Genomic DNA, 57,671 nt, shown 5'->3' on the forward strand with positions numbered 1-57,671 from the left:
TTCCTCAACGCCTGATAAGCGATACTCTATCGATGACGACATCGCCCCCGATGCTCCTATTTCTGTTGAGCACATTGAAGACGCACATCCTCAATACGAGCCATATAGCCTAGGTGGCAATAGCGACTATACGCTTCGTGGCCAGCGTTATGAGATCATCAAAGAGCCTCAAGGTTTCACCCAAGAAGGTGTCGCCTCTTGGTATGGTAAGAAATTTCATGGTCACCAGACCTCTAACGGTGAAGTATACGATATGTACTCCATGTCAGCGGCACACAAAACCTTGCCTATACCTAGCTACGTAAAAGTGACCAACAAAGACAATGGTAGATCAGCAGTTGTACGCGTTAATGATCGTGGGCCTTTTCATCAAGGTCGAATCATAGACCTAAGTTTTGCCGCGGCAACCAAATTAGATGTCATCCGCACAGGAACGGCTAATGTGACCATAGAGGTCATTTCTGTCGACAAACCAACGCAAGCGCACAAACAAAAAGCATTGCCAAAATTCGTTGTTCAGGTAGCGTCTTCACAACATGAAGACAGAGTACGAACTTTAGCACAAGATCTGAGTCAAACACTTTCGGTAAAGAGCTATATCAGCTCGGATAAAAACCTTCACCGCGTGTTCTTAGGCCCATTTGATGACTATATGCTGACGCAAAAGGCTTTAGAACAAGTTAAGCTGATGGGCTATCCGAGTGCTTTTATAAAATCCCAGTAGTCCTCAATCCAGTGTGAGATACGCCGCACACTGGTTTGAGCGATTGTTTCTGTTAATATATGGACAGTTAATAAAAACCTGTAGTCAATATGAAAAAAACAACGCTAATTAAATCCGTTTTTGCGTCTTCTATTGCGCTTTCTGCAACTTTCGCATCCTCTTCGTTTGCCACCCCAATTGTGGTACCAGACGCTCCTCAAATCGCTGCGAAAGGCTACGTTTTGATGGACTATAACTCAGGTAAGATCCTCGCAGAAAAAGAGATGAACACTAAGTTGTCTCCTGCAAGTCTGACCAAAATGATGACCAGTTACGTGATCGGCCAAGAGCTAGAGCGCGGTAATATTTCGCTTCAGGACGACGTCACCATCAGCAAGAATGCTTGGGCTAAAAACTTCCCTGATTCTTCAAAGATGTTTATCGAAGTCGGCACAACAGTCAAAGTCGAAGAACTTAATCGCGGTATCATTGTTCAATCCGGTAACGATGCGTGTGTTGCTATGGCAGAGCACATTGCAGGGTCAGAAGATGCCTTCGTTGATCTGATGAATGCTTGGGCAGATACGCTAGGCATGAAAAACACTCACTTCGCCAATGTTCATGGCTTAGACAACCCTAATCTGTACTCTACGCCTTATGATATGGCGCTACTTGGCCAAGCATTAATTCGTGACGTACCAGACGAGTATCGTATTTACTCTGAGAAGAAATTCACCTACAACGGCATTACACAATACAACCGTAACGGCTTGCTTTGGGACAAAAGCATGAACGTTGACGGCATTAAAACCGGTCACACAAGTAACGCGGGTTATAGCCTAGTCAGCTCAGCAACTGAAGGAAAAATGCGCCTTGTTGCTGTTGTCATGGGAACCAAAAATGCAAACGCACGTAAATCAGAAAGCAAAAAACTACTGAGCTACGGATTTCGCTTCTTTGAAACAGTTGCTCCACACAAAGCTGGTGAAACCTTCGTCGAAGAAAAGATCTGGATGGGCGACAAAGATACGGTTGCACTGGGCTTAGACAAAGATACTTACGTTACCCTTCCTCGTGGGCAAGCCAAAAACCTTCAAGCCAGCTTCGTACTTGAAAAAGAACTAGAAGCCCCAATTAAGAAAGGTGATGTAGTAGGTAAGCTATACTATCAACTTGAAGGCGAAGATGTTGCTGAGTACCCACTTCTAGCGTTAGAAGATGTCAATAAAGGTAGTCTATTCAGCCGTCTGTGGGATTATATTGTGATGCTGTTTAAGAGCTTCCTCTAACTAGAACGCACCTACATCAAAAGCCGCTTATCGCGGCTTTTTTTATTCTCGCTAGGTAAGCTAGCGAGAATGTTGAGATTTAGAACCAATGGCAGTACTATTTCGCGCTGCTTAAATGACATTCAACTTGGAGTTTCAAAATGTTGACTATCAACTCAGACGCAAAACTGAAAGATCTGCTTGAGTTCCCTTGTTCTTTTACCTACAAGGTGATGGGCTACGCTAAGCCTGAGCTTCCAGAAAAGGTTCTTGAAGTTATCCAACGCCACGCTCCAGGTAACTACAGCCCCAGTGTGAAGCCAAGTGCAAAAGGTAACTACCATTCTGTATCTGTTACCATTACAGCGACGTCCATTGAGCAAGTCGAAACCTTATACAAAGAATTGGGCCAAATCGATATTGTGCGTATGGTTCTATAATTTTATTTGATGAAATAAAATTAATTTGAAAGCAGCGTAAGCTGCTTTCTTTTTAGATATCAGATAGATAATAATCCTGCTTTTTATCTAGGGTTAAAAATGTGTGGCTGATATGTAGTTCAATGACCAGAAGCAGTTTATAATCCCAGAACTTTATTTACTGACTATAGGATCAGGAATGCAAAACCAGCTTGTTGTGAAACGTCTGGGTCGGCAAGATTACGAACCTATTTGGAAAGCAATGCACGAGTTCACAGATAACCGAACTGAGGAAACCTGTGATCAAGTATGGCTAGTCGAGCACAACCCTGTGTTTACACAAGGGCAAGCAGGTAAAGATGAGCATTTAATCAATACGGGTGATATCCCTGTCGTACAAAGCGATAGAGGTGGTCAAGTAACCTATCACGGTCCCGGTCAATTGGTGGCTTACTTCCTGATAAATCTACGTCGTAAAAAACTCGGTGTCCGAGAGCTTGTAACTCATATTGAGAATCTCGTGATCAACACCTTAAAAAAATACAATATAGAGTCGGCGGCACGACCAGATGCACCAGGTGTCTATGTTGATGGTAAAAAGATCTGTTCTTTAGGGCTGAGGATCCGTAAAGGTTGCTCATTCCATGGATTAGCATTAAATGTAAATATGGACTTATCGCCATTCTTGCGTATAAATCCATGTGGCTATGCTGGTATGGAGATGGTTCAAATGAGCCAGCTTGGTGGGCCGGATGATCTTACCCAAGTTGAAGCGGCATTAGTCGATGAACTTGTAACTTTGCTTGGTTATGAGCAAGTTGAATTCAGCACAGAAACCTCTCCTACGCGATGAGAAGCAAAGAGAAGTATAGATAGCATGAGTAAACCAATCCAAATGGAAAAAGGCGTTAAATACCGCGACGCTGACAAGATGGCATTGATCCCTGTAAAGAACATGCCAGCTGAGCAAAAAGAAGTTCTGCGTAAGCCAGACTGGATGAAAATCAAATTGCCTGCTGACAGCCAGCGTATTCAAGATATTAAATCTGCAATGCGTAAAAATAACCTCCACTCAGTGTGTGAAGAAGCCTCCTGTCCTAACCTAGCAGAATGTTTCAACCATGGTACGGCGACCTTTATGATTCTTGGCGCTATCTGTACTCGTCGCTGTCCTTTCTGTGATGTCGCTCATGGCCGACCTGTTGCTCCAGAAGCGGATGAACCGCAAAAGCTTGCGCAAACTATTTCAGATATGAAGCTGAAATATGTCGTAATTACATCCGTAGACCGCGACGATCTTAGAGACGGTGGTGCTAAGCACTTCGCTGACTGTAACCGAGAGATCCGAGCGAAAAACCCAAACATCCGTATTGAGACATTGGTTCCGGATTTCCGTGGAAGAATGGATGTGGCGCTAGAATTGATGAAAGACAACCCACCCGATGTCTTCAATCACAACTTAGAAACCGCACCGCGTCTCTACCGTAAAGCACGTCCGGGGGCAAACTATAAGTGGTCATTACAGCTTCTCAAGAAATTTAAACAACAGCACCCAGATATCCCAACAAAATCTGGACTAATGATGGGCTTGGGCGAAACAAAAGAAGAAATTATTGAGGTTCTAAAAGACCTTCGCGAGCATGGTGTGACGATGCTGACTCTGGGCCAATATTTAGCACCAAGTCGTCACCATCTACCCGTTGAACGTTACGTTCCTCCATCAGAATTTGATGAGCTAAAAGAAATTGCTTTAGAACTGGGCTTTACTCACGCGGCATGTGGTCCATTTGTTCGTTCTTCATACCACGCAGATCTGCAGGCTCAGGGCGTTGAAATTAGCTAATTATCATTTAAGTTAATAAGCAGGGTTGACAAAATAAGTCAGCCCTTTTTCGTTTCGTTTCTTGAATGAGACACAACTCTTCTATAGGCTAAGCCCTAACAACACTATAAAAGTACATCTCCAAGGAATTATTATGAAAAGACTAGGTTTTGTTGCTGTTGCCCTCGCTGCATTAACAGCAGGCTGCGCTTCTAACACACAGCAGGACAATTTCCGTGAAGCTTCTTTTGAGCTGTGTAATACAGACGTTGAGCTTTACTCTGTGAGTGACGATGGTCGCGTGCGTATTGTGTGTGCAGATGGCTCTAAATTCGCGCTAAATAGTGAAAAGACACTCGAAACTATGCGTGACATCAACATTGATTACTGTGATGGTGAAGGTCTAGGTAAGTTCAGTGAAAGCCGCAAGTACTACTCTTTTAAATGTAAGTCAGGCACGCTGCTGAGTATTTCAAAATAACTTAAATCTAAAAGTAAAAAGATTGATGTCATATCAATCTTTTTTCTTTTCATCTGTAGACCAAGCCATAACTTAAACGTTCTTTGCAACAACACCTTACCGATCTCCCCATAACTGCCCCTTAAGCTTGTGATAAACCACTAAAGTCACACTATATTTATGCAACTACCTAGAGCACCGTTCTATGAGACTGAGTCTCCATACTCAGGTCCAATCAAACTCGCGGGTTATCATCAGCCCCTAATTTTCGGTAATCGGCCAGCCTTGCAGGCTCTCTCTTGCCTGACCATGCCGATAAAAATACGCAATGTTGGCACAGTTACTAAAAGAAATTGAAGACAAGCATTAAGGTTGACGCTCAAGCTCCCCTTCATTGACATCAATAAAATGATGATTGGGTGTTTAGTCGTTAGTAAATTAACTGTTATGAGGTGGGAACATTAAGAGCTTGTCGATTTACCCGTCATCACACATAAAAAAACCTCCAGAAGGAGGTTTTGAAACATGCTGGTATTGAAACCAACAGCAGAACATTTAAGGTTCCATACTGAATGCTAGTTAAGCGTAAACAGGTAGGCGCTTACAAATATCTAGAACCTTGGCTTTAGTTGCCGAGATAACATCCTCATTTCCGATGTTATCTAGCACGTCACACATCCAGTTCGCTAGCTCTTTTGCATCTTCTTCAGTGAAACCACGACGAGTAATGGCTGGAGAGCCTACACGGATACCAGAAGTCACGAACGGGCTACGTGGATCGTTTGGTACTGAGTTCTTGTTTACCGTGATGTTTGCAGCTCCTAGTGCTGCATCTGCATCTTTACCTGTGATGTCTTTGTCGATAAGGTCAACTAGGAACAGGTGGTTCTCTGTACCATTAGACACAATCTTGTAACCACGTTCTTGGAACTGAGCAACCATCGCTTTTGCATTTTTCACTACGCGGGCTTGGTAAGCTTTAAATTCTGGCTCCATGGCTTCTTTGAACGCGACGGCTTTGCCCGCGATAACATGCATCAGAGGACCACCCTGGCCACCAGGGAATACCGCTGAGTTCAACTTTTTGTACATATCTTCACCAGCGTTAGACAAAATCAGGCCGCCACGTGGACCTGCTAGTGTCTTGTGCGTTGTTGTTGTCACAACGTGCGCGTGTGGCACTGGTGTTGGGTATTCGCCTGCTGCGATTAGACCAGCAACGTGCGCCATGTCTACGAATAGGTACGCGCCAGCTTTATCTGCAATTTCACGCATTCGAGCCCAGTCAACGATTTGAGAGTAAGCCGAGAAGCCGCCGATGATCATCTTAGGTTTGTGCTCTAGAGCAAGCTGTTCCATTTCATCGTAGTTAATTTGACCCGCTTCGTCGATACCGTAAGGAATCACGTTGTAGTGCTTGCCTGAGAAGTTAACTGGTGAACCGTGAGTCAGGTGACCACCGTGTGCCAGGCTCATACCTAGAACGGTATCGCCTGGGTTTAGTAGTGCCATGTAAACTGCACTGTTTGCCTGAGAGCCTGAGTGTGGCTGAACGTTCGCGTACTCACAGCCGAATAGCTGACATGCACGATCAATTGCCAAAGCTTCCGCTTTATCAACGTACTCACAGCCACCGTAGTAACGCTTGCCAGGGTAGCCTTCAGCGTATTTGTTTGTTAGCTGAGAACCTTGAGCTTCCATTACACGTGGGCTCGTGTAGTTCTCAGAAGCGATTAGTTCAATGTGTTCTTCCTGGCGAAGAGTTTCTTCTTGGATTGCTGCGAACAGTTCCGCATCGTAATCTTCGATGTTCATATCACGCTTTAGCATCTGTATCTCCTGACTCAGATTTAAACTGAAATTTGCAAAAAACCGACCAATGACCCTATTAATCTACGTAAATTGAATCACGCAAACGTTTGCATCACGTTAATAGCGCGCATTCTACATAATTTGATCTTGGCCATAAAGAGAAAGTTTTACTTTTTCTCATGCAGATTCTTCATGTGGTTCTACAAGGATTGTCATATTGTCACCTTTCTAAACCGTATAAATATGAAAAGTGTCAATTTTTCCCTTTACACCCCGTAAAACGATAATTACATAGGTTTACCTTAAATTTGCTTATCAAGCTACCGAAAACCTCATTTTTTAAATAGTATGCGCGCCATTATCTACTATAAAAGTTTCAAACTGATGGAAAAACACTCACGTAAAGAAGATTGGATTGCTATTTTAACTGGTACATTTCTGGTCGCTCAGGGCGTTTTCTTCCTCCAATCGGCAAATCTGTTAACCGGAGGTACCACAGGCTTGGCCCTGCTTATGAGCCAGTTTGTGTCACTTTCCTTTGGTACGCTTTACTTTTTGGCCAATAGTCCTTTTTATTTACTCGCGTGGAAGCGTTTTGGTTCAAGGTTTGCTTTCAACAGTGCTATTTCTGGTGCATTGGTGTCTGTCTTTGCTGACCACCTATCTCTAGTCGTAAGCCTTGAAACGGTCAACGTTGTGTATTGCGCGGTTGCGGGCGGGTTACTGATGGGCTTGGGTATGCTTATCCTGTTCCGTCATCGCTCAAGTCTCGGCGGTTTCAACGTACTTTGCCTGTTTATTCAGGATAAGTTCGGTATCTCAGTGGGCAAGTCTCAGCTAGCCATCGATTGTTGCATCTTGTTCGCATCATTCTTCTTTGTCTCTCCTGAAATCATCGGTTTATCCATTCTGGGCGCTATCCTACTGAATGTCGTGTTAGCCATGAATCACAAGCCAACCCGTTATTCCGTCAATTATGGTTGAGAACCACGAAATAAAAAAAGCCCGCGAAAGTTGCGGGCTTTTGACGTTATTGGTCTCAGCTATCAGTGTGAGGTTCTGGCCTTCACATCGTGGCTTAGCTCTTTGTTCAATTCAGCTTCCACATGTCCCGGTGATTGCGTACTTGCTGAAATCAGTCGATACATCGCAGGGATAACAAACAAAGTCACCAGCGTTGCGAAACCCATACCGAAGAAGATCACCGTACCTACCGCTACTCGGCTTTCATAACCTGCACCTGTCGATAGGATCAGTGGAATGGCACCGGCAAGTGTCGTAAACGCTGTCATCATAATTGGGCGCAGACGACGTGCTGCGGCATCGACTATTGCTTTCTCAAACTCGAAACCGCGATCACGAAGCTGATTCGCAAACTCCACAATCAGGATGCCATTCTTGGTCACCATACCAATCAACATGATCATCCCTATCTGGCTGTAAATATTCAGGCCCTGACTCATAAAGAACAGCCCCAAGAAGCCGCCGAATACCCCCATAGGAACAGTAAACATCACCACTAGTGGGTTTATGAAACTTTCAAACTGAGCTGCCAAGACCAGATACGCGACCAACAGTGCTAAGCCAAACACCACCAGAATACTGGATTGGTTCTCTTTATAATCTTTCGATTCGCCGGAGTAGCTGACTGAGATATCACCCGGCAGAATGTCCACCGCTTGTTGATCTAGGAAGTCGAGTGCCTGACCTAAAGTATACCCTTCAGACAAGTTAGCCGTAACGGTAATCGATTTCTGCTTGTTGTAGTGGGACAAACGAATCGACGAAGCCACTTCTTCAATCTTAGTAACCGCATCCAGTGTCACCAACTCACCAGAACTGGTTCGCAGATAAATCTGGCTCAAATCCGTCGCATTATTGAAGCTGTTCTCATCACCACGAAGATAAACATCATACTCTTCGCCGCGTTCAACAAAAGTCGTCTCACTCTTACCGCCAAGCATAATTTCTAAGGTATCAGAGATATCTGACACACTGATACCCAACTCCGCCGCACGCTGCTTATCAACGGTGACCACCAACTCAGGAGTTCGCTCGGAATAGTTAATGTCCGCCCCTTCCATGATCGGCGACTCTTCAGCTAACTGCTCAAGCTTTTCAGCCCACTGTTTTAGTTCTGGGTAATCAGAACCTCCTAATACGAACTGAACTGGTTCACTAGAACCACCTCTGAAGCCTGGCATAAATGGGAAGACACGAACATCAGGAATACCCACCAGCGCCTTTCTCACCTCTCCTAGTGCCTGCTGAGCCGTTATATCACGATCATTCCAGTCATCCAGTATCATGATGACAAAACCTGTCTGGTCTCCTGCGTTACCACCAAAGGCGGGCGATTGAATACTAAAGGACTTAAGGAAACCTTCGCCCAGTAGCGGTAACAAGCGCTCTTCGACGATATCCATGTTCGCAGCCATGCGGTTGTAACTCGTAGCATCAGCACCACGAACAAAGGCAAAGATCACCCCGCGGTCTTCCGATGGTGTCAGCTGAGAAGGCACTTGCTTCATCAAAACCCAGCTTCCGCCGATACAGGTCAGAATGATGAGAGGCGCCGCCCACTTCCATTTCAAGGCCCCACGCAACACTTTACGGTAACCACTTTCCAAACGACCAAACATACGATCGATGAACTGGTTAAAACGATTTGGTTTCACATTGGCCTTTAACAACTGACTGCCTAAAACTGGCGTCAGAGTTAGTGCAATCAGTGATGAAAAAATCACCGACATCGCCAGCAATACTGAAAACTCAGTAAACAGCAAGCCAACCATACCATCCATAAAGGAGATAGGCAGGAACACCATGACCAATACCAGAGTTGTCGCCACAACGGCAAAACCGACCTCACGAGTCCCTTTGTATGCCGCCAACAGCGGTTTTTCTCCACGCTCGATATGGTGGAAAATGTTCTCCACTACTACGATGGCGTCATCGACCACCAATCCAATCGACAATATCAGCGCCATCAAAGTGATTAAGTTGATCGAAAAGCCGAAATAGTAGGCAGCCATGAAGGAAGAAATCAACGAAACAGGTACCGTTACTGCTGGGATCAGCGTGGCTCTAGCCTGACCAATGAATATGTACAGTACGAGAATAACTAGACCACCAGTAATAAACAGAGTGCTGTATACTTCCGCTATCGAACGCTCAATAAAAACGGTTGAATCATAGTCGATGGCAAGACGCGTTCCTGATGGAAGAAATTGTTGGATTTTTTCCACTTCATCATGCACTAAATCAGCGACTTCAAGCGGGTTTGCGTCTGATTGAGGCACAATACCCATGCTGACATTAACCACACCATCGCTCTTAAAGGTTGAGTTTTCATTCTCCGCGCCGATGTAGACATCAGCGACATCTTTCAGGTAGATAGGAGTATTGTCACTCGCCCGTTTAACCACCAAATATTCAAAATCCTCAGCCACGTTGTAGCTACGAGCAATCCGAACCGACATGACGATCTGATCGTTACGCACTTCACCGCCAGGACTTTCAATATTCTCATTATTGAGTGCCGCGGTAATGTCAGAAGTTGTGACTCCACGTCCTGCCATCTGAGCAGGTTTCAGCTTAACGTACATGACTTTGTACAAGCCGCCTGACACATCCACTGAGCTTACACCGGAAATCAAGCTGAATCTGTCGAGCAATACTCGGTCGACGTAGTCTGTCAGTTGGGTTCGATCCATCTCGGAAGAACTTAAATTAATGTAGACAGAGGCTTCACCCGACCCATTGTTCTTATAAACAATCGGATCATCCGCCTCATCAGGCAAGGAACGCTGTGCACGTGCAACCGCATCCCGAACATCACTCACGCCAGTATTGAGATCATAACCGAGTTCAAACGTAATAGTGATTCGTGAGCTGCCATTCCGCGTAGTCGATTCAATTTCATCAATGCCGCTGATACCAGAAAGCTGATCTTCCAGTACAGAAGTAATTTGGCTTTCAATAATGGTCGCTGAAGCGCCTTCATATCGAGTACTGATTGATACAACCGGACTTTCAATATCCGGCATTTCACGTACCGCCAGTTTACTGAAAGAGACAATACCAAATACACACAACAGTAAGCTGAGAACGACCGCAGCAACGGGACGTTTGACAGAAGCATCAGATAACCACATTAGCTGTTACCTTCTTGCTCATTACTTAGTGGTTTGCCATCTTCACCCAATTCACTCACAGCGACACCATCACGCATGTTCACAATGCCTTGAACGACGATTTTCTGGCCGATATCAAGGCCTTTTTCAATCACGACTTGGTTGCCGATTCGAGCACCTAAGAAAACTTCAGTGCGAACTGCTTTGTTGTCATCACCTACCATATAGACATAACGTTTGGTGCCAGAATATTCGAGAGCTTGAACAGGAATAATCGGCGCTTCCATTGGAGGAAAATCCATATCTGCAGTCACTAACATCCCCGGTTTCAAGCTTTGTTTTGGATTGTCAAAATGGATACGGACCCTTAAGTTAAGAGTTTCTTCATTGATTCGTGAATCGATACCAACAACTTCGCCATTGAAGACAATATCATCCCATGCTGCCGTCGTTGCTGTGACTTTCATACCTTTAGAAATTTGAGACAGATAACGTTCAGGTACCTGCAAATCGAGTTGCATCAAGGATAAATCATCGAGTGCCACAAGCTCATCGCCAGCACTCACCAACTTACCTGGGCTGAAATCAATAAAGCCGACAGTACCAGAGAAAGGCGCTGTAATATTCAAATCATTGAGGTTGGCATTGGCGGCATCAAGGCGAGCCTGAGCTATTTCGACGCTAGCCTTCTGCGCATCGATCTCGGTTTGGGTAATCGCATTACGTTTCACCAAACGTTCAAACTCTTTGAGTTTACGCTCTTCGTCTTTCAGGTAGGCTTTTGCTTCAGCTACACTGGCTTTGGCTTTGTCATCATTAAGCTGAACGAGCAGCTGATCTTTTTTGACCTCTTGATTCGCCTTAAAAGCAATAACATCCACGCGACCTGTAACTTCAGAGGAAATAACCACAGATTGCTCAGCTTCAATTTTTCCAACTAACGACAAAGACTGAGAAACCTGATGAACCTGGACCTGTTCAGTCACCACGGTAACCGTCTGTGGACCTTGCCGTTTAGCTTGCACTCCGGGTGCTGCGGCTAGAATAGACAACGACAAAATACTCAGAATAATTTTATTTTTCATGTTTAAATTCTGCCTCAAAAAACTTCGCTCATTATACTCGTTAAACCGCGCTGAAAACGTCAAGTAATGTAAAGAGAGAGCAATAAACTGTAAGTTTAGACATTGATTAGATGAGCTTTTAGGTTGATTACTGGCATCTTTGCCCAAAAAGCCAGCATTCAATTCAAAATCATAAGAAAAGGCTTTACAGGTTTAGCGAGTTTGCTATGATGCGCTCCGCACTTGAGTGATGTGTTGGGAAATCATTTCTTAAGTATAAAAACACCCTGGAGGGGTTCCCGAGTGGCCAAAGGGATCAGACTGTAAATCTGCTGGCACTGCCTTCGATGGTTCGAATCCGTCCCCCTCCACCATATTAAATGCTTGATTGATGCGTTGGGAAAACGTCAATTAAGGATAAAATACCCTGGAGGGGTTCCCGAGTGGCCAAAGGGATCAGACTGTAAATCTGCTGGCACTGCCTTCGATGGTTCGAATCCGTCCCCCTCCACCATATTGAACGCTTGATTGTCGTGTTGGGAAAACATCAATTAAGGATAAAAATACCCTGGAGGGGTTCCCGAGTGGCCAAAGGGATCAGACTGTAAATCTGCTGGCACTGCCTTCGATGGTTCGAATCCGTCCCCCTCCACCATTTACAGAAAACCAGCTCAATGAGCTGGTTTTTTTGTACTTATTGAAAATCTAATCACACCTCTATCTCTCTTCTCGCAAGTACAAAAAAGCCCCGACCAATAGCCGAGGCGATAACTAACATCAAAGGGGGAAGTTAGTTGTTTAAAAGAATAATACGTGTTTCATAAGAGCGAAGTACTTGATGCTGAGATACCTTCTCACCAGAAAGCTCATAGTTACATAAAACGTATTGTGCTTTATCGCAATCAAACTCTTCAGGTAAGACGCACTCTGTTTCGTCTGCGTAATAGTTATTCAAACAAATTAGGGTCTGATTTTCTGATTTACGTTGATAACCGAATATCGCCTTATGTTCTGGGTAAAGATCGGTGTAGCTCCCAGTGGTAATCACTTCAATCTCTTTGCGCAATTGAATCAACTTCTGATAGAAGTAAAAAACCGAGTTACTGTCATCAACGGCTTTAGCTGCGTTCACTTGAGGATAATTTTCTGCCACCGCCAACCAAGGTTGAACCTGAGAGAAGCCAGCATACTGCTCATCATTCCATTGCATTGGCGTACGTGAGTTATCGCGGGATTTCTGAGCCAGGATATCGATCATTTCTTCGTTGCTGACACCTTGCTGGTTGACCATGATGTCATACATATTGGTACTTTCCACATCGCGATATTGCTCTATCGAGCTATAGCCGGGGTTGGTCATCCCAATCTCTTCTCCTTGATAAATGTATGGTGTACCTTGCATCATATGGACAGAGGCTCCCAACATTTTGGCCGACTCCACTCGATAGTTTTGGTCATCGCCTAAGCGGCTAACAATACGTGGCTGATCATGATTACACCAGAACAATGCTCCCCAACCTTTGCCGTTCAATCCTGTTTGCCAATGGTTGAAAATCTGCTTTAGTTGTGAAAAGTCAAAAGGCGCTTTGGTCCACTTTTCGCCATTTGGGTAATCCACTTTTAGATGGTGGAAGTTAAATACCATCGACAGTTCTTTGTTATCCAGAGAGGAATACTGTTGGCAATGCTCCAATGTGGTAGACGACATTTCACCCACAGTAACACTGCCATATTTTTGGAACACAGCTTCGCTGATTTCCTTTAAGTATTCATGTACACGAGGCCCATCTGTGTAAAAGCGGCGACCGTCACCAATATCATCATTCGGGAAATCTTGCTGCTTAGAAATTAGGTTAATCACATCAAGACGGAAGCCATCCACTCCTTTCTCAGCCCAGAAGCTGATGACCTTTTTCACTTCCTCACGAACTGTCGGGTTCTCCCAATTAAGATCCGCTTGCTCTTTGGCAAAGAGGTGCAGAAAATACTGGCCCGTTTGCTCATCCATTTCCCAAGCACTTCCGCCAAACTTGGATTGCCAGTTGTTTGGAACGTCTCCTGCAACCGGATCTTTCCAAATATAGTAATCTCGGTATGGGCTGCTCTTATCCCCCAGCGCAGATTGGAACCAAACGTGTTCAGTGGAGGTATGGTTAACCACAATATCCATAATGATGCGAATACCGCGCTGGTGCGCTTCACTAAGTAGACAATCAAAATCTTCCATGCTGCCAAACTGAGGGTTAATAGCGTAGTAGTCTGAGATGTCATAACCATTGTCAATCATCGGAGACTGATAGACTGGCGTCAGCCAAATAGCATCAATACCAAGCAATTTTAAGTAATCGAGCTTAGAAATGATGCCCTTGATATCCCCTGTTCCCTTACTGCCGCTATCACAGAAGCTCTTCGGGTAAATCTGATATATCGAAGCCGTTTTCCACCAGTTCGCATCATTTGTGATTGTTGTCATTGCTAAACTCACTTACCAAAAAATAAAAAATCGAAAAAATAGCAGGAGCGATCGCCGAATTGTGATCGCTCTTTTTTGTTTGCACTTAAGCGCTTGCAGGCTCTAGCTCACCTTTCATTTGTGCACGCTTGTAGAAGAACAGGGTCAATACTGCCGGTAGTGTAATCGCCACCAGCATTGCAATCGCGTAGATGCCCCAGAATTGTGGTTGGATAGATAAGATACCTGGTAGACCACCCACACCAATACCGTTCGCCATAACGCCCGCACTACCACAGATCGCCGCTGCAATTGCACTACCAATCATTGCGCTTAGCATTGGGAACTTGTACTTCAAGTTAATACCGTACATCGCTGGCTCGGTGACACCTAGATAAGCAGAAATCGCCGCAGGTACTGAGATATCGCGTTCACCGTGTTTCTTACTGATGATGATAATACCGACAACCGCTGATGCCTGAGCAATGTTAGACAGTGCAATCAAAGGCCAGATTGGAGTACCACCTAGGTCTTGCATCAACTGCAGATCGACAGCGTTGGTTGTATGATGAATACCAGTAATCACCAAAGGTGCATATAGGAAGCCAAACACCATTGAGCCAATCACTGCGAAATCACCCGTCATTGCTGCTTTTGCGGCGAATGCCACGCCGTCACCCAGTACGCGACCGAACGGGCCAATCAGAGAATGCGCTAATACCACAGAGACGATGATAGAAACGAAAGGAACGACAACAAGATATAGGTAAGAAGGAACAATACGCTTAAGGTTCGTTTCGATAAACGCTAACGCGATACCTGCTAACATGGCCGGAATAACCTGAGCCTGATAACCCACCTTCTCGATAGCAAATAAGCCAAAATCCCATACTTCTGGCACTTGCTTACCTATCAGATAAGCATTCATCAGTTGAGGAGAGACCAAAGTGACACCAAGCGTAATGCCGAGGATCGGTGTACCACCGAGTTTCTTCACTGTTGACCAACACACGCCAACAGGCAAGAAGAAGAAAATGGCTTCACCAATTAACCATAGAAAGCTATGGACAGTCGCCCAGAATTGGCTGATTTCTGTCAATGATTGACCATCAAACATCTTGATGTCGCCAATCACATTACGGAAGCCCAAGATCAGACCGCCGGTAATAATAGCAGGTAACAGTGGTACAAAGATCTCAGCAAGATGAGAGATGCCACGTTCCAAAATGTTCATGTTCTGACGTGCAGCCTGTTTGGATTCATCTTTCGATGCTTCAGACTTGCCCGACAGTTCAATCAGGACCTTGTACACTTCATCAACTTCAGTACCGACAACAACTTGAAATTGACCCGCATTAGTGAAACAGCCCTTCACCAGCGACAGTGCTTCCAGTGCATTTGTGTCGGCTTTACTTGTGTCATTTAACACGAAGCGGAGGCGCGTCAGACAGTGGCTGACACTGGCGATGTTTTCGCGACCGCCAACCAGTTCTATCAGACGCTCAACTTCTTGTTTCGCAATCTTACTCATATCCTTGTCCACCCTAAATTGGTTTCTCGTTCAGATCAGAAGTCTCTGATCAAAAAGGTTAGTTATAATTTATTTGGGAACATTCCCATTTGTATTTATTATATTGTCAAATCTATCGAAATAGATAAATGGGAACAATCCCATTAATTGAATGAGATCACAGTATAATTTTAAACCATAGAGAAAAGAGAGGGTTAACTCAAAATTGGTTCCTGAGTGAGGTGTACGAGTTCAGATTCTCCATTGAGCTGAGAAATCAGAAGCTTGGCCGCCCTTTCTCCAGCCTGAGCATAACCCGGGTCGATACTGAATACTCTCGGAAATAGAAAAGACAACAGTTCATTGCCACCAACACCTGTGACCATCACATCTTCCCTATCCAATTCTTGAAGACGTTTAATCACACCCAATGCCAAAGTATCACTGGCGCATACAATCGCCTGTGTGGTTTGAGTCAACACTTTATCCACCAAACGATAAGCGCTTTCGTGATGCAAATGGCCTGTTTGATAGTTGGGGGATAATCGATGCTCTGAACACCAATCTAAGTAAGCATTGAGACGAATCTTCCCAGTAGTTCGGTCTGAAGGATCAACACCAATAAAAGCAATCTCGCTCACCGATTGGCGCTGAAGGTGTTCCAGCGCATAACGAATAACACCTGTATTATCGTAGTTGATCGATGACGTTTCATCAGTATCCATGGCAATCACCAGAGAACGATGCTGCCAGCTAGAAAGACGCTCGATGTCAAAATCACTGAAGCCAAACACAATCACGCCATCAACATTACGCCTGCGCAAAACGTCGAGGTGTTCATTGGTCATCTTGCGGTCAAACTGACTTTCCATGATCACCGCGTCATAGCCGTTACCGTAAAGAACTTGCAGCATACTGCTAACGGCTTTGTTTTCCGAAGGCGAATCAAGACGCGAGATGATGACCCCAACAACTTTCTGACTGCCTCCGCGCATCGCTTGCGCCGACTTAGACGGAACGTAGCCAGACTCTTCAATCACACGCTCAACCTTGGCGCGAGTCTCGGGTTTGACTTTAGGATCATTAGTCAATACACGGGAAACCGTAGATTTACCAACGCCAGAAAGTTTAGCAATATCAAGAATGGTCAGTTTTTTATTCATAATGCAGTGAGTTCGCTCAAAAGATAAAGCAGGTTGTACCAGAAGACTAACGCTATTGTGTTTTACAGTTTTTGTAAACGACTCTGCCCAATTCTAATCGGGCATCATCACCTTTGGTGTGTAGCGTCACTGGATTGAGAATCGGTTTTGTTCCATTATCTAAGATATATTTTGCACCAGAACCAGATGGGACCTGAGCGAGGCGGTAGTCGTGTTTAGGTAAACGCAAAATCGCCGCTTGTTCTTTAATTAGGTAAGCGACCTCAAACTGTTTGTTCGATGCACACTGGTAGGTCACGAATGGTTGCTTTTCATCGGCTTTGCGTTCAATCGCCGAGTAGCTGCACCCAAATAATGTCACTCCTGCCAGCAAGCCTAACAACGCTTTCATTTTCATCCACACTCTCCAATAGAAAAAGGCCGCCTCAAGCGACCTCTTTTCTCGGTATTTTACTTAGCTAAATAGGCAGGGACTTCTTTGATACTGTCCAGTACAACAGAGGCAATCGCCTCACCTTTTTCCGTAACAGGCTTACCAGTACGTACTAAAATACGCGTACCTACTTCAGCGGCTTCTGCTGCCATCATATCTTCAGCTTTATCACCGACCATAACAGAATTCGCCATATCGATTTTGAGGAAATCACGCGCAGAAATGAACATGCCAGGCTTAGGTTTGCGGCAATTACAATCTTCTTTGTACTTACCCTGACCATGTTCGGCATGATGTGGGCAATAGTAGAAGCCATCAAACTCAACATCATGATCAACAAAATTCCAATCCATCCACTGCGTGAGTGATAGGAAACGGTCCTCACTGAATTTACCACGAGCAATACCCGACTGGTTAGTCACCAATACAAGCATGTAGCCCATCTCTTTGAGCTTTTTAGTCGCTTCAAACACGCCATCAATAAATTCAAAGTCGTGCTCGTCATGAACATATCCGTGGTCAACGTTAATTACACCATCACGATCCAAAAAGACTGCTGGTTTCGCCAAAATTTGCTTCTCTATCTACTATTTATTTCCAGAATTATTACACGCTTTATTTCTTTCATCACTATCTAATTACTAATCTGTTTGGTTGCAATGAACGTTTAGACGTCTAGCCGTAAAAATATCTATTGACACAATTAGTGCAAAACCATAGCATCCTCTACTAAATGAGAGGTAGTTCAAAATTATCTACTTTTTCCCAAAAGCAGTCTGATAGTGGATTTCTCAATGATAGAAATTAATCAAGTAAACAAAGTATTTCTTCAAGGAAATAAAGAAATACATGCCTTGAAGGACATCAACCTTCATATCTCACAGGGAACAATCTTCGGTGTAATTGGCTCATCAGGAGCAGGGAAAAGTACGCTTATTCGATGTGTCAATATGCTGGAAGCGCCAACGTCAGGCTCCATCATTGTCGACGGTATTGATCTTACCAAGCAGTCAAAATCAGAACTGAGCGAAACACGCCGTAACATCGGTATGATCTTCCAACATTTTAACCTACTGTCATCTCGTACCGTATTTGACAACGTTGCCCTGCCACTTGAGTTAGCGGGCAAAGATAAGGCGCACATTAGCGCTAAAGTGACTGAGCTGCTCAAACTGGTAGGCCTCTCTGATAAACATGAAAGCTACCCATCGAACTTGAGCGGTGGTCAAAAGCAGCGCGTCGCTATTGCACGTGCCCTAGCTTCCGATCCCAAAGTGTTGCTGTGTGACGAAGCAACGAGTGCATTGGATCCTGCAACAACACAATCGATACTTGAGTTGCTCAAAGAGATCAACCGTAAACTGAATATCACTATGTTGCTCATCACCCACGAAATGGACGTGGTGAAAAGTATCTGTCATGAAGTGGCGATCATTGGTGGCGGGGAATTGGTTGAGAAAGGTACTGTTGGTGAAATTTTCGCCCATCCTAAAACTGAACTGGCGCATGAATTTATCCGTTCTACGCTTGATCTGTCTATTCCGGATGATTATCAGACACGCCTGCAAACGACCCGCGTTGAAGGCAGTTATCCATTGGTGAGACTCGAATTTACCGGAGCTACTGTAGATGCACCGCTCGTCAGTCAGATTGCTCGTCAATTCAATATCGATGTCAGCATTCTGAGTTCTGATCTTGATTACGCTGGTGGCGTCAAATTCGGCATGATGGTCGCAGAGCTGTTTGGTAACGAGCAAGATGACAATGCGGCGATTGAATTCCTCCGTGAACACAATGTAAAAGTAGAGGTACTGGGTTATGTCCTTTAACACAATTTCAGAGTGGCTAAGCCTTAACAGTAGCCTTTTAATTGGTGCGACTTGGGAAACCCTCTACATGGTCTCAGTCGCAGGTATCGTTGGCTTTGCCGTTGGTATTCCATTAGGTGTTATCCTTCATACCACCAAAAAAGGCGGCCTACTTGAGAACACCAAGCTCAATAGCATTCTCGGTGCTATCGTCAACGTCGGTCGCTCGGTGCCGTTTCTAGTTTTAATGGTAGCCATCATCCCAGTCACTAAAGTTCTCGTCGGCACGTTTATCGGCACCACGGCGGCTATCGTGCCACTGACTATCGGCGCCATCCCATTTGTTGCTCGCCTTATTGAAGGGGCACTACTTGAAGTACCAACAGGCTTAGTAGAAGCAGCTCAATCAATGGGTGCAACTCCAATACAAATCATCAACAAGGTACTGCTTCCTGAAGCAATGCCAACCATAGTGAACTCAATCACCATCACATTGGTCACCCTAGTGAGCTATTCCGCTATGGCCGGAACAGTAGGGGGTGGCGGATTAGGTGATGTCGCGATTCGCTACGGCTTCCATCGCTATGATGTGGTCATCATGGCTGTAACCGTGGTAATGCTCATCGTCTTGGTGCAAATCATTCAGTCTATCGGCGATGCAATTGTGCGCCGCGTCGATCACAGATAATAAATTTACAGATACAGAATAAGGAGAAAGTCATGAAATTTGGATTAAAAGGTTTACTCGCCATTGCAGCAGTCGCTTCGTCACTTGTGCTATCCGGATGTGGTGAAAAGCAAGCAGCAGACACCAGCAAGATTAAAGTCGGTGTTATGGCGGGCGCTGAAGCTCAGGTAGCAGAAGTCGCCGCTAAAGTTGCAAAAGAAAAATACGGCTTGGATGTGGAGCTTGTTACTTTTACAGATTACGTGACGCCAAACGCAGCATTGGATGATGGCTCTATCGACATCAACGCGTTCCAGCACAAACCATATCTAGATCAACAAGTGAATGACCGTGGTTACAAACTAGCAATCGCTGGCAATACATTTGTTTACCCCATTGCTGGTTACTCTAAACAAGTGAAATCGGTCGATGAGATTCAGGAGGGTGCCCGTATCGCAGTACCAAACGACCCAACTAACTTAGGGCGTTCTCTACTGCTTCTTGAACAACAAGGGCTGCTTAAACTACGTGATGGTGTTGGTCTACTAGCAACCGTACGTGATATTGCTGAAAACCCAAAAAACATCACTATTGTTGAACTAGATGCCGCTCAGCTTCCACGCTCTCTTGACGATGTAGCCTTGTCTATCATCAACACAACTTACGCAAGCTCAATTAACCTGACACCACAAAAAGATGGCGTATTTGTTGAAAACAAAGAATCTCCATACGTAAATATCATTGTGGCGCGTGAAGACAACGTCAAGGCTGAAAACGTGCAGAACTTCATCAAGTCTTACCAAACAGAGGAAGTGTACACGGCTGCTTCAGACATCTTTAAAGGTGGCGTAGTTAAAGGTTGGTAATAACTTACTGAGTTGCACAAAGGCTGACGTCATTGCGTCAGCCTTTTTCTTTGCTTTTTTGATTGATCATAGGAATTTCTCAATCAGTACTTCATCGATGTACCGACCTTTCATATAAGCGTGCTTCTTTGCCGTTCCTATCACCTCAAAAACCTGATTAAGATACACAGCCAAAGCCTTTGGATTATCTTCTCTCACATAAGCAAACAGCTTTTCATATCCCTTATTTCTTGCCGACGCAAACGTCTCAGCAAATAAACTGCTGGCGATCTTCATCCCTCTAATCTGCTCATCTACATAGGTACCGATCACTCCAACATGAGCGAATGCCTGAGTATAGGACGCGAATGGTTTGACATTCTGAAATCCTAACACCTGTTGATTCTCGGACACAGCAACTTTGAAAACGCCTCGCTGAGGAAACTGACGGATGAAAGTTTGCTCGTCGACGAGTGAAAATGGTGTATCAATAACGGTAAATTTACCTTGCTCAATGATTGGATTTAATACACCACGAACACCATCGGCATCCTCTATTTTGACTTCTCTGATTGTTACTTCCATTACTAATCTCTTGCCCCTAGCACTAGATACGGTGAATTTTATAGTTTTAGGTCTACCCACAATACCAAAAACAAAAAACCGGAGCACTTGGCTCCGGTTTTGTCGTTCGATAATACGTTATGGCGCGTAGTAGGTCGCCGCACCAGGACCGACTGGCAAACCAAATACGAATACCCATAGGTAGAACAGTAGACTCCAACCCACGATAAAGCAGATTGAGTACGGTAGCATGGTCGCAATCAGCGTACCGATACCTAGATTTTTCATATAACGCGATGCAACAGCGAGAATCAAACCAAAATAGCTCATCATTGGTGTAATGATGTTGGTTGTGGAGTCACCGATACGGTATGCCGCTTGAATCGTTTCAGGCGCATAGCCGACTAGCATCAACATGGGAACAAAGATTGGCGCTGTCACAGCCCATTGTGCAGAAGCTGAACCAATCATCAGATTGATGAAACCACACATCAAAATAAAGGCAAAGAACAACATAGGACCAGTCAGACCAATGCTTTTTAGAAAATCTGCGCCTGCTACCGCGAACACTTGACCAAAATTAGTCCACTTGAAAAACGCAACAAATTGAGCAGCAAAGAATACCAGTACAATGTACATTCCCATTGAAGACATGGATTTAGACATCGCATCAATTACATCACGATCGTTCTTCATTGTGCCAACTACCTTACCGTAAACAAGGCCTGGGATAGCAAAGAAGACGAAGATGAAAGCAACGATACTCTTAAGGAATGGCGAACCTGCAACCGTGCCGGCGTCTGAACGAAGAATTCCATCTGCTGGAACGATTGTCCAAGCAAGTAGAGCAGAAACCGCAAGTACCGCTAGGCCAGCCATTTTCAGACCTTTCTTCTCAACGTCAGTTATCGTGCCCATTGAGTCATTCGACAAATCTTCTGCTGCATCTTCTTCGTTGTATTTACCTAATTTAGGCTCAACGATTTTCTCCGTTACGAAAGCACCCATACCGGCGATGAAGAAAGTAGAAACGAACATAAAGTACCAGTTAACTTCTGGGCCAACAGTGTAAGTAGGGTCAATCATTTGTGCTGCCGTTTCTGTGATCCCAGAAAGCAGTGGGTCAACAGTGCCGATCAGTAAGTTTGCGGAATAACCGCCAGATACACCTGCAAATGCAGCGGCGAGACCGGCAAGAGGGTGGCGACCCAAAGAGTGGAACAGCATAGCCGCTAGTGGGATAAGTACCACATAGCCTAGCTCAGATGCTGTATTGGAAATGATACCTGCAAATACCACTGTGATGGTAACCATGCTCTTCGAAGCACCCATGACCAAACCACGCATTGCCGCAGACAGTAAACCTGAATATTCCGCCACTGCAACACCCAATAGTGCAACTAATACGGTGCCTAATGGCGCAAAGCCGACAAAGTTTTTAACTAGATTGGTAACAATCAACTCAAGACCATCTGCATTTAACAAGCTGACAACCTGAATCATTCCGTCAACGGCACGACCAGGAGCGCCTTCTGGACGAGGATCTGCTACCGCCACTTCAAAGTAACCTGCAATACCGGAAGCGATTAAAATCGCAACACAGAAAATGGCGAAAAGCGTGATCGGGTGTGGTAACAAGTTGCCCAAATATTCGACGGTATCTAAGAAACGAGTAAATATTGGCCTCTTAGGCGAGTTTTGTTTAATCGAAGTAGATGAACTCATCTCTTCCCTCCTTGTTGTTGTTAATCCTGCGCGTCATTGTGCCAAGCGGCTACAAAGCTCGCGCAGGTTACTCGACAAAGAGGTCAATTAGAAATTAAAAATGTAATAAAGTGCTATCTTGATCAATATGATTAACGATAAAAAAACAAAAAATCAGCAGCTTCATCTACATAAATGACAATCGTTAGAATTATGAATTACACTAAACAATTGAAATTAATAATGCATTCACTATTTCTGAACAGCTTTGAATCTGGGATTGGTTTTACATATTACGTACAAGCGCCCTCTCCTTTTTACTATCTGACAATCAGGATGGCGACTTTTAGCACTTTTAAGAGATTTTACGACCTTCATTTACTTGTCCCCTTTAGAAAATTGACCAAATCGACGTTTAAAGTTAGCGACACGACCTTCCTGATGAATGACACGCTGCTTACCTGTGTAGAAAGGGTGAGATTTAGAAGAGACTTCAATCGTAAAGTACGGGTAGGTTTTGCCATCTTTCCACTCAATAGTGCGGTCAGTTTGCAATGTTGAACCGATAAGGAAGTACTCATCAATGCTTGTATCATGGAAAACCACGGTTCGGTATTCAGGGTGAATGTTGGGTTGCATAATTACCTCAATATAAACTGTTATGTTATAACATTCTAAATAATAATCATTATCAACAAGTTTTACTACTCTTTTTTGTGATACTTTTTCCTCATCACCAAATTGAGAGAAAAGAGATGTATTCCATAGAGCCGATCGGTTTTATTGAAAGCCCATATAAAGAGAAGTTCGCCGTTCCTCGGCAGCCAAGCTTAGTACCCGCTGCTCGCTCGCGAGTAAAGCTAGTTGGAGAGGCGAATAGTCCCGAAGCGGTACGCGGGTTGGAGCAATTCTCCCATGCTTGGTTATTGTTTCTATTTGACCAGAATTTAGCGGCAGGATGGAAGCCTACTGTCAGACCACCTCGACTGGGTGGCAATGAGCGTGTAGGTGTATTTGCTTCTCGTTCGACGTTTAGACCCAATGGGATTGGACTGTCGGCGGTTGAAATTAAAGGGGTCACAAAACAAGGCGATCAGATCTATCTCGATCTTGGCAATGTCGATTTAGTCGATGGCACTCCCATCATCGACATCAAGCCATATATCCCTTATTCAGACTCTATTCCTCAAGCGCTAGGAAGCTACGCAGAAGCGGAACCAAAAAAGTCTCAAGTCCTATTTTCGTCATTAGCCACAGAGCAATTAGAAACCCGCGGATATCTTGACTATCAAAAGACGGTAATTGAGCAGGTTTTAGCACAAGACCCTCGCCCAGCGTACAAAAAGAACAAGCCTGATAGTAAAGAATATGCGGTAAATATGTTCGATATGAATGTGAAGTTCACCGTTAACGATAACTTAATAACGGTTACTGCGATTGAAAGCTTTTGACAACGGCATTTGGCTGATATTATAAGCGGCTAACAATTTTCCCCTCGTGGGACTTCCATACTCCTGTCCATTCCGGCTTGAGTATCTAACTTTAATAAACGGATAAGTTAAATGCGTACCAGTAATTATCTTCTTTCTACTCTGAAGGAGACTCCAAACGACGCAGAAGTAGTGAGCCACCAGCTCATGCTACGTGCAGGTATGATCCGTAAGCTGGCTTCAGGTCTCTACACCTGGCTACCTACTGGTCTACGTGTACTGCGTAAAGTCGAAAACATCGTTCGTCAAGAGATCGACAATGCAGGCGCAGTCGAAACATTGATGCCCGTTGTTCAGCCGTTTGAACTATGGGAAGAGACAGGCCGCAGCGAGAAGATGGGCCCTGAGCTGCTTCGCTTTACTGACCGACACACTCGTCCGTTTGTTCTTAGCCCAACAGCTGAAGAAGTGATCACTAGCCTAGTGCGCAATGAAGTGAGCTCTTACAAACAGCTACCGCTAAACCTGTACCAAATCCAAACTAAGTTCCGTGATGAGCGTCGCCCACGTTTTGGCGTAATGCGTGCACGCGAATTCTGCATGATGGATGCGTACAGCTTTGATATTGATAAAGAAGGTCTACAGAAGTCTTACGATGCAATGCACGATGCTTACTGTAAAGCCTTCGACCGCATGGGCCTTGAGTACCGCCCAGTACTGGCTGACTCAGGTGCTATCGGTGGCAGTGGTTCTCAAGAGTTCCACGTACTTGCGGAAAGTGGTGAAGACCTAATTGCCTTCTCTACTGAGTCTGATTACGCAGCGAACATCGAAAAAGCGGAAGCACTTGCTCTGGCTGACGAAGCTGCGGCTCCAACTCAAGAGATGACGCTAGTTGACACGCCAAACGCAAAAACAATTGCTGAGCTTGTTGAACAGTTTGAGTTGCCAATCGAGAAGACGGTTAAGACTCTATTTGTTAAAGCATCTGATGACGTTGACGCTGACCTAATCGCGCTTATCGTCCGTGGCGACCACGAACTGAACGAAGTGAAAGCGGAAAACCTTCCTCAGGTGGCCACTCCTCTGGAGATGGCGACAGAAGAAGAGATTCGCGCTCTAATCGGTGCTGGTCCCGGCTCACTAGGCCCTGTCAGTCTTAAACTGCCATACATCGTTGACCGCACTGTTGCTGTAATGAGTGACTTTGGCGCAGGCGCTAACGTAGACGACAAACACTACTTCGGTATCAACTGGGGTCGTGATGTTGAGCTTGGCCAAGTTGAAGACTTACGTAATGTAGTTGAAGGTGATCCAAGCCCTTGTGGTAAAGGTACCATCGCCCTGAAACGCGGTATCGAAGTAGGCCACATCTTCCAACTAGGTAACGTTTACTCTCAAGCAATGAACTGTGGCGTTCTTGGCCCAGATGGTAAAAACGTTATCCTTGAGATGGGTTGTTACGGTATCGGTGTTTCTCGTGTGGTTGCTTCTGCAATTGAGCAAAACCATGACAAATACGGCATCATCTGGCCAGACGCACTCGCACCTTTCCAAGTCGCTATCGTTCCTATGAACATGCACAAGTCAGAAGAAGTGAAAGAAGCAGCTGAGAAGCTATATGCTGAACTTACGGCTATGGGCATCGAAGTACTATTCGATGACCGTAAAGAGCGCCCAGGTGTTATGTTCTCTGATATGGAACTTATCGGTATCCCTCACACTATCGTGATCGGCGATCGTTCGATGAAAGAAGGCAACTTTGAGTACAAGAACCGCCGCACTGGTGACAAGACACCTGTTGCGATGGCTGACATCGTTGAGCATGTTAAAGCTCAGCTAGCGTAAGTTAGCCCCTAGAAATAAAAAAGGCCGATGGAGACATCGGCCTTTTTTGTGGGAAACGGGAGACGGGACTCGGGACTCGGGACTCGGGACTCGGGACTCGGGACATTTTATAGAGTTGGCGTTTTTCATCAGCTCTCTTGTTTCAATAACTTACCATGTCATCCTCAAGAGCGAGGAACGAGCGAGTTGGGGAACTCTTAAAACGACTAGATAACTAATTGAGATTCCCTACTCCTTCCTTCGCTCAGTCTATGGAATGACTGAGCGAAGTATTTGTCTTCTATCTCGCAGGGCGAAACCCGCTCCCGTTTTCCATAGGACGAAGTCCGTTCGCGCATCTCGCGGGCGCAGCCCGATCTAAGAGCGCAGCGATTCTATTACTCCAACGGCTCAGTAGGCGCCTGACTTTCGACCTTTTTCGGAGCAAATGGTACATCAATAAGCTCATCGGCATTACCATCGACAATCTCACCGAAATGTAAAATGCCAAACTCTCCCGGCTTCATTCGATGCCATTCTTCATTATCAGTTAGCGGCTGCGTCGCGATGACTGAAACCACATCATTGGGTGTCGTTTCTTCCTGAAAATTAATCTCTACATCTTCATCAATTAAAGAAGCTTTGCCAAATGGCGCACGACGAGTAATCCAGTAGAGATGGTTGGTACAATAGGTCATAACGTACTCACCATCTGACAACAACATATTGAACACCCCTTTACTTTTCAGGGTTTCACAACATTTCGCCACAAAGCGGAACACACCTATCATATCCTGAGGCGGTTCTGGGAATCGGTCTTCCATCTGCTTAAGCAACCAACAAAACGCCAATTCACTGTCTGTCTGGCCCACAGGTCTATGACGCCCAGTATGCAGCTCTTGATAATCAGACAACTGACCATTGTGAGCAAAAGTCCAATAACGTCCCCACAATTCGCGGGTAAATGGGTGAGTGTTCTCTAGATTGACGCCACCACGATTCGCCTGACGAATATGGCTAACTATTGCGCAGCTTTTGATCGGATAATTCTGAACCAATTCAGCAATTTTAGACTTGCAGCTTGGATTCGGATCTTTAAACGTCCGAAAACCTTTACCTTCGTAGAAAGTGATCCCCCAGCCATCGCGATGTGGGCCGGTATTGCCGCCACGCTGCATCAAGCCAGTAAAACTGAAACAAATGTCTGTTGGTACATTGGCGCTCATTCCGAGCAATTCACACATGGTTTATAAAACTCCCTTGCACTACCTAAGTGCCAGCATAAACAGCACTGGCACTTGCTAAACCAGTTTGAAAATTACTTTTCCATTTCCTTTTCGATCAACTGAATCACAATATGGATGATTTTAATGTGGATCTCTTGAATACGATCAGCGTAACCAAAATGAGGAACACGAATTTCAATATCCGCCAGACCCGCCATTTTACCGCCATCTTTACCGGTCAGAGCAATCGTCTTCATGCCTTTTGCCTGAGCCGCTTCAATCGCTTTAAGAATGTTGCCAGAGTTTCCCGATGTCGACAAACCAAATAGTACATCCCCTTTAGCACCAACCGCTTCTACGTAGCGAGAGAACACATACTCGTAACCAAAGTCATTACTTACACAAGATAGGTGGCTTGGATCGGAGATAGCAATACCTGGCAAACCCGGGCGATTCTCACGGTAACGACCTGTCAGCTCTTCAGCGAAGTGCATAGCGTCACAGTGAGAGCCGCCGTTACCACAAGAAAGCACCTTGCCCCCCTGCTTAAATGAGTCAGCGAGCATCTTGGCCGCCGCTTCAATTTGCGCAATATTACTTTCATCGCTAAGGAATTTATTCAGTACGTCAGCAGCTTCGGTAAGTTCGTTTTTAATCAGATCCTGGTACATAGGTTTTTCTCTAATTATTTTGTATTAACAAGGCCGACGCTTATCGTCGCCAAGGTGATAGTCAGAGTTTACTCAAACAATTCTCACTGTCGATAGCTGCCCGCAAACAATTGCGTCTTTATTCCGTTTCTTCACCATCAAAAATAGCTCTCCTCTTCATTTTTAGAATTTACCCCCTACCAAGATCACTTTTTGAACATATTTGGGTTTTACATTTCTTTAATATTTTGATTACACTCTAACTGGTTGGACCTCTTACTAGATAACGGCGTAATCTGAATTTCAAACGCCGAACAAGGAACATTAACTATGGACATCTTGCTCTCTATACTCGGATTTGCTACAGCTCTGGCGATCTGTCTCTATCATCGTACTTCGCTGATGAAGTCGATAGCTGCTCTTACCGCCACATTAGCAGTGCTTTCTATATTTGGCTCTGCAGGCTCACTCAGCTGGATTTTTTTCATCGCTGCCACTGCGGTAATCGCGATTCCTTCCATTCGCCAATCTCTGATCAGTCAAAAAGCGCTGACGTTGTTTAAAAAAGTCTTACCAGCGATGTCGCAAACGGAAAAAGAAGCCCTCGATGCTGGTACCGTTTGGTGGGAGGCTGAGCTTTTCAAAGGCAAGCCAGACTGGAATAAACTGCATGCGATTCAAAACCCTAAGCTCACAGCCGAGGAACAAGCGTTTCTTGACGGCCCAGTAAACGAAGTGTGCGCGATGGTGAACGATTACCAGGTCACTCATGAACTGGCTGACTTACCCCCTGAAGTGTGGCAGTACCTTAAAGACAACAAATTCTTCGCCATGATCATCAAAAAGAAATACGGTGGCTTAGAGTTTTCTGCTTATGCCCAATCTTTGGTGTTACAGAAATTAACTGGCGTGTCAGGTGTTCTTTCTTCTACTGTGGGGGTTCCTAACTCTTTAGGCCCAGGTGAATTACTTCAACATTACGGTACGACAGAGCAAAAAGATTACTACCTACCTCGCCTTGCAGAAGGTAAAGAAATCCCTTGTTTCGCCCTAACCAGCCCTGAAGCTGGCTCTGATGCCGGTTCAATCCCTGACTTCGGCGTGGTGTGTAAAGGCAAGTGGGAAGGCAAAGAAGTCCTAGGTATGCGCTTAACCTGGAACAAGCGCTACATTACCTTAGCGCCTATAGCTACGGTTTTGGGCCTTGCCTTTAAACTGCGTGACCCTGAAGGCTTACTTGGTGAACAGGAAGAACTGGGCATCACCTGTGCTCTGATTCCTACCCATCTTAAAGGTGTTGAGATTGGTAACCGACATTTCCCACTGAACGTTCCTTTCCAAAACGGACCGACTCGTGGTGAAGACTTGTTTGTTCCACTAGATTTCATTATCGGTGGCCCTAAAATGGCTGGCCAAGGCTGGCGAATGCTGGTTGAATGTCTGTCAGTGGGTCGTGGTATCACGCTACCTTCTAACTCTACAGGTGGTATCAAGACGGCAGCACTCGCTACCGGTGCATATGCACGCATTCGCCGCCAGTTCAAACAGCCAATCGGACAGATGGAAGGTGTGGAAGAGCCATTAGCACGTCTAGGCGGCAACGCGTACGTCATGGACGCAGCCAGTAACCTAACTGTCGCTGGTATTGATTTGGGCGAAAAGCCTTCCGTTATCTCCGCAATTGTAAAATACCACTGTACCCACCGCGGTCAGCAAAGCATTATTGATGCAATGGACATTGTGGGCGGTAAAGGTATCTGTATGGGACCTTCCAACTTCTTGGCCCGAGGCTACCAAGGTGCACCTATTGCTGTAACTGTAGAAGGGGCGAACATCTTAACCCGTTCAATGATCATTTATGGTCAAGGCGCTATCCGCTGTCATCCTTACGTTCTTGAAGAAATGAATGCGGCTTATTCAGACGCTTCTAATGCACTAGATAAGTTTGATGCTGCACTTGCAGGCCACGTCAGCTTCACAATGAGCAACTTGGTACGCAGCTTCTGGCTGGGTCTCACTGATGGTCGACTCTCATCTGCACCCGTCAAAGACACGACCACCCACTACTACCAGCAACTTAACCGCTACAGTGCAAACATTGCATTCCTGTCAGACATTTCAATGGCCGTATTAGGCGGTTCGCTTAAACGTAAAGAGCGCTTATCAGCGCGTCTGGGGGATATTCTCAGCCAGCTTTATCTAAGCTCTGCAACACTCAAACGTTATGAGAGTGATGGCCGTATCGCCGACGATCTTCCTCTGGTGCATTGGGGATTACAGGACAGCCTGAAGCAGACAGAAGAAGCAATTGATGAATTCCTTGCTAACTTCCCGAACAAGTGGCTGGGTAAAGCACTGCGAGTGATGATCTTACCCTTTGGCCGCGTGCGTAAAGCACCAAGTGATAAAATTGATAGCCAAGTTGCTCAGATTCTTCAAACACCATCAGCGACACGTGATCGATTGGGCCGCAATCAATACTTCCACGCGAGCGAGTTCAATCCCGCAGGTAAGATTGAGGAAGCACTGCATATCATCCTTGAAGCAGAACCAGTGTTTAAGAAAGTCTGCAAAGCCATCAATGAACGACGTCCATTCCTACGTCTCGACTTAATCGCTGACATTGGTCTAGAAAAAGGCATTATCGATTCTGCCGATGCACAACTGCTACGTAAAGCAGAAGAACATCGCTTATATGCAATTAACGTGGATGACTTTGACCCAAAGGACTTAGCTGCCAAGCCTCTAGAGATAACACCTCAGATGGATGAAGTGGCGTAAAGTTCACACTGACTAAAAAGGGCTGCCAAGTTGGCAGCCCTTTTTTAGCAAGTCTGATTTATCTTATTTCTTCGGCATTTCTAATTGCATTTCAGGCATCATTTCCTTCTTGGCTCCTAACTTACGCATCACAAACCAAACCGCTAAACCAAGAATAATCATCACCACATTTCCGACTCCAATCATAATGAAGGTTTGGGTGCGTTTCTCTTCTCGCATTTGAATCAAACGCATTTCCTCGACTAATTTCTGTTGCATCATACGCTCTTCTTCTTGCAATCGGCGTGTCTCAGCAAAGTCAATCTCTTCAAGAACACTGTAAGTATGTTCTTTGATTGGAAAAGCAAGTGGACGACCAGCCCCCATTTCAGTCGCAAAAACCTTCCCCATCCAAGAATAATTACCAATATCGTCGTTATAAGGGAACGCCAGTACTACTTTATCTGATTCTTTTGAGGCACTCTCTGCTACGGAAATTTCGCTGGCATCTGGCGACTTATGTTCGATTTGCGCGGCCAAACTTCCTGGTTGAATCATCCCCTGTTCACCAGAGATGACCAACTGATGCTCTTTGCCTTCTTCACGACTTTGGATAAAGGTAGTTTCTACTGGTGTTGGGTAAATCAGTACCTCCTGCTCCTGAGCACGGAGGAACACACCGTTGCCTGATGTAATACGAACGCGATATTTACCCGGTTCAGGAGATATGTTCAGAGAGACGGTAAACACACCATCTCCAGCCACTTCGTCCAACCCACGGCCATCATCAGCAAATTCACCAATCGTATATGGAATTGGTCTTGCTTCCTTGATCAGCTCCTCTTCGTTTTCAACATATTTGGTAAAAGTCACCATCAATTTGACTCGTTCAAGGAAGTCTCTGAGCACCAAAGGTTTACCATCTGCTGTTAGACGAGCGGTAAATTTCATTTCTTCATTTTGAAATAGCCTTGCCGGCATGGTGTCAGTTGACAGTTCAAGGTGGGAGATCAGAATGATTTTATTCTTAGGCGTGACTTTACCGATTGCCTGCCAAGGGCCAGGCATAGGATTGTCAATCGAGATGATGTCCATGGACGATTCTTGATACCAACGGACATTGTCTGGGCTACGCCACGCGTAGTACTTTTTCCCATCTGGGCGTACCAGAACAACTGGGCGAGAGCGCTCAGCACGATAGATGACAAAGGTAATTTGTTTTATGGTAGGGTCGACTCGAAAACGGTTGTCGAGCAGCGACATGGAGGATTCCTCAGCGTATCCTAAGGTACTGACCAACAAACCCAGTAGGGCAAACCAAATCCTCAACATTCCTTCTCCTACTGACGCCAGAGACAGCTTCCGCTCTTCTCCACCAGATCCAATCTATTTTGATGTGCTTCTAGTTCATCGGCCGTTGCACGGATAACCTTTAGCGATTTTCGCCCACCAGCAGCCCGTTTTATTGATTCACCTCCCACATTACCTTCTGCGCTGCCCGGGTTAAATTGCAGTGATGTCTGGCCACCTGTCATTAACAGATAAACGTCAGCCAGTATCTCAGCATCGAGCAAAGCGCCGTGGAGGGTACGGTGAGAGTTATCTATACCGTAGCGATCACATAATACGTCAAGGTTGTTTCGTTTGCCGGGGAAGATTTTCTTCGCCATGGCAAGCGTATCGGTCACCTTACAGTAATCGTCAGTTTTGCCGATCTTAGGATCGAGCATACCAAACTCGTAATCCATAAAACCGGTATCAAAGGGCGCGTTGTGTGCGACTAATTCAGCGCCTTTAATAAACTCGATAAATTCCTTATGGACATCCTGATACTCTGGTTTGTCGACCAGAAACTCGTCAGTGATACCGTGAACTTCAACAGCGTCAGGCTGAATTTCACGATCAGGTTTGATGTAAACGTGAAAATGACGTCCGGTCAGTTTACGGTTGATGATTTCTACCGCTCCGATTTCGATAATACGGTGCCCTTGATAATGAGGACCACCTTCACGGTTCATACCTGTGGTTTCGGTATCGAGTACCACGATGCGATTGTGGTTGGAATTGTTGCTGGTATTCATAACAAATTGTGTGTCAGACTATGCCAATAATGTGCTTAACCCAATAGTATCAAATCATGACGAAACAGGTGGAAATTTTCACAGATGGTTCTTGTTTAGGCAATCCAGGTCCTGGCGGATACGGCATTGTTTTGCGCTACAAACAAGTAGAAAAGACATTAGCGAAAGGTTATACCCTCACTACGAACAATCGTATGGAAATGATGGCAACTATAGTCGCACTGCAAACTTTGAAAGAGCCTTGTGACGTCATACTCACCACTGATAGTCAGTACGTTCGCCAAGGCATTACTCAATGGATCCATAACTGGAAAAAACGCAACTGGAAAACATCCGATAAAAAACCGGTTAAAAACGCCGACTTGTGGAAAGCACTTGATGCAGAAACAGGTCGTCATAAAATAGACTGGCGTTGGGTCAAAGGCCATGCTGGCCACCGAGAGAACGAGATGTGTGATGAGCTAGCCCGAGCTGCCGCTGAAAGTCCAACCGATGAAGATACGGGGTATCAGCCTAGTTAGAGCGGCTTCACTTACTCGAAACTTTATAATTGACGCCAATCGGCGTCAATTTTCGTTTTAACTTCCAATGTGGCTTGATTGGTTTAAGTGGATAAGTGCGTTTGCGGGCAACAATAAAGTACAGGCTGCCCATAGGAGATGCCCAATCTCCTAAACTGTTTTCCAGCCAAGTCCACATTGTGCGATATTTTTGCATTGGAAACAGGGCATAGCTGTCACATTCAATCACCTGATAGTTCAAGACACTCAACCAGTCGCGGATACGATTCGGGGTAAACATACGCCCACTCCAAGGCAAGTTATTCTTGCGCCACGGCATCAGGCTCGCCAAACCAGTGAGGCTGACAGGATTAAAACCCGTAATGATCAAATACCCATCGTCGATCATCACCCGATCGACTTCTCTCAACATGCGATGGGGATCATTGCAATAATCCAGTTGATGCGCCATCACAACAGCATCGAAACTTTTTTCAAGAAACGGAAGGTCATAACCATCTGCAATCACATTGTGCAAAGGGTTCTGGATATCGAGGTTAACTTGGTGTTGAATGTTACAATTAAAGCTGGTTAACTCACAGCTCAGCCCTCCCAGCTTAAGCATATGATAGCCAAATAGTTTGGGGCACCATTCATCGATACGAGTTTGTATGGACTCATTAACCCATTGGCCATTTTTAAGCTGAGACCATGAATGAGGCTTTTCAAGCTTCTTATTACTGCGTGCTGGCTTCATATTCAACCTGCTTCACTCTTGGTAATCGGAGACACAACTATGTTAGATATCAAAAGCATACCTGCATTTAATGATAATTACATCTGGCTGATTCAAAATAGCGATCAGAGTTGTGCTGTTGTCGATCCGGGAGAGGCAACCCCTGTACTAGAATACCTTAAACAGCACGAGTTAAGCTTAGAGGCTATCTTAATTACTCACCACCACAACGATCACATCGGCGGTATCCCAGAGCTTGTCAGGCAGTATCCAGATGTCGATGTGGTAGGCCCAGCCAATGAACCAGTACCCACATTAACTCACGCCGTCGAGGCTGGTGACCAACTTGAGTTGTTTGGTGAAATATTTTTTGTTTTGGGTTTAGAGGGACATACTCGCGGGCATATCGGCTATGTCGGGGATGAAAAACTGTTTTGTGGTGACGTTCTGTTCTCAGCCGGTTGCGGGCGGGTCTTTGAAGGTACGATGGAACAGATGCACACTTCCCTCGCCAAACTTGCCGCTCTGCCAGAAGAAACCGAGGTTTACTGCGCACATGAATATACTGCAAGTAATGTTGCTTTCGCTCTTGCGGTAGAGCCCGACAATGAGCTTCTACAGCAGTATCGTGATGAGGTTAATCGTCTCAGGGCACAGAACAGACCGACTCTACCAACCACCATTCGCAAAGAAAAATGGATTAACCCTTTTCTACGCACAGATCAGCAAAGCGTCATGCGTTCAGTGGCTAACCGGACTCAACAAACGGACTCGCTCTCCATTTTTACGGCATTACGTGAGTGGAAGAACGAATTTTAACGTTTTGCAACTTGTCACCCCCATATTTAGACAAGTATTATCAGCAGCCAAATAGAAAAAGGGCTGTGAAATGCGAGTAAAACACAGCTGGGTATTAGCACTACTACTAACAGGATGTCAGCTTACCCAGCAGACAGAGAGCGATCAATCCGCCTCTACGGAGACCAATAACTCACCAGCAGTAGCGTCAAGTATGCCTGGTGACAAAACTTCACAATCGTCGGAATCCTATAAACCAATCATGACACCCCAATCTCAGGATGATGTCTGGCAACGTATCGCAATGCAGTTGGATTTCCCGATTCCTGACGATAAGATGGTCGATTACTACCGCACTTGGTATCTTAAACACCCTAACCATCTTAAAACGGTTTCCGAACGTGCCCAGCCATTCCTTTACCTGATCACAGAAAAGATTGAGCAACGTGGCCTACCGCTAGAGCTTGCACTTCTACCTATCGTTGAAAGCTCTTTTGATGCCTTTGCATACTCTCATGGCAGCGCAGCTGGACTATGGCAGTTTGTTCCCGGCACAGGAAAATATTACGGTTTAACGCAAAACTTCTGGTATGACGGCCGACGTGACGTCGCCTCGTCTACAGACGCAGCGCTCGATTACCTAAGCGCTCTAAATAAACGATTCGAAGGCAACTGGAATCATGCAATTGCTGCCTACAACAGTGGCGGTGGTCGTGTCTCTAGCGCGATAAACAAAAATACGAGATTGGGTAAACCAACCGATTTTTTCTCTCTTGATCTTCCAAAAGAGACCAGTGGTTATGTACCAAAACTACTCGCATTGGCTGATATCATTGCAAATAAAGACAAATATGGTATTGATATCCCACCGATTGCCAACCAGCCTGTTGTCGAGCTTGTTGATCCTAAAGAACAACTAGACTTAGCCATTGCAGCAAACTACGCCGGCATCAGCGTCAAACAGCTGCAAAGCCTAAACCCCGCCTACAACCAATGGGCAACCGCACCAGATGGCCCACATCAGCTTTTACTGCCCGTTGCAAAGATTGATGTTTTCAAAGCCAAAGTCTCTGAAAATCGGGGAAAAGGGATGAAGGTGGTTCGCTATAAGGTTAAATCGGGTGACAACTTGAGCGCATTAGCCAATCGGTATAACACGACAACGAAAGTCATTCAGAGCGCTAACAACCTGAGTGGATACAACATCCGTGTCGGACAACACTTGATGATCCCAACATCCACTAAAGATGATCGAGCTTATACACTCAGCGCAACCAACCGACTGGCAAAAACTCAGGCTAAGTCTCGTGGACAATATAAGCTCACTCATACTGTACGCTCAGGTGATAGTTTATGGAGTATTGCACGAGCCAACAAGGTCTCTCACCAATCTCTTGCAAAGTGGAATGGCATGGGGCCAAGAGATACACTTCGCGTTGGACAAAAGCTGGTGATCTGGAAAAACAGCTCTGAAGGCGCCATTATCCGTACCGTTTTCTATAACGTAAAGGCTGGTGACACCATCAGCGCTATCGCCAACAAATTTAAAGTGAAATCCCAAGATATCGTCAAATGGAACGGGCTAAGCAAAAAGAAATACCTACAGCCAGGTCAGAAGCTCAAACTCTATGTCGATGTAACTAAGGTAAGTGTATGACGCCTTCCACAAACCCTCTCGTGATGCTAGTTGATGTATTTCGTTCACCCAGTGCATGCTTCCTCGCACTATACCAACGTGGAGCTTGGGGCTGGCAAACCTACATCGTGTTAATGTTATCCCCATTTCTCTTTTGGGGCGCCTACTTTGATATTGTAGATTTTGAATGGCTGAAGCAGGGCTTGTCCACTCAACTCGCCCAGACCAATCCGAAGCAATTGGCGCTCCTTGAGGCAAACACTTTGATGGCAAGTGAGATCATCAGTGACGTGATAGGCAGGACTCTCACCATTGTGATGTTGGCGTTCTGGTTCAATTTAGCGACGAAACCCAGCCAACATCAACACGGCTTCTGGCGCTGGTTTGCTGCAAGCACTGTTGTCGTATTTCCAGCGATCATTGGCGATCTAGCAAGTTACGTCAGTCTGCTGCTCAAGCATGGTCAGGTCATGGTGTATGCGGCCGATCTCAATAGTCTCAATGGTCTCCTAAAACTGCCTCTGACCAATGAGTGGTCGCAATTTGCGAGCTCATTCCCACTGCTCTTGCCTTGGTATATCGCTTTAGGCTATGCAGCTGTCGGAACTTGGACGGAGTTCGAACGTGGTCAAGCGTTAGCAATTTCAGCGCTCCCTTGGATAGCGTATTACATTATCTGGGCGCTATATATCGTTATCAGCTAAACGAAACATGACTTCAAGAGGATTATGGTCAGAGGCGTCGGATTCCGGCGCCTCTGCTTTTATCAGGACTAACCCACGATAAAAAACATGATCGAGCGGTAATCCGGTTATAAATTGAGTACGATTATCAGGGTGATAGCTCACTTCTTGCACACCAAGCTTGTCCAGTGCACTCTTCATTACCGCCATTCTGTCTGCACTCCAACTATTAAAATCACCGGCGACGATAATCGGACCTGAATGCTTATTTAGCTCGGCGACCAGCGCACCAAGCTGCCTTTGGTACTCGTCTGTACCATAGGTAAAGTTCACCGCATGGATATTAACCACCGCCAATAACTCACCGTCAGACAAGGGATAAGTCGCATAAATAGCAGATTTAGGTAAGCGCAACCATGGTTCCAGTTCAGTGTAAGCGCAAGCGAGTTTGGGCAGAGACTTAGATAAATTCAGTACGCCAGCACTGCGTTCAAACGCTTTAAACGCGTCCACTTGGTTACCAAACCAAAACGGCTGTTTTATCCACTCCTTTAGTTCAGCGGTCATACTGGCTTCCTGCAGTAAAACCAGCTGTTTATCTTCAGAATATTTGGTCAGTTCTTGCGACCAATTGTCGCGATTTTGCTTATAAATATTCCAAACTAGCAGATTTATATCACCATTGTTGTCAATGGACTCCACGTTAGCTGCATGTACACAACGCAATGACACATCTTCCCCTGACGGAGAAATAGTCGATAGTTGAGGCTGATCAGGAAGAGAAAACGTTAGTTGGAAACCTCCAACCACGACGGCGATAACAACAATAGGTAAGATCAACAGGCGCTTTTTTTTCACTTGATACTACCATGAAGAAAAAAGAGCCTTGCGGCTCTTCTAAGAAAATCGGGTTAGATTGCGTCTTCGTCTTCTTCACCAGTACGAATACGGACAATACGCTCAATATCTGTGATAAAGATTTTGCCGTCACCTATTTTACCGGTTTGGGCCGTTTCGACAATGGTATCAACACATTGCTCTGCCACATCGTCTGTCACAACAATCTCAAGCTTCACCTTAGGTAAGAAATCCACCATGTACTCTGCACCACGGTACAGTTCCGTATGCCCTTTTTGGCGACCAAAGCCTTTCACTTCAGAAACCGTCATGCCAGTGATACCGACTTCCGCCAATGCTTCACGAACGTCATCCAATTTAAATGGCTTAATAATGGCTTCGATTTTTTTCATGTTCATCCCTTAAACTTCAGCAATTTGTCTCATTATCCCATGATAAAAAGGCAATAAAAAGCCCGAGCTTATTATACTCGGGCTAAACACTATTGCCGATGCCTTACTTTAGACTCGCGTAGTAGGCCGCTAAATTAGCAATATCCGCGTCACTCAGCATCGCAGCTTGTGCCTGCATAACAGCAGCTAATCCACCATTGCGCTCTTTGTTTTTATAGGCATTAATTGACGTCACGATGTACTGTTCATTTTGGCCTTTTAGGTTCGGGTAACCAGGAATAACAGCGACACCATCTGCACCGTGACACGCTGCACATACCGCCGCTTTTGTTTTTCCGGCTGCAACATCGCCGGCAGCCATTGCTTGCCCAGCAAACCAACTCATTACAACCACTATTCCAATCGCGATTTTTTTCATTGCTCTTCCTTATTAATTCCACTTTATTTGTGTGTTTTTATGTATACAATTTTGACACAAATGGGGCAGGTTTGTCCCAGACAAGTTCACAGTCTTGGCCTGCAAAGCGATGATCAATAAAGACATCGGCGACAGCAGCAACCCGATCTCCACACAGTAAAATGGGTACACGGCGCCGCAACCAACTTGGCACTCCATATTCCTGAAACAATTTTTTCAATTTTCGGCTATGGTTGCGATCAGTAGGCTTCGCGCTCAAACCTTGAGGCTCAAACGTAACGGATAATGGCCCAGTTTCAAGTTTAGCTAGTGAAAGCTGCCCATGATGACTAGGCTGGAGTAATAAGGTACCCAATAAATCTGGCAAGTTCAGCCTTGTACCGATAGCGACACTCCGCTGCCAGCCAGACAGCTCTCGCCACTGTTCAACCAGGTACAAGCGCCGTTCAAAGCGGCGGATTTGGCCTCCTGCTATAGACAGTTCAGGATTGGCATCTTGACGGCTGATCGCCACTTCCTGCCACATCTTTTTCAGTTGCTCGCGGCTCGGCATGCGTACCTGATGATGGTCGAGCCACATCCTGAGCAGCCGAACGCGCATCAATAGGGTCATATTCTGTAAAGGCTCAATCCATAGGCTGCCGTCTTGATGTAACACCTGTGCTAAGCGCTCAACCAATAATTGATCAAGAAGTTGCTCTTGCTCAGCACACAATTCGGCGCTGCGTTGCACAGCCTTAGAGAAATGTGGCCAACGCTGCGTAATGACAGGCGTCACCTGATGACGAATAAAGTTGCGATCAAATCTTATGTCTTGGTTACTTTCATCTTCAACCCATTGCAACTGCTCAGCTACAGCATAGGCTTTTACATCTGATCGACTTACTGCTAGCAATGGCCGAACAAGTAGCCCTTCACTCAAAGGCATTGCCTGAGCCATAGCGGATAGCCCTTTAGGCCCACTGCCACGTTTTAATGCGAGCAAGAATGTCTCGAATTGGTCGTCGCTATGCTGCCCTGTCAGTAGTAAATCGCCCTTGGAAACATACTGACTTAGAGCCTGATAACGAGCCTCTCGTGCGCTTTCTTCAATGCTTTTTCCGTTTTTTTCCAGCGTCACTCTTTCGAGGTTAAAAGGAATACCATCTTCTGAGCACCATTGCTGACACTGCTTGGCCCAATCGTCAGCATGACTGCTTAAACCATGATGGACGTGTACTACTAGTCCCTCTTGCTGATGCTCACGGCAGTATCTCGCCATTAGTGACAGCAGGACTCTAGAATCCAGACCACCACTCAAAGCTAGCACTAACTTACCGCTAGGCAGCCTGTGTTGGTCAATGACAGAAGAAAATATCTGATATAAATTCATACACAAAGAAGAGAGATTTCAATGCTGTTAGTTTACCACTCATAACAAAAAAGGCTGAACCTAAGTTCAGCCTTTGTTTTTAATCTTGCATGATTAACAGTAACCGTAGCTCATTAAACGCTGGTAACGGCGTTCAAGCAGAGCATCGTTGTCAAAATGTTGCAGCTCATCTAGTTGCTTGACCAAAGTCGCTTTCATATTTGCCGCCATTTGGATGTGATCACGATGTGCTCCGCCTAGAGGTTCTTCGATGATTTCATCGATAAGTTCCAGCTCTTTCAAACGTGGAGCAATCAGTCCCATCGCTTCCGCAGCTTGTGGTGCTTTATCTGAATCGCGCCAAAGGATTGAAGCACAGCCTTCAGGTGAGATAACAGAATAAGTCGAGTATTGCAGCATGTTCACGTAGTCACCTACACCAATCGCCAGTGCACCACCAGAACCACCTTCACCTACCACGTTACAAATAACTGGCACTTTAAGACCTGCCATTACTTTCAGATTTTTCGCGATAGCTTCAGATTGGCCGCGTTCTTCAGCACCAACTCCTGGATACGCACCTGCAGTATCAATGAAAGTTATGATTGGCATGTTGAAGCGCTCAGCCGTTTCCATTAAGCGAAGCGCTTTACGGTAACCTTCCGGCTTTGGCATACCAAAGTTACGTTTCACTTTCTCTTTCGTTTCACGACCTTTCTGATGGCCAATGATCATTACTGGACGACCATCAAGACGAGCCATACCACCAACAATCGCTTTGTCATCTGCGTAAGCACGATCCCCTGCTAACTCTTCGAACTCTGTAAAGACATGCTCAATGTAATCTAGTGTGTATGGGCGCAGTGGGTGACGAGCCATCTGAGCTGTTTCCCATGCTCCCAGATCGCTGAAGGTTTTTTTCTTTAATTCTAAGCTTTTCTTTTCTAACTGTTCGATCTCTTTGTCCAGATCAACGCCAGAGTCACCACCGTGACGAGAAACACTACGAAGTGCTTCAATCTTAGCTTCAAGTTCTGCGATAGGCTTTTCAAATTCTAAAAAGTTCAGGCTCATCTATAGATCCTTTCTGATTCGGCATTCGACTGCCGAACTTAGTTAAATTCGAGTTCTACCTGGCTCGTACCAAGCAGTTGTTTCAAATTGTCTATTAATTCGTCACTAGGCGTCACACGCCATTCGGTACCTAACGTTAAGCGCGCTCGCGCGTCGCTGCGTTGGTAATATATATGGACAGGAACCGTTCCTGCCTTGTAAGGCTCTAGTATCTTACTAAAGCGCTCAAAAAATTGATCATCAATTTGAGATTGTTCAATGGACACCGATAAGCCACGGGCGTATTTTTCACGCGCCGTGCCGAGATCCATAACCTCGCGCGCGGACATTTTAAGACCACCATTGAAATCATCAAAGCTGACCTGTCCAGAAACGACCAAAATTTTGTCTTGTTCGAGCAATTCAGCGTAGCGTTCAAGCGCATCGGAGAACAACATAACTTCCATACGACCACTACGGTCATCCAAGGTCATGATACCGATACGAGTACCACGCTTGGTTGTCATCACTCGAGCCGCAATAACCAGACCAGCAACCGTGACACTCTGATCACGTCTTGTTGGTGTCGCATCTTTTAGTCGACAACTGGTGTACTTACCAAGTTCCTTTATGTAGGCATTTATTGGGTGTCCGGTCAAATATAAGCCAAGTGTATCACGTTCTCCTTCCAGCCAAACTTTTTCTGGCCAAGCAGGTACCTTGGTATATTTGTGTTCAACTTCTTCTGGTGCTTCAGTCAGAACACCAAACAGGTCACTTTGGCCAAACGCTTCCGCTTGATGGTATTGGCTGGCGGCTTTTACTGCATCATTAAGTGATGCCATCATCGCTGCGCGGTGAGGGCCAAGTCGGTCAAGAGCGCCTGCGTAAATAAGCTTCTCTATCACACGCTTGTTCACTTTCTTAAGGTCAATACGAGCACAGAAATCGAACAAGTCTTTAAAGTGACCATCTTTGTTGCGCGCTTGTAGAATGGCTTCAATCGGGCCTTCACCAACTCCCTTAATCGCCCCAATACCGTAGACGATCGCACCATTTTCATCGACGTTAAAACGGTATAAGCCAGCGTTGATATCCGGCGGAAGTACCTTGAGCTTCATACGGAAACATTCATCTACTAGGCCGACCACTTTTTCGGTGTTGTCCATATCGGCGGTCATTACTGCTGCCATGAACTCGGCTGGGTAATGCATCTTCAGCCACAGCGTTTGGTAAGACACCAGTGCATAAGCGGCTGAGTGTGACTTATTGAAACCGTAGCCAGCAAACTTTTCTACCAAGTCGAAGATTTTCATCGCCAACTCGCCGTCGACGCCGTTCTTTATCGCACCATCTTCGAAGGTCGCACGCTGCTTGGCCATTTCTTCCGGTTTTTTCTTACCCATCGCACGACGAAGCATGTCCGCGCCACCAAGGGTGTAGCCAGACAATACCTGTGCGATCTGCATTACCTGCTCCTGATAGAGGATAATGCCGTAAGTCGGATCGAGGATTTCTTTTAGCGATTCATGTTGCCACTTTTCATCTGGGTATGAGATTGCTTCTCGACCATGCTTACGGTCGATAAAGTTATCTACCATGCCCGATTGCAACGGACCCGGGCGGAACAGTGCCACTAATGCGATGATATCTTCAAAACAGTCCGGTTGCAGGCGTTTGATCAACTCTTTCATGCCGCGCGATTCAAGCTGGAATACAGCGGTGGTTTCCGAGTTTTGTAGCAAACGGAATGATGCCGCATCATCCAGTGGAATCGATTCGATGCGAACGGGATCTTTGCCTTCACGCTCAAGACGTGGATTAATCAAACCAAGAGCCCAGTCGATGATGGTTAGAGTACGTAGACCTAAGAAGTCAAACTTGACCAGACCAGCAGTTTCTACATCGTTCTTATCGAACTGAGTAACCGGGAAGTGACCTTCCGAGTCAGCATAAATCGGCGCGAAATCAGTAATGGTGGTGGGTGAAATGACTACACCACCCGCGTGCTTACCGGCGTTACGTGTACACCCTTCAAGGATGCGACACATATCGATAAGCTCTTTCACCTCTTCGTCAGCTTCGTACAATTCAGGTAGCGCTGGTTCTGCTTTGAATGCCTTTTCCAAAGTCATTCCCGGATCAGGCGGTACCAGCTTTGAAATACGATCAACGAAACCAAACGGATGGCCTAGTACACGTCCTACGTCGCGGATTACCGCTTTCGCCGCCATAGTACCGAAAGTGATGATCTGGGAAACCGCATCACGGCCATACATTTCTGCAACGTGGTCAATTACTTGGTCACGCTTGTCCATACAGAAATCGACATCGAAGTCGGGCATGGAGACACGTTCTGGGTTGAGGAATCGCTCGAAGAGCAGATCGTATTCCAGCGGGTCAAGGTCGGTAATTTGCAACGCATAAGCTACCAACGAACCAGCACCCGAACCACGCCCAGGCCCAACAGGAATATCATTATCCTTCGACCACTGAATGAACTCCATTACGATCAGGAAGTAGCCTGGGAAGCCCATATTATTGATAACTTCCAATTCGACTTTTAGACGCTCATCGTACTCAGGACGTCGCTTCGCTCGCTCTTCTTCGTCGGGAAACAGAAATTCCAAGCGTTCTTCAAGGCCTTCCTCTGACTTTTTGACCAGAAATTCGGTTTCCTCCATTCCCTCTGTCGGGAATGCAGGCAAGAAGTACTCGCCCAAACGTACGGTCACATTACAACGCTTAGCAATTTCAACACTATTTTCCAGCGCTTCAGGGATATCGGCGAACAGCTCGCACATCTCTTCTTCGCTACGTAAATATTGCTGAGCACTGTAGTTTTTAGGGCGGCGAGGATCTTCTAGCGTGTAACCATCATGAATTGCCACACGAATCTCATGTGCCTCGAACGTCGTTTCATCTAGAATCACGACGTCGTTAGTGGCAACAACAGGCAGTTGCTCTTTCTCTGCAAAGTCCAAGGCAAAGTGAAGATAAGTTTCTTCATCTGCTCGCCCGGTACGCGTCAGTTCTAGGAAAAATCGGTCGGCAAAGTGTTGATGATAAAAATCAGCGCAGTTTTGAGCAACTTTATGGTTCCCCTTCAGTAACGCTTTACCAATCTCTCCACTTTTTGCCCCTGATAGAACAATAAGCCCTGCCGATAGCTCAGCTAGCCATTGTTTATCGATGACAGGTTGATGCTGAACATGACCACGTAGATACGCTTTGGAGATCAGCAAGGTTAAGTTTTTATACCCCTCATTGTCTGCTGCCAGAACAGTGAGTTTAGTCAGCTCTTCACCAAACTCTTCTGACTGCATCGCAAAATCAGCTCCAATAATTGGCTTCACGCCACATCCATGAGCTGTTCCATAAAACTTCACCAAACCACATAAGTTGGTGAAATCAGTTAATGCCATAGCTGGCATTCCCATTTCAGCCACTTTCTTAACCAAAGGAGGCACTTTCGATAGGCCATCGACCATGGAAAAGTCACTGTGAACTTTTAGGTGAATAAATTTAGGATCTGACATCAATGATTCCGCAGTTTTGCTTATTCGGAGAGATTACTGGGGTATTTTACGTGATATAAAATCTTAGATATACCCCAGTCAGTGAGGGTTTCTAATCTAAACCCAACGCTTTTTTGACTGGCTTGAAGCTCTTACGATGCTGTTCAATCACACCGTGTTGCTCAATGGCCTCAAAATGGGCTTTGGTTGGATAGCCTTTGTGCTTTGCAAAACCAAATTGAGGATGAAGCTTGTCGAGTTCTTCCATCTCTTGATCTCGCACCACTTTAGCAACAATCGAGGCGGCACTGATCTCTGCAACGCGCATATCACCTTTAACCACTGCCTGAGCATCGATATTGAGCTGAGGTACGCGATTTCCATCGATGAGTGCAAAGTCCGGTTTCACATCCAGCCCTTCAATCGCTCGTTGCATCGCGACCATGGTTGCTTGGAGAATATTGAGCTGATCAATTTCCTCCGCAGAGCAGCGCCCAACAGACCAAGCGAGTGCTTTCTCTTTAATCTCTGGCAGCAATGCAAGCCTCTTCTTCTCGGTTAATTTTTTCGAGTCATTGAGACCTTCGATGGGATTACTGGGATCCAAGATAACGGCCGCAGTCACCACATCACCGACCAGTGGGCCACGCCCTACTTCATCCACACCGGCAATCAATCGATACCCTTGAGGGTATTCAAATGGTGGCAGTTCTTTTTTTTCTTTTGTCATGATGACTATTTACCTATCAACTTCAATACAGCACTGGCAGCTTGTTTATCTGCATCTTTTCGAATCCAGTGATGCATTTCTGTAAACTTCTCGATCATGCACTGCCCTTGATCGCCGAGTAGTTTTTCAACTTCGCTCTCTAGTTTTTCAGGCGTGCAGTCTTCTTGCAACAACTCTTTGACCAGTTCTTGATCAGCCAAAATATTGGGTAAAGAAACGTATTTCGTCTTGAGCATTTGGCGAGCAATAAACGCAGTCACAGCATTCACCCGGTACCCAACCACCATTGGTCGCTTAATCAACATACACTCCAATGCTACTGTACCCGATGCCAGCATTACCGCATCAGATGCAGTGATCACATTTCGGGCAGTATCATTGACCAATTTGAAATCTAATTCGGGAGCCAGTTCTTGCCAACTTTGCTCAAATTGCTCACGGCGTTTTTGGTTGACCAACGCGACAACAAAACCTAAATCTGGATGTTTCTGGTGCAAGCGTCGACATGTTTCAATAAAGGGACCAGCAAGCATTTTTAACTCACTACCACGACTCCCCGGTAGGACGGCAAGCCACTTTTTATTCTGCTCAAGACCGAGTAGCTCACGGGCTGGTGCTTTTGGAGACTCCATAGGAATCGCATCGGCTAAAGTATGGCCTATAAATTCGCATGGTACCTGATAGTGATCATAAAACGCTTTTTCAAATGGCAGAAAAGCCAGCACTAAATTGGTGGCCGCTTCGATCTTAAAAATACGTTTCTGACGCCATGCCCAAACAGAGGGGCTGACATAATGCACGGTTTTGATTCCCGCTTTTTTTAGGTCAAGTTCAAGGCGCAGGTTAAAGTCTGGAGCATCAATGCCGACAAAGACATCCGGTGGGTTTTCGGTGAAATAGCGAACTAACTCCGCTTTGACTTTCAGTAAACGAGAGAGCCTGCCTAGCACTTCCACGAGCCCCATAACTGCGAGCTCTTCCATATCAAACAGAGACTCACAGCCCTGAGCGATCATTTTCGGGCCACCAATCCCGACGAACTCTGCGTCTGGATACTGTTGTTTAACGGCTTTGATAAAACCTTCACCTAAAGTATCACCAGACAACTCCCCTGCAATGATACCAACGCGAAGTGGTTTTTTATTGTCCATAATCCCTAACCTCAAAAACACAAAAAGACCGCAACCTAGGGCCGCGATCTTTTCAATTTGGGTTCAGTGACAGTTAGCGAATAACGCCACGCTCTGAACTTTCTACAAAATCAATAAAGTGCTTTATGGATGGCCATTGTTGCGCCATTTCTAACAATACTTCTTTGGCCTCTGCCTGTGTTTTACCCGCTCGGTAGAATTCTTTATAAGCGTTGCGTAATGCGCGCAATTCGCTCTTTTCAAAACCATTACGCTGCAAGCCCACCAGATTTAACCCAAAAGGTGTCGCATGGTTACCTTGAGCAAGCACGTATGGCGGCACATCTTTCACAACCGCTGAACAACCACCAATATAGCTAAATGCACCTACTTTACAGAAGGGATGAATAGCAGATAAAGCCATCACACCGGCATGATCTTCAACCGTCACATGCCCACCTAAGATAGCATTGTTGCCGACGTGAGTATGGTTGCCAACAATCACATCGTGAGCAATGTGTGCATTTACACACAGTAAATTGTCATCACCAATGACTGTGGTCGCTTTGTCTTGGACAGTACCACGATGGATCTGTACCGCTTCGCGAATCACATTGCGGTCGCCAATAACGACGGTTGTATCTTCCCCACCATACTTCTTATCTTGGTTTTCTTCACCAATCACGGCATGCGGGAAAATACGGTTATCTCTGCCAATCGTGGTATGGCCTTTAATCACCACATGCGACATAATTTCTGTACCTTCACCAATTTCAACTTTGCCTGAAATGTAAGTAAAAGGACCAACAGTCACGTTAGCGGCAATTTTCACATCTCCTTCAATCACTGAAGAAGGATGCACCTGAGCGGTTTCATGAATCATATCAAAACTCTCGACGAGCACACTTAAGCTCTGCAGAACACACCACGTCGCCATCTACTTTCGCAACACCGTTAAACGCTGCAATACCACGACGCTCTTTAATGAATTCTACTTCAATAACCAGTTGATCGCCTGGCGTGACTGGCTTGCGGAATTTCGCACCGTCAACGCTTGCAAAATAGTAGAGCTCATTGTCAGAAGGCGCACCAAACGATTTAAAGGCTAGAAGCCCCGTAGCCTGAGCCATCGCTTCTAAGATAAGAACGCCCGGAAAAACCGGCAGTTGAGGAAAATGACCTGTAAACTGAGGCTCATTCACTGAAACGTTTTTGATCGCCTTAAGGTATTTTTCTTCTTGGAAATCGATAACACGATCGATCAGCAAAAATGGGTAGCGATGGGGTAACAGTTCTTGGATCTCAGTGATGTTCATCGTTTTGTTTTCAGTAGTCAAAGTCATGTTCCTATCTTGAATGCTAAATTAACTGGCGGGCATTATACCCAAGTCATCTCAATATGCTAAGCACGCACTGCGATGTTGTTGTATTGAGTCCACATAATCAGTCAGAAAAAAAGACCCGCACATCGCGAGTCTTTTTATAACAATCAGACTAAGTGTCTTCACCCTGATCCAGATGTTTTTCAACCGCTTTAAGACGCTTGTTCATCTCATCAATTCGATGAACACGAGTCGCGGTCTTACGCCACTCTTTATTTGGCTGCAGTGGGATGCCAGAAGAGTACATGCCCTTTTCTTTAATGCCGCGCATGACCATTCCCATACCGGTAATAGTAACGCCATCGGCAATTTCGATATGGCCATTGATAACAGTACCACCACCAATAATACAGTATTTGCCGATTGTAGTGCTGCCGGCTATAATCGTACCACCAGCTAGAGCTGAACCATATCCGATGTGTACGTTATGAGCAATCTGCATTTGGTTGTCGATGATCACATTGTCTTCAATCACAGTATCGTCTAAAGCACCACGATCTATCGTTGTACAAGCGCCAATTTCAACACGATTGCCAATGCGCACCGTACCCAGTTGAGGGATTTTAACCCACTCACCTTTGTCATTCGCATACCCAAATCCGTCAGCGCCAATCACTGTGTTCGCTTGGATAAGGCAATCAGAACCAATCACTACATCATGATAGATACTGATATTGGACCACAATTTGGTATTTGCACCAATTTGGGCATTTTTACCGATAAAGCAGCCAGCGCCAATCACAACGTTGTCAGCCAATTGAACACCCGACTCAATCACGGCGTTAGCGCCAATAGAAACATTGTTGCCAAGATGAACGTTATCAGAGATCACCGCAGATGGCGCTATTTCATAGGCCGGGAGCGGCGTGGTATCCAAAGCTTGTGTCACTTTGGCAAAAGCGATGTAAGGATCGTCAACTACCAGCACATGACCAGTGCACAACTCTCGCTGCGCTTCCTTGACCATAATGACAGTCGCCTGACAGTCACCAAGATGCTTAGCGTATTTAGGATTAGATAAGAAGGTCACATGACCTTCCATCGCTCTGTCCATAGGCGCTACCATGGTTACGACTGCATCGGCGTCACCATGTAATTCCCCGCCAGTAATTGAAGCCAGTTCGGCTAATGTGATTGCTGTCATAGCCAATTATTTCAGTGAGTTAATAACTTGTTCAGAGATGTTGTATTCTGGCTTACCGTATTGCATGGTCTGAATATCAACAATCATGTCATAGCCTTCTTTTTCAGCGACTTTCTTTACCGCCCCCTGAATCAGTTTAAACAATTTTTGTTTTTCCTCCATTTCTCGGCGTTGCTGTGCTTTTTCAAACGCTTGTCCTCGGAGCTTTAATTCACTGTTCAACTGAGTAATTTCAATACGCAATTGTTCTTGGCTTTCAGGAGACATCAGCTCCTTATCACGGTTTAACTTCTCGAGTTTAGTGTTCGCTTTGGCCTGAATAGATTTTAGCTCACCCGCTTTATCTTTGAACTCTTCCTGCATTTTTTGCAATACGACTTCGCGTTGAGGAAGTGCTTGGAAAACTTGAGCTGTATTGATATAGCCAATTTTTTGCGCCGCTTCTGCTGCATTAGCAAAGAATGAAGACGACATTACAACAAGGCTAAGACCAGCCGCTTTAATCATTTTGTTCACTATATTTTCCTCTGTAAGTATTTAGAAGGTTCTGCCGATTGTGAAAGTGAAGAATTCTTCGTCATCACCTTCATAAATTTCAATTGGTTTGGCAATTGAGAACACCAAAGGCCCCATTGGCGACATCCACTGCAGAGCAGCACCGTAGGACGCACGATAGTTGCTTGGATCTGAGTAATCCTCGTAGTATCGAGTACCTTGGTAAGCTGAGTTGTAATTAAACTCTGTATCCCACACACTCGCGGCATCGATAAATAGACTAGTTCGGATCTGGCTACGTGCTTCATCTGAAGCGAATGGAGTCGGTACAATTAACTCCATACTCGCCAGAGCAATCGCATTACCACCCACAGAGTCATCGGTTGCACTCACACAGCCATTGTTTCCGCAGCTTCCACTGTTGGTTGTATACACTGCCTTTGGACCAGCAGAGTTAGAACGGAAACCACGTAATGAGGTGAAACCACCCGCATAATAGTTTTCGTAGAATGGGTATAGATTGTCGTTGCCATCCGTTTTACCGTAACCATTTCCGTAGCCCAAACGACCGCGCATCAGTAATGTAAATTCATGCTTTTTAGTAATTGGAACATACTGTCGTACTTCATATTGAAGCTTAAAGTACTGTGCATCAGAACTCGGGATCGTTGCTTTAGCAGACGCTCGCTGATAGTTCCCCGACGTCGGGAAAAAGCCTCGGTTTAGATTGTTTCGAGTCCACGAAACATTCAGGTCAAAATCATTGGTTACAATATCACCTTCAGATTGGCCAATACTTTGGGCAAACAATTGTGCCTGATCATAGTTAGGAACATTACCGATCTTATTGTGCGTATAACCAATGCCAAATTCGATGTTATTTAATTCGTTGACTGGGAAACCCCATGTCAGGCTAGTACCATAACTTTCGTTTGTATAGTCAACAATGCCTGCTTCAGATGCTTCAAACGTGTTGTAGAACACTTTACCACCTAAGCTAACACCATCTAGGTTCCAGTATGGATCTCGATAATCAAGGCTGACATTCTTTTGGTAGTCATTCATCATTGCACTGACACCAACGCGATTGCCTGAGCCTAGGAAGTTATCTTGCTGCAAACCAACCTGGAAGCTCACACCTGATTCAGTACCATAGCCGATACCAAAGTTGACGCTACCCGAGTTGGCTTCTTTAACATTGTAAACAAGATCAACTTGGTCTTCACTACCTGGCACACGTACAGTCTGAACGTCGACAGTTTCAAAATAACCAAGGCGATTGAGACGTTTTTTCCCTGTTTCAATTGATTTAGAGTTAAGCCAACTGCCCTCCATTTGACGCATTTCCCGGCGCAGCACTTCATCTTTAGTAGCATTATTGCCAACAAAGCGAATATCGCGTACATAGATACGTTTACCTGCTTCAACGTTTACTACTAAAGATACTTGTTGAGTTTCGTCATCAAATTCAGGAATAGTACGCACTTGAGGATAAGCGTAACCAGCTTCCCCCAGAACTCGTTTAACGCCTTCTTCCAAGCTTGTGACTTGAGAACCGTTGTAAACATCACCGTCTTCAAACGGAACCAAAGCTTCAAATTCGGCTTCTTTGCCAATCAACTCACCGCGAAATTTGACATCTTTAACACTGTACGGAAGCCCTTCGTCAACTGCCAAGGTGATATACACACCTTTCTTATCCGGAGAAATCGAGACTTGTGTAGAGTCCACTTTAAACTTCAGATAACCACGGTCCAAGTAGTACGACTTAAGCGCTTCAATGTCTCCCGCTAAGACTTGTTTCTGATATTTATCATCAGAAAGAAAATTCCACCAAGCGACGTCGACATTAAGATTGAAGCGACTCAACAACTCATCATCAGTAAAGACTTTGTTACCGATAAAATTGATTTGTTGGATTTTTGCTGACACACCCTCAGAGAAGACGAATTTCAAGTCAGAACGATTGCGAGGAAGAGGGGTTACGACTGCTTTTACAGTTGCGTTGTACTTACCAACACTATAGTAGAAATCTTCCAGCCCTTTTTCGATGTTTGACAGCGTGGTGCGGTCCAAAGCCTCACCCACTCGAATACCCGATGCGTCAAGGTTTTGCTGTAATTGCTCTTCTTTAATGGCCTTGTTGCCAGAAAACGAAATATTCGCAATCGTTGGTCGCTCTTTAACCTGAACCAATAGCTGGTTACCGTCACGCAAGACTTTGATATCTTCAAAATTGCCAGATGCATACAAAGCTTTAATAATATCCGACACATCTTGGCTATCAACCGTATCACCAATGCGCACTGGCATCTTAAGTAATGCAGCTCCCAGCGCAACGCGCTGCAACCCATCAATTTGAATGTCTTCAACAACAAAGTTTTCGGCACCGTTTGCAACAACGCTTGTTGCCAGTAGCGTTGCAAACAGAATTTTTTTCATCGCCATATTTGTTTTAGTTATTCCTTACTACAACCTTTGCCCAGCTACAGACGAGCAAAATCATTAAATATCGCCACTGCCATCAGAGAGAAAATAACTGCCCCGCCGATGCGGTACCCTATTTCCTGAATGCGTTCAGGCACAGGGCGTCTGATCACTGCCTCGATAGCAAAAAACAATAAGTGTCCGCCATCCAACATAGGTAATGGCACAAGGTTAATGATACCTAAGTTAACACTGATCAACGCGAGAAAACCAAGAAAGTACACCAATCCATAATCGGCAGTCGTTCCAGCTCCTTTTGCTATCGAAATAGGCCCACTTAAGTTGTTTAATCCAACATCTCCAACAATCAGCTTTTTCAACATGCTGATGGTTAGGTCAATAATTTGTCCAGTTTTATCAATCGCTTTACTGACTGATTCAATTACACCAAACTGAAGCTCGAAGCGATAGTTTTCTGGCCACTCTGCGACTTCAGGTACGATTCCTGCAAATCCTATCGTTCGCTTATTAGCTAGCTCACGGCTGTCAGGGGTTAACGTTAGATTGATCAACGCCCCAGAACGCTCGATTTGCAAATCAATGGCTTGATTTGGATGACCTTGAATCAGCTCAACCACTTGTTGCCAATTGGTAAGAGGTTCATCATCGGCCGCAATGAGTACATCCCCAGCTTGTAAACCGGCCGCTTCACCCGCCCCGCCCTCTGAAATCGTCATCAATGTCGTCGAGATTGCAGGAGTAAAAGGCTTGAAGCCAAGTGCTGACATAGCAGACTCAACTTCAGGATCAAAGTTCCAAGAAGTTAAATCAAGCGTCTTCACTTCTTCAATGCCAATATCATTGGCCGGCGCGACTGTCATGGTTAGTTTATCGTCGCCAATATGAGCAATTAACCCCATATTGACTGATTCCCAATCCGGTGTTTTGACGCCAGAGACCGCTTTTAGTTCCATGCCAGCCTCTAAACCTGCATTGGCAGCGATAGAGTGCGCTTCAACCTGCCCTACAACAGGCTTAACAGCCGGTACGCCGATCATAAAAACTAGCCAGTAGGCAAATACGGCAAACAAAAAGTTAAATGCAGGTCCTGCCGCTACTATCGAAGTTCGCTTCCATAAAGGTTGCGTATCAAAAGCATGCTTTTTCTGCTCTTGAGGCACTTCATCCACGCGTCCGTCAAGCATCTTGACGTAGCCACCTAATGGGATGATTGAAATACTGTATTCAGTGCCGTCTTTACCTATTTTGCTCCAGATTGATTTACCAAAACCAATCGAGAATTTTTCGACTTTGACACCACAACGGCGAGCGACCCAGAAGTGGCCATATTCATGCACCGCAACTAAAATTCCTAATGCGATAATAAATGATGCGAAATTCCACAATATTCCGGTCATAATGCACGCTCTTCAATGATTTCGACGGCCAATGCTCGGGCCATTTTATCCAGCTCTAAGATGCTTTCCAAGCTATCACAATCAGATTGGCTACTCTTAGCGCATACCAAGTTAGAAACTCGTTCATTGACAACAGCGATATCAGTAAAGGCTAACTGACCGGACAGAAATGATTCAACCGCAACTTCATTTGCCGCATTAAGTGCAGTTGTCGCGTGCTGCCCCTCATAACAAGCATCTATTGCTAGCTTTAAGCAGGGGTAACGACTGAAATCGGGCTCTAGAAAGGTCAGTTCCGCAAGTTTAGTGAAATCCAAAGCAGGGACTCCAGCAGAAACACGTTCAGGATAAGACAGAGTTAAAGCAATAGGTGTTGCCATATCTGGCTGACCCATTTGTGCTAGCAAAGAACCATCTTTATATTGCACCATCGAATGAATCACAGACTGCGGATGGATTAAAACCTTAAGCTGTTCGCGACGGGTGCTAAATAACCATTTCGCCTCAATGTACTCTAACCCCTTGTTCATCATGGTAGCTGAGTCAACTGAAATTTTCGGCCCCATAGACCAATTAGGGTGCGCGACTGCCTGCTCGGGTGTTACGGCAGATAAAGCACTAATATCGCTGTACCTGAAAGGACCACCAGATCCTGTCAACAAAATGTGCTGAATACCATGATCTTCTATATTGCAGTCACCAAGGCTGGTTTGAATAGATTCAGGTAAGCATTGAAAGATAGCGTTATGCTCACTATCTACTGGCATCAGTTCTGCACTATGAGTTTTCACGGCATCAATAAACAATTGTCCTGACATGACTAATGCTTCTTTATTCGCCAACAATACTCTCTTACCAGCCTGGACTGCAGCCATTGTCGGTAACAAGCCTGCAGCACCCACAATCGCAGCCATAACAGTGTCGACTTCATCAAGCGATGCAACGTGACTCATCGCCTCTTGTCCTGCCAATACTTCTGTCGAAAGCTTGAGTTGTTGCAATTGGCTTTTAAGCTTCATAGCCGCATTATCACTCGCCATGACAGCATATTTAGGTTGCCACTTTTGACACAGTTGGCGCATTTTATCAACGTTATTACCCGCAGCAAGAGCGACAACTGAGAACTGCTTAGGGTTTTGTTCAATAACTTTAAAAGTGCTATCGCCAATCGAGCCAGTTGCACCTAATATTGTGAGCTTACGCATAGTAAGAAACCAGTAAAAATTAAACAGGCAGCACTCAGGGCTGCCTAAAACTAGAAAACGAAATAAAGAAGAGCAAATACTGGAAATGCTGCGGTCAAACTGTCAATACGATCCAATACACCGCCGTGTCCTGGGATAATATTGCTACTGTCCTTAATGCCAGCAACACGCTTGAACATACTTTCAACCAAATCACCCAACACCGAAATCACTACAGTCACCAATGTAATCATAATCATCGCAATTGGGCTGCTAAACTCAATTTCAAACCAGTGAGCAGTCGCCCAACCGACGATAATAGCAGCAATAACGCCACCAACTAATCCTTCAATGGTTTTATTCGGACTGACATGCGGTGCCATTTTTCGTTTGCCAAAACTTTTACCCGCAAAGTAAGCACCGCTATCAGCAGACCAAACAATGAAGCAGACAAACAGCACCAACTTTGCACCATGGTAAGTATCTTGGTTAATGCCCTCGGCGCGAAGCAATAATACACTCCAAAAGAAAGGAAGCAGTGTCAAGATACCAAACAAGTGGCGAAGTAAGTTCGAGTTTTGCCAAAATTTGGCTGAAGTCGGGTAAGTAATCGCTAGACAACTGGATGTAATCCACCATAACCCGCCAACCAAGAGAACAGCTAAATGGCTGTCCATTACTGTACCTAAGCTGAGGGCATCAAATGGAATGAAACCCAGCATTGCCGCACTCACGACGATACTTGGCATTAGTGCTGTAACACGCGTTTTACACTCAACAAATTGAGTCCATTCCCAAAAGCCGATAGCAGTAACGATCGCTATGGCAACCATGAATAAGGGCAGAGATAACTCAAAAATACCAAGTATCACTATCGGAGCAAGGATAAGCGCGGTTATAATTCTTTGTTTCAAACTTGGATCCTTTAGTCGCTTTCCATCAATGCCTTGATTTGTTCACCGGTGCAACCGAATCGCCTTTCTCGATTAACAAACCAAGTCACTGCTTCAATTAAGCTGTTTTCGTCGAATTCAGGCCAGTAAATTGGCGTGAAGTACATTTCTGCATACGCCATTTGCCACAACATAAAGTTACTGATTCGACATTCACCGCTGGTTCTAATCAGTAGGTCCACTTCTGGCAAATCTGACATCGTCAAATGTTGAGTCATCATGTCTTCGTTGACATCACCTGCGTGAATCTCACCATTTGCGACTTTTGTGGCAATTTCTTTAGTTGCTTCTACGATGTCCCACTTACCACCATAGTTAGCGGCTATGTTAACAACCATACCACTGTTATCCGCAGTCATTGCTTCGGCCTGAGCTATTTTCTTTTGTAAACGCTCATTAAATCGGCTCATGTCGCCAATAACACGGAGTCGTAAGTTATTCTTGTGTAGCTTTTTAATTTCTGTCGAGAGAACCGTAATGAATAACTCCATCAATACACCGACTTCCTCTTCAGGACGACGCCAATTTTCACTGCTAAAGGCAAATAGCGTGATTGCCTTTATGCCCAATTTTGCAGAGGTCGAAATAGTTTTCCGGACAGCAGCAACGCCATTTTTATGACCAAACACACGCGGCTTACCTTGGGCTTTTGCCCAGCGCCCGTTGCCATCCATGATAATTGCAATGTGTTTAGGGAGTGATTCTGGTGAGAGTTGAGAGTTTTGCATACAAGGATTTATGATTACCAGCAGGGGACAAAGATTAGCATAAAAAAACGCTGTGCTGCGAGCACAGCGTTCTCTGTATCCAGAGTCTAGATGGAATTAAACTTCCATCAACTCTTTTTCTTTTGCCGCTAACACTTCATCTACTTGTTTAACAGCTGCGTCAGTGATTTTTTGAATCTCGTCTTGACCTTTACGATCTTCATCTTCAGAGATTTCTTTGTCTTTCAGTAGGGCTTTTAGTTCACCGTTCGCATCACGACGGATATTACGAATAGCCACACGACCACCCTCAGCTTCGCCACGAACGATTTTAACGAGATCTTTACGACGCTCTTCCGTTAGCGGTGGAAGTGGAACGCGAATAATCGTGCCTGCAGACATAGGGTTTAGACCTAAGTCAGACATCATGATCGCTTTTTCAACTTTTGGCGTTAGCTCTTTATCAAATACTGTGATTGCTAGTGTACGAGCATCTTCTGCTACTACGTTCGCCACCTGGTTTAGAGGTGTTGGCGCACCGTAGTACTCTACCGATATACCAGAAAGTAGGCTTGGATGTGCACGACCTGTACGTACTTTAGAAAGGTTGTTCTTTAGCGCTTCTACGCTTTTTTCCATGCGCTCTTGAGCGTCTTGTTTGATTTCGTTAATCACAATATCACCTTAATGTGTCATTCTTTTTAGAAGAAAGCCTAATCAGGATCCTTCAAAAGGCAATGCCACAGCATGAATTAGTCACGCTGTGGTTGAATGAATTATTCAGCGGTACTAATTAGAGTGCCTTCTGCTTCACCCATTACCACGCGACGTAGTGCGCCTGGTTTGTTCATATTGAATACTCGGATTGGCATTTTATGGTCACGAGCCAGTGTAAATGCTGCTAAATCCATCACTTTTAGTTCTTTATCAAGAACTTCTGCGTAGCTCAGGTTATCATACAGCTCTGCGTCAGGGTTGGCTACTGGGTCAGCCGTAAATACACCATCAACTTTTGTCGCTTTTAGAACTACGTCAGCTTCAATTTCAATTCCGCGTAGACATGCAGCAGAATCGGTTGTGAAGAATGGGTTACCTGTACCTGCTGAGAAGATAACAACACGGCCTTGGCGCAGTTCGCGGATTGCATCTGCCCAGTTGTAATCGTCACAAACACCTTTTAATGGGATTGCAGACATAACACGAGCATTGACGTAGGCACGGTGCAGTGCATCACGCATCGCTAGACCGTTCATTACTGTTGCTAACATACCCATGTGGTCACCAACAACACGGTTCATACCCGCTTCAGCAAGACCTGCACCACGGAACAAGTTACCACCACCGATAACCACAC

General features: G+C 45.3%; 53 protein-coding genes and 3 tRNA genes (2 of these 56 cut by a window edge). 20 read left to right on the forward strand and 36 right to left on the reverse strand.

Going from position 1 to position 57,671, the window contains the following annotated elements:
- The 6 genes from OH455_RS15345 to OH455_RS15370 all read left to right on the forward strand — a co-directional run.
- On the forward strand, positions 1 to 724 hold the 3' portion of the coding sequence (locus OH455_RS15345; protein ID WP_269981997.1) for a septal ring lytic transglycosylase RlpA family protein. 59 nt of this gene lie to the left of the window's left edge; the window shows 724 of its 783 coding nt (coding positions 60–783); its start codon lies off the left edge, out of view; it ends in the stop codon at positions 722 to 724.
- An 89-nt stretch (positions 725 to 813) separates the two neighbouring features.
- Positions 814 to 1,992, forward strand: a complete 1,179-nt coding sequence (locus OH455_RS15350; RefSeq protein WP_045974675.1) for a serine hydrolase — start codon at positions 814 to 816, stop codon at positions 1,990 to 1,992.
- A 140-nt stretch (positions 1,993 to 2,132) separates the two neighbouring features.
- Positions 2,133 to 2,411: a DUF493 family protein YbeD gene (gene ybeD / locus OH455_RS15355; protein WP_045974676.1), complete on the forward strand. Its 279-nt coding sequence runs from the start codon at positions 2,133 to 2,135 to the stop codon at positions 2,409 to 2,411.
- Between the two features lie 178 nt (positions 2,412 to 2,589).
- Positions 2,590 to 3,243, forward strand: a complete 654-nt coding sequence (lipB, locus tag OH455_RS15360) for a lipoyl(octanoyl) transferase LipB (RefSeq protein WP_269981998.1) — start codon at positions 2,590 to 2,592, stop codon at positions 3,241 to 3,243.
- A gap of 24 nt (positions 3,244 to 3,267) precedes the next feature.
- Positions 3,268 to 4,233, forward strand: coding sequence for a lipoyl synthase (gene lipA / locus OH455_RS15365; RefSeq protein ID WP_269981999.1), 966 nt, complete (start codon positions 3,268 to 3,270; stop codon positions 4,231 to 4,233).
- A gap of 133 nt (positions 4,234 to 4,366) precedes the next feature.
- Positions 4,367 to 4,693 (forward strand): hypothetical protein, encoded by a 327-nt coding sequence (locus tag OH455_RS15370; RefSeq protein WP_045974679.1) that lies wholly within the window; start codon positions 4,367 to 4,369, stop codon positions 4,691 to 4,693.
- A gap of 558 nt (positions 4,694 to 5,251) precedes the next feature.
- Here the strand turns inward: OH455_RS15370 and glyA are convergent.
- Entirely contained in the window at positions 5,252 to 6,502 is a 1,251-nt protein-coding gene (glyA, locus tag OH455_RS15375) for a serine hydroxymethyltransferase (protein WP_269982000.1), read from the reverse strand.
- A 366-nt stretch (positions 6,503 to 6,868) separates the two neighbouring features.
- Here glyA and OH455_RS15380 point away from each other — a divergent pair, with 366 nt between their 5' ends.
- Positions 6,869 to 7,468 (forward strand): YitT family protein, encoded by a 600-nt coding sequence (locus tag OH455_RS15380; protein WP_045974684.1) that lies wholly within the window; start codon positions 6,869 to 6,871, stop codon positions 7,466 to 7,468.
- A gap of 62 nt (positions 7,469 to 7,530) precedes the next feature.
- Here OH455_RS15380 and vexH read toward each other — a convergent pair whose 3' ends face one another.
- Together vexH and OH455_RS15390 are read right to left on the reverse strand one after the other, a co-directional pair.
- On the reverse strand, positions 7,531 to 10,641 hold the full coding sequence (gene vexH, locus OH455_RS15385; protein WP_269982001.1) for a vibriobactin export RND transporter permease subunit VexH: 3,111 nt from the start codon (positions 10,639 to 10,641) through the stop codon (positions 7,531 to 7,533).
- Positions 10,641 to 11,705: an efflux RND transporter periplasmic adaptor subunit gene (locus tag OH455_RS15390; RefSeq protein ID WP_269982002.1), complete on the reverse strand. Its 1,065-nt coding sequence runs from the start codon at positions 11,703 to 11,705 to the stop codon at positions 10,641 to 10,643. Before OH455_RS15390 ends, vexH begins: the two co-directional genes overlap by 1 nt.
- A 268-nt stretch (positions 11,706 to 11,973) precedes the next feature.
- On the opposite strand from OH455_RS15390, the gene OH455_RS15395 reads away from it, so the two are divergent.
- The 3 genes from OH455_RS15395 to OH455_RS15405 all read left to right on the forward strand — a co-directional run bounded on the left by OH455_RS15395 (position 11,974) and on the right by OH455_RS15405 (position 12,339).
- Positions 11,974 to 12,058 (forward strand) — tRNA-Tyr (locus tag OH455_RS15395).
- Positions 12,059 to 12,113: 55 nt separating this feature from the next.
- Positions 12,114 to 12,198: transfer RNA gene (locus OH455_RS15400), tRNA-Tyr, on the forward strand.
- 56 nt (positions 12,199 to 12,254) lie between these two features.
- Positions 12,255 to 12,339 (forward strand) — tRNA-Tyr (locus OH455_RS15405).
- Positions 12,340 to 12,474: 135 nt separating this feature from the next.
- Here the strand turns inward: OH455_RS15405 and treC are convergent.
- The 5 genes from treC to gmhB form a co-directional block, all read right to left on the reverse strand.
- The gene (treC, locus tag OH455_RS15410; protein ID WP_269982003.1) at positions 12,475 to 14,157 is read right to left on the reverse strand and encodes an alpha,alpha-phosphotrehalase; all 1,683 of its coding nucleotides are present in this window, start codon (positions 14,155 to 14,157) and stop codon (positions 12,475 to 12,477) included.
- An 85-nt stretch (positions 14,158 to 14,242) separates the two neighbouring features.
- Positions 14,243 to 15,667, reverse strand: coding sequence for a PTS trehalose transporter subunit IIBC (gene treB, locus OH455_RS15415; RefSeq protein WP_269982004.1), 1,425 nt, complete (start codon positions 15,665 to 15,667; stop codon positions 14,243 to 14,245).
- Between the two features lie 194 nt (positions 15,668 to 15,861).
- Positions 15,862 to 16,809 carry a trehalose operon repressor TreR gene (treR, locus tag OH455_RS15420; protein WP_045976333.1) on the reverse strand — a complete coding sequence of 316 codons (948 nt, stop codon included), beginning with the start codon at positions 16,807 to 16,809 and terminating at the stop codon, positions 15,862 to 15,864.
- A gap of 52 nt (positions 16,810 to 16,861) precedes the next feature.
- Positions 16,862 to 17,200 (reverse strand): MliC family protein, encoded by a 339-nt coding sequence (locus OH455_RS15425; protein WP_205622494.1) that lies wholly within the window; start codon positions 17,198 to 17,200, stop codon positions 16,862 to 16,864.
- 59 nt (positions 17,201 to 17,259) lie between these two features.
- Complete coding sequence (gene gmhB / locus OH455_RS15430; RefSeq protein ID WP_206371315.1) at positions 17,260 to 17,811, reverse strand: D-glycero-beta-D-manno-heptose 1,7-bisphosphate 7-phosphatase; 552 nt, start codon at positions 17,809 to 17,811, stop codon at positions 17,260 to 17,262.
- Positions 17,812 to 18,036: 225 nt separating this feature from the next.
- Between gmhB and metN the strand changes: the two genes are divergently transcribed.
- From metN to OH455_RS15445, 3 genes are read left to right on the forward strand one after another with little or no spacing between them, the layout of a single operon-like run.
- Positions 18,037 to 19,071 carry a methionine ABC transporter ATP-binding protein MetN gene (metN, locus tag OH455_RS15435; protein WP_269982005.1) on the forward strand — a complete coding sequence of 345 codons (1,035 nt, stop codon included), beginning with the start codon at positions 18,037 to 18,039 and terminating at the stop codon, positions 19,069 to 19,071.
- The gene (locus tag OH455_RS15440; RefSeq protein ID WP_045976329.1) at positions 19,061 to 19,738 is read left to right on the forward strand and encodes a methionine ABC transporter permease; all 678 of its coding nucleotides are present in this window, start codon (positions 19,061 to 19,063) and stop codon (positions 19,736 to 19,738) included. The genes metN and OH455_RS15440 overlap by 11 nt, the downstream gene beginning before the upstream one ends.
- 32 nt (positions 19,739 to 19,770) lie before the next feature.
- Positions 19,771 to 20,583: a MetQ/NlpA family lipoprotein gene (locus tag OH455_RS15445; protein ID WP_045976328.1), complete on the forward strand. Its 813-nt coding sequence runs from the start codon at positions 19,771 to 19,773 to the stop codon at positions 20,581 to 20,583.
- 66 nt (positions 20,584 to 20,649) lie between these two features.
- On the opposite strand, the gene OH455_RS15450 is transcribed toward OH455_RS15445, so the two are convergent.
- The 4 genes from OH455_RS15450 to OH455_RS15465 form a co-directional block, all read right to left on the reverse strand.
- Positions 20,650 to 21,147 (reverse strand): GNAT family N-acetyltransferase, encoded by a 498-nt coding sequence (locus tag OH455_RS15450; RefSeq protein ID WP_269982006.1) that lies wholly within the window; start codon positions 21,145 to 21,147, stop codon positions 20,650 to 20,652.
- 117 nt (positions 21,148 to 21,264) lie between these two features.
- A complete protein-coding gene (locus OH455_RS15455) occupies positions 21,265 to 22,851 on the reverse strand; it encodes an AbgT family transporter (protein ID WP_269982007.1) in 1,587 nt (528 codons plus the stop codon).
- 231 nt (positions 22,852 to 23,082) lie between these two features.
- The gene (gene ykgO, locus OH455_RS15460) at positions 23,083 to 23,208 is read right to left on the reverse strand and encodes a type B 50S ribosomal protein L36 (RefSeq protein ID WP_005380299.1); all 126 of its coding nucleotides are present in this window, start codon (positions 23,206 to 23,208) and stop codon (positions 23,083 to 23,085) included.
- Entirely contained in the window at positions 23,209 to 23,469 is a 261-nt protein-coding gene (locus OH455_RS15465) for a type B 50S ribosomal protein L31 (RefSeq protein ID WP_004744820.1), read from the reverse strand.
- 116 nt (positions 23,470 to 23,585) lie between these two features.
- Between OH455_RS15465 and tsaA the strand changes: the two genes are divergently transcribed.
- Together tsaA and OH455_RS15475 are read left to right on the forward strand one after the other, a co-directional pair.
- Complete coding sequence (tsaA, locus tag OH455_RS15470) at positions 23,586 to 24,281, forward strand: tRNA (N6-threonylcarbamoyladenosine(37)-N6)-methyltransferase TrmO (protein ID WP_269982008.1); 696 nt, start codon at positions 23,586 to 23,588, stop codon at positions 24,279 to 24,281.
- Positions 24,282 to 24,392: 111 nt separating this feature from the next.
- Entirely contained in the window at positions 24,393 to 26,108 is a 1,716-nt protein-coding gene (locus tag OH455_RS15475; protein WP_269982009.1) for a proline--tRNA ligase, read from the forward strand.
- Between the two features lie 377 nt (positions 26,109 to 26,485).
- On the opposite strand, the gene OH455_RS15480 is transcribed toward OH455_RS15475, so the two are convergent.
- Complete coding sequence (locus OH455_RS15480) at positions 26,486 to 27,331, reverse strand: class II glutamine amidotransferase (RefSeq protein ID WP_171352470.1); 846 nt, start codon at positions 27,329 to 27,331, stop codon at positions 26,486 to 26,488.
- A gap of 74 nt (positions 27,332 to 27,405) precedes the next feature.
- Complete coding sequence (lpcA, locus tag OH455_RS15485; RefSeq protein ID WP_006957880.1) at positions 27,406 to 27,984, reverse strand: D-sedoheptulose 7-phosphate isomerase; 579 nt, start codon at positions 27,982 to 27,984, stop codon at positions 27,406 to 27,408.
- A gap of 309 nt (positions 27,985 to 28,293) precedes the next feature.
- Here lpcA and fadE point away from each other — a divergent pair, with 309 nt between their 5' ends.
- Entirely contained in the window at positions 28,294 to 30,744 is a 2,451-nt protein-coding gene (gene fadE / locus OH455_RS15490) for an acyl-CoA dehydrogenase FadE (RefSeq protein WP_269982010.1), read from the forward strand.
- 63 nt (positions 30,745 to 30,807) lie between these two features.
- Here fadE and OH455_RS15495 read toward each other — a convergent pair whose 3' ends face one another.
- Both OH455_RS15495 and dnaQ read right to left on the reverse strand, forming a co-directional pair.
- Entirely contained in the window at positions 30,808 to 32,055 is a 1,248-nt protein-coding gene (locus OH455_RS15495; RefSeq protein WP_269982011.1) for a TIGR03503 family protein, read from the reverse strand.
- Between the two features lie 8 nt (positions 32,056 to 32,063).
- Positions 32,064 to 32,804 (reverse strand): DNA polymerase III subunit epsilon, encoded by a 741-nt coding sequence (dnaQ, locus tag OH455_RS15500; RefSeq protein WP_269982012.1) that lies wholly within the window; start codon positions 32,802 to 32,804, stop codon positions 32,064 to 32,066.
- Positions 32,805 to 32,860: 56 nt separating this feature from the next.
- On the opposite strand from dnaQ, the gene rnhA reads away from it, so the two are divergent.
- Positions 32,861 to 33,325 (forward strand): ribonuclease HI, encoded by a 465-nt coding sequence (gene rnhA, locus OH455_RS15505; protein ID WP_206373434.1) that lies wholly within the window; start codon positions 32,861 to 32,863, stop codon positions 33,323 to 33,325.
- A 7-nt stretch (positions 33,326 to 33,332) separates the two neighbouring features.
- Here rnhA and OH455_RS15510 read toward each other — a convergent pair whose 3' ends face one another.
- Positions 33,333 to 34,061, reverse strand: coding sequence for a class I SAM-dependent methyltransferase (locus tag OH455_RS15510; RefSeq protein WP_269982013.1), 729 nt, complete (start codon positions 34,059 to 34,061; stop codon positions 33,333 to 33,335).
- A 39-nt stretch (positions 34,062 to 34,100) separates the two neighbouring features.
- On the opposite strand from OH455_RS15510, the gene gloB reads away from it, so the two are divergent.
- The 3 genes from gloB to OH455_RS15525 all read left to right on the forward strand — a co-directional run bounded on the left by gloB (position 34,101) and on the right by OH455_RS15525 (position 37,178).
- Positions 34,101 to 34,859, forward strand: coding sequence for a hydroxyacylglutathione hydrolase (gene gloB, locus OH455_RS15515; protein ID WP_269982014.1), 759 nt, complete (start codon positions 34,101 to 34,103; stop codon positions 34,857 to 34,859).
- A 70-nt stretch (positions 34,860 to 34,929) separates the two neighbouring features.
- A complete protein-coding gene (locus OH455_RS15520) occupies positions 34,930 to 36,495 on the forward strand; it encodes a lytic transglycosylase (RefSeq protein WP_269982015.1) in 1,566 nt (521 codons plus the stop codon).
- The gene (locus OH455_RS15525; protein WP_269982016.1) at positions 36,492 to 37,178 is read left to right on the forward strand and encodes a YIP1 family protein; all 687 of its coding nucleotides are present in this window, start codon (positions 36,492 to 36,494) and stop codon (positions 37,176 to 37,178) included. The genes OH455_RS15520 and OH455_RS15525 overlap by 4 nt, the downstream gene beginning before the upstream one ends.
- Here the strand turns inward: OH455_RS15525 and OH455_RS15530 are convergent.
- From OH455_RS15530 to pyrH, 19 genes are all read right to left on the reverse strand, one after another.
- Complete coding sequence (locus tag OH455_RS15530; RefSeq protein ID WP_269982017.1) at positions 37,158 to 38,015, reverse strand: endonuclease/exonuclease/phosphatase family protein; 858 nt, start codon at positions 38,013 to 38,015, stop codon at positions 37,158 to 37,160. The genes OH455_RS15525 and OH455_RS15530 overlap by 21 nt on opposite strands.
- Before the next feature lie 53 nt (positions 38,016 to 38,068).
- Positions 38,069 to 38,407, reverse strand: a complete 339-nt coding sequence (glnB, locus tag OH455_RS15535) for a nitrogen regulatory protein P-II (RefSeq protein ID WP_006957894.1) — start codon at positions 38,405 to 38,407, stop codon at positions 38,069 to 38,071.
- Between the two features lie 103 nt (positions 38,408 to 38,510).
- Complete coding sequence (locus tag OH455_RS15540; protein ID WP_269982018.1) at positions 38,511 to 38,825, reverse strand: c-type cytochrome; 315 nt, start codon at positions 38,823 to 38,825, stop codon at positions 38,511 to 38,513.
- Between the two features lie 37 nt (positions 38,826 to 38,862).
- A complete protein-coding gene (gene tilS / locus OH455_RS15545; protein WP_269982019.1) occupies positions 38,863 to 40,197 on the reverse strand; it encodes a tRNA lysidine(34) synthetase TilS in 1,335 nt (444 codons plus the stop codon).
- Positions 40,198 to 40,290: 93 nt separating this feature from the next.
- Positions 40,291 to 41,250 (reverse strand): acetyl-CoA carboxylase carboxyl transferase subunit alpha, encoded by a 960-nt coding sequence (accA, locus tag OH455_RS15550; protein WP_206368280.1) that lies wholly within the window; start codon positions 41,248 to 41,250, stop codon positions 40,291 to 40,293.
- 38 nt (positions 41,251 to 41,288) lie between these two features.
- On the reverse strand, positions 41,289 to 44,768 hold the full coding sequence (gene dnaE, locus OH455_RS15555; RefSeq protein ID WP_269982020.1) for a DNA polymerase III subunit alpha: 3,480 nt from the start codon (positions 44,766 to 44,768) through the stop codon (positions 41,289 to 41,291).
- Between the two features lie 91 nt (positions 44,769 to 44,859).
- Positions 44,860 to 45,480: a ribonuclease HII gene (rnhB, locus tag OH455_RS15560; protein ID WP_269982029.1), complete on the reverse strand. Its 621-nt coding sequence runs from the start codon at positions 45,478 to 45,480 to the stop codon at positions 44,860 to 44,862.
- Between the two features lie 2 nt (positions 45,481 to 45,482).
- On the reverse strand, positions 45,483 to 46,628 hold the full coding sequence (gene lpxB, locus OH455_RS15565; protein WP_269982021.1) for a lipid-A-disaccharide synthase: 1,146 nt from the start codon (positions 46,626 to 46,628) through the stop codon (positions 45,483 to 45,485).
- A 73-nt stretch (positions 46,629 to 46,701) separates the two neighbouring features.
- Positions 46,702 to 47,490, reverse strand: coding sequence for an acyl-ACP--UDP-N-acetylglucosamine O-acyltransferase (gene lpxA / locus OH455_RS15570; protein WP_045976307.1), 789 nt, complete (start codon positions 47,488 to 47,490; stop codon positions 46,702 to 46,704).
- A gap of 1 nt (position 47,491) precedes the next feature.
- Positions 47,492 to 47,944, reverse strand: coding sequence for a 3-hydroxyacyl-ACP dehydratase FabZ (gene fabZ, locus OH455_RS15575; RefSeq protein ID WP_045976336.1), 453 nt, complete (start codon positions 47,942 to 47,944; stop codon positions 47,492 to 47,494).
- Positions 47,945 to 48,101: 157 nt separating this feature from the next.
- Positions 48,102 to 49,133: a UDP-3-O-(3-hydroxymyristoyl)glucosamine N-acyltransferase gene (gene lpxD / locus OH455_RS15580; RefSeq protein WP_269982022.1), complete on the reverse strand. Its 1,032-nt coding sequence runs from the start codon at positions 49,131 to 49,133 to the stop codon at positions 48,102 to 48,104.
- 6 nt (positions 49,134 to 49,139) lie between these two features.
- Positions 49,140 to 49,640 carry an OmpH family outer membrane protein gene (locus tag OH455_RS15585; protein ID WP_206368326.1) on the reverse strand — a complete coding sequence of 167 codons (501 nt, stop codon included), beginning with the start codon at positions 49,638 to 49,640 and terminating at the stop codon, positions 49,140 to 49,142.
- Positions 49,641 to 49,670: 30 nt separating this feature from the next.
- Complete coding sequence (bamA, locus tag OH455_RS15590; RefSeq protein ID WP_269982023.1) at positions 49,671 to 52,076, reverse strand: outer membrane protein assembly factor BamA; 2,406 nt, start codon at positions 52,074 to 52,076, stop codon at positions 49,671 to 49,673.
- A 38-nt stretch (positions 52,077 to 52,114) separates the two neighbouring features.
- The gene (gene rseP, locus OH455_RS15595) at positions 52,115 to 53,473 is read right to left on the reverse strand and encodes a sigma E protease regulator RseP (RefSeq protein ID WP_269982024.1); all 1,359 of its coding nucleotides are present in this window, start codon (positions 53,471 to 53,473) and stop codon (positions 52,115 to 52,117) included.
- Positions 53,470 to 54,678 (reverse strand): 1-deoxy-D-xylulose-5-phosphate reductoisomerase, encoded by a 1,209-nt coding sequence (gene ispC / locus OH455_RS15600; protein ID WP_045976302.1) that lies wholly within the window; start codon positions 54,676 to 54,678, stop codon positions 53,470 to 53,472. The genes rseP and ispC overlap by 4 nt, the downstream gene beginning before the upstream one ends.
- Positions 54,679 to 54,728: 50 nt before the next feature.
- The gene (locus OH455_RS15605) at positions 54,729 to 55,571 is read right to left on the reverse strand and encodes a phosphatidate cytidylyltransferase (RefSeq protein WP_269982025.1); all 843 of its coding nucleotides are present in this window, start codon (positions 55,569 to 55,571) and stop codon (positions 54,729 to 54,731) included.
- Positions 55,572 to 55,582: 11 nt separating this feature from the next.
- Positions 55,583 to 56,338, reverse strand: coding sequence for an isoprenyl transferase (locus OH455_RS15610; RefSeq protein WP_206368265.1), 756 nt, complete (start codon positions 56,336 to 56,338; stop codon positions 55,583 to 55,585).
- Between the two features lie 96 nt (positions 56,339 to 56,434).
- A complete protein-coding gene (gene frr / locus OH455_RS15615; RefSeq protein ID WP_019276443.1) occupies positions 56,435 to 56,992 on the reverse strand; it encodes a ribosome recycling factor in 558 nt (185 codons plus the stop codon).
- Between the two features lie 101 nt (positions 56,993 to 57,093).
- A protein-coding gene (gene pyrH, locus OH455_RS15620; RefSeq protein ID WP_006957910.1) for a UMP kinase crosses the window boundary here: on the reverse strand, positions 57,094 to 57,671 show its 3' portion. 154 nt of this gene lie beyond the right edge of the window; only the last 578 of its 732 coding nucleotides appear in the window; the start codon falls outside the window, past its right edge; the stop codon is at positions 57,094 to 57,096.

It is taken from the genome of Vibrio sp. T11.5 (genome assembly GCF_027587155.1).
In the GTDB taxonomy this organism is placed as follows: Bacteria; Pseudomonadota; Gammaproteobacteria; order Enterobacterales; family Vibrionaceae; genus Vibrio; species Vibrio neptunius.

Coding starts and splice junctions, on each gene's coding strand:
- OH455_RS15610 (WP_206368265.1), bottom strand. CDS start 56,338: ATGCAAAACTCTCAACTCTCACCAGAATCACTCCCTAAACACATTGCA.
- OH455_RS15445 (WP_045976328.1), top strand. CDS start 19,771: ATGAAATTTGGATTAAAAGGTTTACTCGCCATTGCAGCAGTCGCTTCG.
- OH455_RS15450 (WP_269982006.1), bottom strand. CDS start 21,147: ATGGAAGTAACAATCAGAGAAGTCAAAATAGAGGATGCCGATGGTGTT.
- treB (WP_269982004.1), bottom strand. CDS start 15,667: ATGAGTAAGATTGCGAAACAAGAAGTTGAGCGTCTGATAGAACTGGTT.
- tsaA (WP_269982008.1), top strand. CDS start 23,586: ATGTATTCCATAGAGCCGATCGGTTTTATTGAAAGCCCATATAAAGAG.
- OH455_RS15525 (WP_269982016.1), top strand. CDS start 36,492: ATGACGCCTTCCACAAACCCTCTCGTGATGCTAGTTGATGTATTTCGT.
- OH455_RS15440 (WP_045976329.1), top strand. CDS start 19,061: ATGTCCTTTAACACAATTTCAGAGTGGCTAAGCCTTAACAGTAGCCTT.
- dnaQ (WP_269982012.1), bottom strand. CDS start 32,804: ATGAATACCAGCAACAATTCCAACCACAATCGCATCGTGGTACTCGAT.
- OH455_RS15370 (WP_045974679.1), top strand. CDS start 4,367: ATGAAAAGACTAGGTTTTGTTGCTGTTGCCCTCGCTGCATTAACAGCA.
- OH455_RS15585 (WP_206368326.1), bottom strand. CDS start 49,640: ATGATTAAAGCGGCTGGTCTTAGCCTTGTTGTAATGTCGTCTTCATTC.
- OH455_RS15380 (WP_045974684.1), top strand. CDS start 6,869: ATGGAAAAACACTCACGTAAAGAAGATTGGATTGCTATTTTAACTGGT.
- OH455_RS15425 (WP_205622494.1), bottom strand. CDS start 17,200: ATGAAAGCGTTGTTAGGCTTGCTGGCAGGAGTGACATTATTTGGGTGC.
- metN (WP_269982005.1), top strand. CDS start 18,037: ATGATAGAAATTAATCAAGTAAACAAAGTATTTCTTCAAGGAAATAAA.
- bamA (WP_269982023.1), bottom strand. CDS start 52,076: ATGGCGATGAAAAAAATTCTGTTTGCAACGCTACTGGCAACAAGCGTT.
- fadE (WP_269982010.1), top strand. CDS start 28,294: ATGGACATCTTGCTCTCTATACTCGGATTTGCTACAGCTCTGGCGATC.
- OH455_RS15350 (WP_045974675.1), top strand. CDS start 814: ATGAAAAAAACAACGCTAATTAAATCCGTTTTTGCGTCTTCTATTGCG.
- OH455_RS15540 (WP_269982018.1), bottom strand. CDS start 38,825: ATGAAAAAAATCGCGATTGGAATAGTGGTTGTAATGAGTTGGTTTGCT.
- treR (WP_045976333.1), bottom strand. CDS start 16,809: ATGAATAAAAAACTGACCATTCTTGATATTGCTAAACTTTCTGGCGTT.
- OH455_RS15390 (WP_269982002.1), bottom strand. CDS start 11,705: ATGAAAAATAAAATTATTCTGAGTATTTTGTCGTTGTCTATTCTAGCC.
- lpxD (WP_269982022.1), bottom strand. CDS start 49,133: ATGACAGCAATCACATTAGCCGAACTGGCTTCAATTACTGGCGGGGAA.
- vexH (WP_269982001.1), bottom strand. CDS start 10,641: ATGTGGTTATCTGATGCTTCTGTCAAACGTCCCGTTGCTGCGGTCGTT.
- OH455_RS15465 (WP_004744820.1), bottom strand. CDS start 23,469: ATGCAACCCAACATTCACCCTGAATACCGAACCGTGGTTTTCCATGAT.
- OH455_RS15475 (WP_269982009.1), top strand. CDS start 24,393: ATGCGTACCAGTAATTATCTTCTTTCTACTCTGAAGGAGACTCCAAAC.
- OH455_RS15455 (WP_269982007.1), bottom strand. CDS start 22,851: ATGAGTTCATCTACTTCGATTAAACAAAACTCGCCTAAGAGGCCAATA.
- rnhA (WP_206373434.1), top strand. CDS start 32,861: ATGACGAAACAGGTGGAAATTTTCACAGATGGTTCTTGTTTAGGCAAT.
- ybeD (WP_045974676.1), top strand. CDS start 2,133: ATGTTGACTATCAACTCAGACGCAAAACTGAAAGATCTGCTTGAGTTC.
- lpxA (WP_045976307.1), bottom strand. CDS start 47,490: ATGATTCATGAAACCGCTCAGGTGCATCCTTCTTCAGTGATTGAAGGA.
- lipB (WP_269981998.1), top strand. CDS start 2,590: ATGCAAAACCAGCTTGTTGTGAAACGTCTGGGTCGGCAAGATTACGAA.
- lpcA (WP_006957880.1), bottom strand. CDS start 27,984: ATGTACCAGGATCTGATTAAAAACGAACTTACCGAAGCTGCTGACGTA.
- OH455_RS15495 (WP_269982011.1), bottom strand. CDS start 32,055: ATGTTGAGGATTTGGTTTGCCCTACTGGGTTTGTTGGTCAGTACCTTA.
- rseP (WP_269982024.1), bottom strand. CDS start 53,473: ATGACCGGAATATTGTGGAATTTCGCATCATTTATTATCGCATTAGGA.
- lpxB (WP_269982021.1), bottom strand. CDS start 46,628: ATGGACAATAAAAAACCACTTCGCGTTGGTATCATTGCAGGGGAGTTG.
- OH455_RS15480 (WP_171352470.1), bottom strand. CDS start 27,331: ATGTGTGAATTGCTCGGAATGAGCGCCAATGTACCAACAGACATTTGT.
- ispC (WP_045976302.1), bottom strand. CDS start 54,678: ATGCGTAAGCTCACAATATTAGGTGCAACTGGCTCGATTGGCGATAGC.
- OH455_RS15520 (WP_269982015.1), top strand. CDS start 34,930: ATGCGAGTAAAACACAGCTGGGTATTAGCACTACTACTAACAGGATGT.
- treC (WP_269982003.1), bottom strand. CDS start 14,157: ATGACAACAATCACAAATGATGCGAACTGGTGGAAAACGGCTTCGATA.
- dnaE (WP_269982020.1), bottom strand. CDS start 44,768: ATGTCAGATCCTAAATTTATTCACCTAAAAGTTCACAGTGACTTTTCC.
- ykgO (WP_005380299.1), bottom strand. CDS start 23,208: ATGAAGGTCGTAAAATCTCTTAAAAGTGCTAAAAGTCGCCATCCTGAT.
- gloB (WP_269982014.1), top strand. CDS start 34,101: ATGTTAGATATCAAAAGCATACCTGCATTTAATGATAATTACATCTGG.
- OH455_RS15510 (WP_269982013.1), bottom strand. CDS start 34,061: ATGAAGCCAGCACGCAGTAATAAGAAGCTTGAAAAGCCTCATTCATGG.
- tilS (WP_269982019.1), bottom strand. CDS start 40,197: ATGAATTTATATCAGATATTTTCTTCTGTCATTGACCAACACAGGCTG.
- glnB (WP_006957894.1), bottom strand. CDS start 38,407: ATGAAAAAAATCGAAGCCATTATTAAGCCATTTAAATTGGATGACGTT.
- glyA (WP_269982000.1), bottom strand. CDS start 6,502: ATGCTAAAGCGTGATATGAACATCGAAGATTACGATGCGGAACTGTTC.
- lipA (WP_269981999.1), top strand. CDS start 3,268: ATGAGTAAACCAATCCAAATGGAAAAAGGCGTTAAATACCGCGACGCT.
- accA (WP_206368280.1), bottom strand. CDS start 41,250: ATGAGCCTGAACTTTTTAGAATTTGAAAAGCCTATCGCAGAACTTGAA.